Annotated in this window: 57 protein-coding genes and 1 pseudogene (1 of these 58 running past the window's edge); 40 read left to right on the plus strand and 18 right to left on the minus strand. The window is 47.7% G+C overall.

Annotated features, from left to right (window positions below):
- Positions 1-175: 175 nt before the first annotated feature.
- The 5 genes from MKZ04_RS21425 (at position 176) to MKZ04_RS21445 (ending at position 5114) form a co-directional block, all read left to right on the plus strand.
- A complete protein-coding gene (locus MKZ04_RS21425; protein WP_341047253.1) occupies positions 176-496 on the plus strand; it encodes a YckD family protein in 321 nt (106 codons plus the stop codon).
- A 103-nt stretch (positions 497-599) separates the two neighbouring features.
- On the plus strand, positions 600-1805 hold the full coding sequence (locus MKZ04_RS21430; RefSeq protein ID WP_023855884.1) for an MFS transporter: 1206 nt from the start codon (positions 600-602) through the stop codon (positions 1803-1805).
- The gene (locus MKZ04_RS21435; protein WP_031304968.1) at positions 1798-2538 is read left to right on the plus strand and encodes a YfjL-like protein; all 741 of its coding nucleotides are present in this window, start codon (positions 1798-1800) and stop codon (positions 2536-2538) included. Before MKZ04_RS21430 ends, MKZ04_RS21435 begins: the two co-directional genes overlap by 8 nt.
- Positions 2539-2852: 314 nt before the next feature.
- Positions 2853-4229: a sucrose-specific PTS transporter subunit IIBC gene (locus tag MKZ04_RS21440; RefSeq protein WP_023855886.1), complete on the plus strand. Its 1377-nt coding sequence runs from the start codon at positions 2853-2855 to the stop codon at positions 4227-4229.
- Between the two features lie 42 nt (positions 4230-4271).
- Positions 4272-5114 (plus strand): PRD domain-containing protein, encoded by an 843-nt coding sequence (locus MKZ04_RS21445; protein ID WP_020450591.1) that lies wholly within the window; start codon positions 4272-4274, stop codon positions 5112-5114.
- Between the two features lie 34 nt (positions 5115-5148).
- On the opposite strand, the gene MKZ04_RS21450 is transcribed toward MKZ04_RS21445, so the two are convergent.
- From MKZ04_RS21450 to MKZ04_RS21470, 5 genes are all read right to left on the minus strand, one after another.
- The gene (locus MKZ04_RS21450; protein WP_035339184.1) at positions 5149-5655 is read right to left on the minus strand and encodes a carbonic anhydrase; all 507 of its coding nucleotides are present in this window, start codon (positions 5653-5655) and stop codon (positions 5149-5151) included.
- Between the two features lie 11 nt (positions 5656-5666).
- On the minus strand, positions 5667-8288 hold the full coding sequence (locus MKZ04_RS21455; RefSeq protein ID WP_341047259.1) for a DUF2309 domain-containing protein: 2622 nt from the start codon (positions 8286-8288) through the stop codon (positions 5667-5669).
- Positions 8285-9817 (minus strand): NADH dehydrogenase subunit 5, encoded by a 1533-nt coding sequence (locus MKZ04_RS21460; protein ID WP_059231982.1) that lies wholly within the window; start codon positions 9815-9817, stop codon positions 8285-8287. The genes MKZ04_RS21455 and MKZ04_RS21460 overlap by 4 nt, the downstream gene beginning before the upstream one ends.
- Positions 9818-9992: 175 nt before the next feature.
- Entirely contained in the window at positions 9993-10367 is a 375-nt protein-coding gene (locus tag MKZ04_RS21465) for a DUF2294 domain-containing protein (protein ID WP_016886253.1), read from the minus strand.
- Positions 10368-10634: 267 nt separating this feature from the next.
- The gene (locus tag MKZ04_RS21470; protein ID WP_043054186.1) at positions 10635-11186 is read right to left on the minus strand and encodes a DJ-1 family glyoxalase III; all 552 of its coding nucleotides are present in this window, start codon (positions 11184-11186) and stop codon (positions 10635-10637) included.
- Positions 11187-11397: 211 nt separating this feature from the next.
- On the opposite strand from MKZ04_RS21470, the gene MKZ04_RS21475 reads away from it, so the two are divergent.
- The 5 genes from MKZ04_RS21475 to MKZ04_RS21495 all read left to right on the plus strand — a co-directional run bounded on the left by MKZ04_RS21475 (position 11398) and on the right by MKZ04_RS21495 (position 17911).
- Positions 11398-12372 (plus strand): thiamine pyrophosphate-dependent dehydrogenase E1 component subunit alpha, encoded by a 975-nt coding sequence (locus MKZ04_RS21475; protein ID WP_016886251.1) that lies wholly within the window; start codon positions 11398-11400, stop codon positions 12370-12372.
- 21 nt (positions 12373-12393) lie between these two features.
- Complete coding sequence (locus tag MKZ04_RS21480) at positions 12394-13428, plus strand: alpha-ketoacid dehydrogenase subunit beta (RefSeq protein WP_035339180.1); 1035 nt, start codon at positions 12394-12396, stop codon at positions 13426-13428.
- A gap of 22 nt (positions 13429-13450) precedes the next feature.
- Entirely contained in the window at positions 13451-14578 is a 1128-nt protein-coding gene (locus tag MKZ04_RS21485) for a dihydrolipoamide acetyltransferase family protein (RefSeq protein ID WP_020450596.1), read from the plus strand.
- 18 nt (positions 14579-14596) lie between these two features.
- A complete protein-coding gene (lpdA, locus tag MKZ04_RS21490; protein WP_026580636.1) occupies positions 14597-15973 on the plus strand; it encodes a dihydrolipoyl dehydrogenase in 1377 nt (458 codons plus the stop codon).
- Positions 15974-16075: 102 nt separating this feature from the next.
- Positions 16076-17911 carry a sigma-54-dependent Fis family transcriptional regulator gene (locus tag MKZ04_RS21495; protein ID WP_341047263.1) on the plus strand — a complete coding sequence of 612 codons (1836 nt, stop codon included), beginning with the start codon at positions 16076-16078 and terminating at the stop codon, positions 17909-17911.
- Here MKZ04_RS21495 and MKZ04_RS21500 read toward each other — a convergent pair.
- Positions 17908-18237, minus strand: a complete 330-nt coding sequence (locus MKZ04_RS21500) for a YnfA family protein (RefSeq protein WP_161513128.1) — start codon at positions 18235-18237, stop codon at positions 17908-17910. The two genes, MKZ04_RS21495 and MKZ04_RS21500, sit on opposite strands and share 4 nt — an antisense overlap.
- 182 nt (positions 18238-18419) lie before the next feature.
- On the opposite strand from MKZ04_RS21500, the gene glvA reads away from it, so the two are divergent.
- The 3 genes from glvA (at position 18420) to MKZ04_RS21515 (ending at position 22255) form a co-directional block, all read left to right on the plus strand.
- The gene (gene glvA, locus MKZ04_RS21505) at positions 18420-19769 is read left to right on the plus strand and encodes a maltose-6'-phosphate glucosidase (protein WP_341047265.1); all 1350 of its coding nucleotides are present in this window, start codon (positions 18420-18422) and stop codon (positions 19767-19769) included.
- Between the two features lie 107 nt (positions 19770-19876).
- Positions 19877-20647: a MurR/RpiR family transcriptional regulator gene (locus tag MKZ04_RS21510; RefSeq protein WP_020450601.1), complete on the plus strand. Its 771-nt coding sequence runs from the start codon at positions 19877-19879 to the stop codon at positions 20645-20647.
- A 15-nt stretch (positions 20648-20662) separates the two neighbouring features.
- Entirely contained in the window at positions 20663-22255 is a 1593-nt protein-coding gene (locus tag MKZ04_RS21515; protein ID WP_026580632.1) for an alpha-glucoside-specific PTS transporter subunit IIBC, read from the plus strand.
- A 149-nt stretch (positions 22256-22404) separates the two neighbouring features.
- Here the strand turns inward: MKZ04_RS21515 and MKZ04_RS21520 are convergent, their stop codons facing one another.
- The 3 genes from MKZ04_RS21520 to MKZ04_RS21530 all read right to left on the minus strand — a co-directional run bounded on the left by MKZ04_RS21520 (position 22405) and on the right by MKZ04_RS21530 (position 24559).
- On the minus strand, positions 22405-22983 hold the full coding sequence (locus tag MKZ04_RS21520; protein ID WP_020450603.1) for a class I SAM-dependent methyltransferase: 579 nt from the start codon (positions 22981-22983) through the stop codon (positions 22405-22407).
- Between the two features lie 106 nt (positions 22984-23089).
- A complete protein-coding gene (locus MKZ04_RS21525) occupies positions 23090-24067 on the minus strand; it encodes a glycosyltransferase family protein (RefSeq protein WP_341047269.1) in 978 nt (325 codons plus the stop codon).
- Positions 24068-24220: 153 nt separating this feature from the next.
- Entirely contained in the window at positions 24221-24559 is a 339-nt protein-coding gene (locus MKZ04_RS21530) for a winged helix-turn-helix transcriptional regulator (protein ID WP_020450605.1), read from the minus strand.
- A 230-nt stretch (positions 24560-24789) separates the two neighbouring features.
- Between MKZ04_RS21530 and MKZ04_RS21535 the strand changes: the two genes are divergently transcribed.
- The 4 genes from MKZ04_RS21535 (at position 24790) to MKZ04_RS21550 (ending at position 29376) form a co-directional block, all read left to right on the plus strand.
- Positions 24790-25248, plus strand: a complete 459-nt coding sequence (locus tag MKZ04_RS21535; protein WP_020450606.1) for a DoxX family protein — start codon at positions 24790-24792, stop codon at positions 25246-25248.
- Entirely contained in the window at positions 25220-26080 is an 861-nt protein-coding gene (locus MKZ04_RS21540; protein ID WP_020450607.1) for a VOC family protein, read from the plus strand. The genes MKZ04_RS21535 and MKZ04_RS21540 overlap by 29 nt, the downstream gene beginning before the upstream one ends.
- Before the next feature lie 160 nt (positions 26081-26240).
- On the plus strand, positions 26241-27839 hold the full coding sequence (locus MKZ04_RS21545) for a glycoside hydrolase family 43 protein (protein ID WP_020450608.1): 1599 nt from the start codon (positions 26241-26243) through the stop codon (positions 27837-27839).
- Positions 27829-29376, plus strand: a complete 1548-nt coding sequence (locus MKZ04_RS21550; RefSeq protein WP_020450609.1) for a glycoside hydrolase family 43 protein — start codon at positions 27829-27831, stop codon at positions 29374-29376. Before MKZ04_RS21545 ends, MKZ04_RS21550 begins: the two co-directional genes overlap by 11 nt.
- Here MKZ04_RS21550 and MKZ04_RS21555 read toward each other — a convergent pair.
- A complete protein-coding gene (locus MKZ04_RS21555) occupies positions 29373-30218 on the minus strand; it encodes a helix-turn-helix transcriptional regulator (protein WP_020450610.1) in 846 nt (281 codons plus the stop codon). The two genes, MKZ04_RS21550 and MKZ04_RS21555, sit on opposite strands and share 4 nt — an antisense overlap.
- Before the next feature lie 50 nt (positions 30219-30268).
- Between MKZ04_RS21555 and MKZ04_RS21560 the strand changes: the two genes are divergently transcribed.
- From MKZ04_RS21560 to MKZ04_RS21590, 7 genes are all read left to right on the plus strand, one after another.
- Entirely contained in the window at positions 30269-31741 is a 1473-nt protein-coding gene (locus tag MKZ04_RS21560) for an extracellular solute-binding protein (RefSeq protein ID WP_020450611.1), read from the plus strand.
- Positions 31742-31869: 128 nt separating this feature from the next.
- The gene (locus MKZ04_RS21565) at positions 31870-32463 is read left to right on the plus strand and encodes an NAD(P)H-dependent oxidoreductase (protein ID WP_020450612.1); all 594 of its coding nucleotides are present in this window, start codon (positions 31870-31872) and stop codon (positions 32461-32463) included.
- Positions 32460-33071, plus strand: a complete 612-nt coding sequence (locus MKZ04_RS21570; RefSeq protein WP_020450613.1) for an NUDIX hydrolase — start codon at positions 32460-32462, stop codon at positions 33069-33071. Before MKZ04_RS21565 ends, MKZ04_RS21570 begins: the two co-directional genes overlap by 4 nt.
- Positions 33072-33085: 14 nt before the next feature.
- On the plus strand, positions 33086-33616 hold the full coding sequence (locus tag MKZ04_RS21575) for a YfiT family bacillithiol transferase (protein ID WP_020450614.1): 531 nt from the start codon (positions 33086-33088) through the stop codon (positions 33614-33616).
- 180 nt (positions 33617-33796) lie between these two features.
- Positions 33797-36349 (plus strand): bifunctional lysylphosphatidylglycerol flippase/synthetase MprF, encoded by a 2553-nt coding sequence (gene mprF, locus MKZ04_RS21580; protein ID WP_023856445.1) that lies wholly within the window; start codon positions 33797-33799, stop codon positions 36347-36349.
- A 112-nt stretch (positions 36350-36461) separates the two neighbouring features.
- On the plus strand, positions 36462-37358 hold the full coding sequence (locus MKZ04_RS21585; RefSeq protein ID WP_035339170.1) for a PhzF family phenazine biosynthesis isomerase: 897 nt from the start codon (positions 36462-36464) through the stop codon (positions 37356-37358).
- Positions 37359-37460: 102 nt separating this feature from the next.
- Positions 37461-38039 carry a nitroreductase family protein gene (locus tag MKZ04_RS21590; RefSeq protein ID WP_096747967.1) on the plus strand — a complete coding sequence of 193 codons (579 nt, stop codon included), beginning with the start codon at positions 37461-37463 and terminating at the stop codon, positions 38037-38039.
- Between the two features lie 33 nt (positions 38040-38072).
- On the opposite strand, the gene MKZ04_RS21595 is transcribed toward MKZ04_RS21590, so the two are convergent.
- The 4 genes from MKZ04_RS21595 to MKZ04_RS21610 form a co-directional block, all read right to left on the minus strand.
- Positions 38073-38279: a YfhD family protein gene (locus MKZ04_RS21595; protein WP_341047277.1), complete on the minus strand. Its 207-nt coding sequence runs from the start codon at positions 38277-38279 to the stop codon at positions 38073-38075.
- A 68-nt stretch (positions 38280-38347) separates the two neighbouring features.
- The gene (locus MKZ04_RS21600; protein WP_023856002.1) at positions 38348-38461 is read right to left on the minus strand and encodes a YfhE family protein; all 114 of its coding nucleotides are present in this window, start codon (positions 38459-38461) and stop codon (positions 38348-38350) included.
- A 67-nt stretch (positions 38462-38528) separates the two neighbouring features.
- A complete protein-coding gene (locus MKZ04_RS21605) occupies positions 38529-39059 on the minus strand; it encodes a GNAT family N-acetyltransferase (RefSeq protein ID WP_043054191.1) in 531 nt (176 codons plus the stop codon).
- A gap of 266 nt (positions 39060-39325) precedes the next feature.
- The gene (locus MKZ04_RS21610) at positions 39326-40225 is read right to left on the minus strand and encodes a TIGR01777 family oxidoreductase (RefSeq protein WP_341047280.1); all 900 of its coding nucleotides are present in this window, start codon (positions 40223-40225) and stop codon (positions 39326-39328) included.
- 68 nt (positions 40226-40293) lie between these two features.
- Between MKZ04_RS21610 and recX the strand changes: the two genes are divergently transcribed.
- A complete protein-coding gene (gene recX / locus MKZ04_RS21615) occupies positions 40294-41085 on the plus strand; it encodes a recombination regulator RecX (RefSeq protein WP_020450621.1) in 792 nt (263 codons plus the stop codon).
- Positions 41086-41089: 4 nt separating this feature from the next.
- On the plus strand, positions 41090-41404 hold the full coding sequence (locus tag MKZ04_RS21620; RefSeq protein ID WP_025810180.1) for a YfhH family protein: 315 nt from the start codon (positions 41090-41092) through the stop codon (positions 41402-41404).
- Positions 41405-41433: 29 nt separating this feature from the next.
- Here MKZ04_RS21620 and MKZ04_RS21625 read toward each other — a convergent pair whose 3' ends face one another.
- Both MKZ04_RS21625 and MKZ04_RS21630 read right to left on the minus strand, forming a co-directional pair.
- On the minus strand, positions 41434-41604 hold the full coding sequence (locus tag MKZ04_RS21625; RefSeq protein WP_003179922.1) for a YpzG family protein: 171 nt from the start codon (positions 41602-41604) through the stop codon (positions 41434-41436).
- A 26-nt stretch (positions 41605-41630) separates the two neighbouring features.
- Complete coding sequence (locus tag MKZ04_RS21630) at positions 41631-41780, minus strand: small, acid-soluble spore protein K (RefSeq protein ID WP_003179924.1); 150 nt, start codon at positions 41778-41780, stop codon at positions 41631-41633.
- A 130-nt stretch (positions 41781-41910) separates the two neighbouring features.
- Between MKZ04_RS21630 and MKZ04_RS21635 the strand changes: the two genes are divergently transcribed.
- From MKZ04_RS21635 to MKZ04_RS21650, 4 genes are all read left to right on the plus strand, one after another.
- Positions 41911-42180 (plus strand): YfhJ family protein, encoded by a 270-nt coding sequence (locus MKZ04_RS21635; RefSeq protein ID WP_020450622.1) that lies wholly within the window; start codon positions 41911-41913, stop codon positions 42178-42180.
- Between the two features lie 742 nt (positions 42181-42922).
- Complete coding sequence (locus MKZ04_RS21640; protein ID WP_020450623.1) at positions 42923-43882, plus strand: glycosyltransferase family 2 protein; 960 nt, start codon at positions 42923-42925, stop codon at positions 43880-43882.
- Entirely contained in the window at positions 43851-44252 is a 402-nt protein-coding gene (locus MKZ04_RS21645; RefSeq protein WP_020450624.1) for a GtrA family protein, read from the plus strand. Before MKZ04_RS21640 ends, MKZ04_RS21645 begins: the two co-directional genes overlap by 32 nt.
- Positions 44249-46834, plus strand: coding sequence for a YfhO family protein (locus tag MKZ04_RS21650; RefSeq protein WP_341047285.1), 2586 nt, complete (start codon positions 44249-44251; stop codon positions 46832-46834). Before MKZ04_RS21645 ends, MKZ04_RS21650 begins: the two co-directional genes overlap by 4 nt.
- Here MKZ04_RS21650 and MKZ04_RS21655 read toward each other — a convergent pair.
- Entirely contained in the window at positions 46831-47814 is a 984-nt protein-coding gene (locus MKZ04_RS21655; RefSeq protein ID WP_023855996.1) for a metal-dependent hydrolase, read from the minus strand. The two genes, MKZ04_RS21650 and MKZ04_RS21655, sit on opposite strands and share 4 nt — an antisense overlap.
- A 206-nt stretch (positions 47815-48020) precedes the next feature.
- Here MKZ04_RS21655 and mutY point away from each other — a divergent pair, with 206 nt between their 5' ends.
- Positions 48021-49106, plus strand: a complete 1086-nt coding sequence (gene mutY / locus MKZ04_RS21660; protein WP_020450627.1) for an A/G-specific adenine glycosylase — start codon at positions 48021-48023, stop codon at positions 49104-49106.
- A 25-nt stretch (positions 49107-49131) separates the two neighbouring features.
- Here the strand turns inward: mutY and MKZ04_RS21665 are convergent, their stop codons facing one another.
- Positions 49132-49356: a hypothetical protein gene (locus MKZ04_RS21665; RefSeq protein ID WP_020450628.1), complete on the minus strand. Its 225-nt coding sequence runs from the start codon at positions 49354-49356 to the stop codon at positions 49132-49134.
- An 82-nt stretch (positions 49357-49438) separates the two neighbouring features.
- On the opposite strand from MKZ04_RS21665, the gene fabL reads away from it, so the two are divergent.
- The 9 genes and pseudogenes from fabL to MKZ04_RS21710 all read left to right on the plus strand — a co-directional run.
- On the plus strand, positions 49439-50191 hold the full coding sequence (gene fabL, locus MKZ04_RS21670) for an enoyl-[acyl-carrier-protein] reductase FabL (protein WP_023855994.1): 753 nt from the start codon (positions 49439-49441) through the stop codon (positions 50189-50191).
- Positions 50192-50274: 83 nt separating this feature from the next.
- A pseudogene (locus MKZ04_RS21675) lies at positions 50275-50424 on the plus strand (gamma-type small acid-soluble spore protein); the annotation flags it as partial.
- Between the two features lie 175 nt (positions 50425-50599).
- On the plus strand, positions 50600-50845 hold the full coding sequence (locus MKZ04_RS21680; protein ID WP_003179940.1) for a YgaB family protein: 246 nt from the start codon (positions 50600-50602) through the stop codon (positions 50843-50845).
- A 163-nt stretch (positions 50846-51008) separates the two neighbouring features.
- Positions 51009-51539: a nucleoside tri-diphosphate phosphatase gene (ntdP, locus tag MKZ04_RS21685; RefSeq protein ID WP_003179942.1), complete on the plus strand. Its 531-nt coding sequence runs from the start codon at positions 51009-51011 to the stop codon at positions 51537-51539.
- A 75-nt stretch (positions 51540-51614) separates the two neighbouring features.
- The gene (locus MKZ04_RS21690) at positions 51615-53357 is read left to right on the plus strand and encodes an ABC transporter ATP-binding protein (RefSeq protein ID WP_020450630.1); all 1743 of its coding nucleotides are present in this window, start codon (positions 51615-51617) and stop codon (positions 53355-53357) included.
- 130 nt (positions 53358-53487) lie between these two features.
- Positions 53488-54468, plus strand: a complete 981-nt coding sequence (locus tag MKZ04_RS21695; protein ID WP_020450631.1) for an ABC transporter ATP-binding protein — start codon at positions 53488-53490, stop codon at positions 54466-54468.
- Positions 54465-55421, plus strand: a complete 957-nt coding sequence (locus tag MKZ04_RS21700) for an ABC transporter ATP-binding protein (RefSeq protein ID WP_268489602.1) — start codon at positions 54465-54467, stop codon at positions 55419-55421. The genes MKZ04_RS21695 and MKZ04_RS21700 overlap by 4 nt, the downstream gene beginning before the upstream one ends.
- On the plus strand, positions 55418-57016 hold the full coding sequence (locus MKZ04_RS21705; protein WP_020450633.1) for an ABC transporter substrate-binding protein: 1599 nt from the start codon (positions 55418-55420) through the stop codon (positions 57014-57016). Before MKZ04_RS21700 ends, MKZ04_RS21705 begins: the two co-directional genes overlap by 4 nt.
- Before the next feature lie 13 nt (positions 57017-57029).
- Positions 57030-57671: the 5' portion of an ABC transporter permease gene (locus tag MKZ04_RS21710; RefSeq protein ID WP_020450634.1), read on the plus strand. The gene runs 360 nt beyond the window's last position; 642 of the gene's 1002 nt are visible here — the first part of the coding sequence; it begins with the start codon at positions 57030-57032; its stop codon lies off the right edge, out of view.

Here is a 57671-nt window from a genome sequence, read left to right on the forward strand (position 1 = left end):
AGACTGCAAGGGTTTTCAATCACGCTGAAAGGATGACAAAATCCCAAAACTAAAAGTCGTTTTGGGATTTTGTCAACAATCTGAAGCCGCTTTACCAAGCGGCTTTTTTTTATGCATAAACTCCGCAAAACAGATAAAAATAGAATGAATCATAGATCAGAAAGGATGTTGCATGATGCGCAAACTGTGCGTTTGCCTGCTTCTCTTCATTCCGCTGTCATGTACGGCTGTCATGTCTTCTGCCTACGGGGAAACACGCGTTTATCAAGAGTTGACCGACAAGCAAAAAAATGAACTGGCTTCTTTGCAAAAGGACATTGTGGAAAAGAAAAAACAGCTGATCAATAAGTATGTGGAGTACGGAATCCTTGATCAGGAGAGGGGTAAAGAAATCAAATCTCATATTGAGAAGCGCTATGAAAAAGAGCGGGAAAACGGGTTTCTGCCAAAGTTGAGGCACCAAGAAGAAAAGTTACACAAGCATCATATTCATTAAACTGAAATAGACGGCGCCTCATTTTCTTCGTGACAAAAGTGTAAAGACAGGTGTAAACTAATACTCATGTAAACTGCTAAGAGAGTAAAGAGGTGTAGTGAGTATGAAGAAGAACCGTCCTGTTTCAGAGCGCAGACTGCTTGGCATCGCCGGTCTCGGCTGGCTTTTTGATGCTATGGACGTTGGCATATTATCGTTTATTATCGCCGCTTTGCACGTGGAATGGAAGTTGACGCCGCAGGAGATGAGCTGGATCGGCAGCGTCAACTCAATCGGCATGGCAGTCGGGGCGTTTGTCTTTGGCCTTTTGGCTGACCGTGTCGGAAGAAAATACGTTTTTATGATTACGCTGCTGTTTTTCTCGATCGGCAGCGGGTTATCCGCTTTGACGACGACATTGTGGGCATTTTTAGTCCTGCGCTTTTTCGTCGGTATGGGGCTTGGGGGAGAGCTTCCAGTCGCATCTACGCTCGTATCCGAAACGGTTGCGCCGGAGCGGAGGGGAAGAGTCGTCGTCCTGCTCGAAAGTTTCTGGGCATTCGGCTGGCTGGCCGCAGCGCTCATTTCGTATTTTATTATTCCGGCCTACGGCTGGCAGATTGCTTTATTAATAACCGCGATACCGGCTATTTACGCCTTATATTTGCGGATCGCCCTGCCGGATTCTCCGAAATATGAGAAGCTTGCGCAGGAAAGGAAGCCGACCGTCGTGGAAAATGTGAAAAACGTCTGGTCCCGCAAATATGCCCGGCCTACGGCCATGCTGTGGATTGTCTGGTTTTGCGTTGTCTTTTCCTACTACGGCATGTTTCTTTGGCTGCCGAGCGTCATGGTGATGAAAGGATTCAGCATGATCCAGAGCTTTGAGTACGTCTTGATCATGACGCTGGCTCAACTGCCCGGCTATTTCTCCGCGGCATGGCTGATTGAAAAAGCCGGCCGGAAAATGGTGCTTACCGTCTACTTGTTAGGGACGGCTGTCAGCGCCTACTTCTTCGGATCGGCTGAATCGCTGGCGCTTCTGCTTGCGTCAGGTATGTTTTTATCGTTTTTCAACCTTGGTGCCTGGGGCGCGCTTTATGCTTATACGCCTGAACAATACCCGACATCAATCAGGGGGACCGGCGCAGGAATGGCAGCCGGCTTTGGCCGAATCGGCGGCATCCTGGGCCCGCTTCTTGTCGGCTATCTCGTCGCCCGGGGAACAGAGATTTCAATGATCTTTTTGATCTTCTGCGTCGCCGTTATTGCGGCTGTCGCGGCGATCTTCTTTTTGGGGACGGAGACGAAGCAGAAAGAGCTTGCCTAATGTCCGAATTCTCCTTCATAATGGACGGGACGCGAGAATTTGGAAAGAGTTGATTGAATTGAAAAAGAAAGCCATCATTACTGGTCTCTCGTTGTTGATTCTTGTGACAGGCTGTTATGTGTATAACGCCTTTTACGGAAATCCGTTCAGCCGCGCGCTGGCTGAACAAAAGCTATCGGCATACTTGCAGGAAGCACACGCCGGTGAAACCTTAAATATGAAAGGGAGCTCCTATAATTTCAAGTTTGCTGAATACCTATTTCGTGTGTCAGATGAGCGGAATGATGAGTACATTTTCAGCGTGAAAGGCGGATTGCACCCGGCTGTCACAAACGATGGCATCAAAGAAGCCAGACAGGAAAAGACGAGAGCCAGAATAAGCAAAGAAGCCTCAAATGAGATCAAGGCAGAGCTTGAAAAAAAGCTGAAAAACGTAATTGACGTCCAAGTTTCTCTATCAGGAAGCTATGATGTCAATACAAATTGGAAAAAACTGAAGCAAACAGAACCGATTGCTGTTACAGTTACCTTGAATTCAGGCCGGGACGGCCGGAGGCAGGTCTATGACCAGGCAAAAGTGGTGAAAAAGTTATTGAGCGGCTACCATTATGAAAACATTGAGATTGACAGTATGGGCTTAGACGGGGAAGACCGGCCAGGCTATGTGAAGTACAGTGTGCATGTTTTAAAGGACCGTGCGATAGCCATTGAAGATGTAGAGAAGGCGCTTTAACGCCTTCTCTTTTTTTATACGGGGGATATATAGGCGGTTTGCACTATTGATGTCCAAGGCCGAAGCGAATAGAATCATATTAAGAACAAATATTGACGGGATTGTTACTGGTAAGGCAGGCAAGACCTAAAATGTGCTAAAGGAACTACAGACCTTAGTGTGCTTTTTTTGCGCCTATCGGCTGATGCTTTCGCATGTTTTAGGTCTTTTTTTATTCCTTTCGCCGGGGGTCTTTGGATGTGATGGCACATTTTTCATTTTGATCGTCTTCTGTTGATTTGATAGGATAGAAAAATTGGAGGAGGTAGATCCGGGTGCTGCATAAAGAGATTGCAAGAGTTCTCTTGCCCCTCATTGGAGGCGCGGAGAATATCATCAGCATCAGCCATTGTACGACAAGGCTGCGCTTCAATGTCAGAGATGAAGAAAAAATCGATATAGCTGCTATTGAAAAGATGGAGTCTGTGCAGGGGACTTTTTTCAGATACGGTTTGTTTCAGATCATTTTCGGTACAGGTGTAGTCAATAAGATTTATAAGGAAATGATTCAATACAGCGATCCGGCTCCTCTTGAAGAAGCCCGGCGGGAGGCGCCGCCAAACATGAACGTATTGACGCGATTTGCCAAAACGCTGTCAGACATCTTTGTGCCGATCATTCCGGCAATCGTTGCGAGCGGATTGCTCATGGGTCTCATCAGTGTGCTTAAAGAATTCAGCCTCGGCGCTTATGGCGGCCCGCTGATGAAAATGCTCGATATTTTTTCAAGCTCAGCGTTTGTCATTTTGCCTGTGCTGATCGGGTTCAGTGCGGCTAAACAGTTTGGAGCGAATCCGTTTTTAGGCGCTGTCATCGGCGGAATTCTGACCCATCCCGATTTACTCGATCCTTCATTGCTCGGCAGCCAAAAGCCGGAATCCGTCGAAGTATTCGGCCTTGAAGTCCCTTTGATCGGATACCAGGGGACGGTCATACCGATTCTCTTATCCGTCTACATAATGAGCAAAATCGAAAAATTCTTAAAAAGAATCGTCCCCTGTTCTTTAGATTTGCTTGTCGCACCGTTTATTACAGTTATGGCTTCCGGATTTGCCGCGCTGTTTATCATGGGGCCGCTCTCACTGATCATCGCTCATTTCGTAAGCGACTGTCTCGGGTTTGTTTATCATTTTGGGGGGGCTTGCGCCGGATTTTTATTTGGCGGGCTTTACTCCTTACTCGTTTTGAGCGGCCTGCACCATAGTTTTTATGTGATTGAAGCGTCGCTGCTTGCAGATCCCGAATATGGGGTCAATTTTCTGCTTCCAATATGGTCGATGGCCAATGTCGCGCAGGGAGGAGCGGGGCTCGCCGTATTTTTGAAAACAAAGAATGCCGCTATCAGAAAGATTGCGATTCCGGCTTCTCTCACCGCTTTTTTGGGAATCGTCGAACCTGTCATGTTTGGCGTCAATCTGAAGCTCGCGAGACCGTTTATCGGCGCATCGATCGGAGGCGCCATCGGAGGGGCATACGCCGTCTTCACACACGTTGCGGCAAACTCTTACGGATTGTCCGGCATCCCGATGATTTCAATCATTCTCCCTCTTGGCACCGCCAATCTCATTCATTATTTAATCGCTTTTGCGATTGCGGTGATTTCAGCATTCATTGCGACTTTGTGTCTTGGCTTTAAAGATGAAAAAGAATAATTCCGTTTTCATTCATTAAAACAGGATGAAAGGAAGGCAGCTATGAAAGTAAAAAAAATCTTAAATAACAATGCGCTCGTCGTCAAGGATGGCGGCGAGGAAAAGATCGTATTAGGTTCCGGAATCGCATTTCAAAAAAAGAAGAATGATATTGTCGATAGATCTAAAATTGAAAAAATATTTGTGATGAAAGATTCAACAGAATACCGCCAATTCGAGGAGATCTTAAAAACGTTGCCGGAAGATCATATTCAGGTGGCGGAGGACATTATTTCTCATGCGGAAAAAGAGCTCGGGATCAAAATCAATGAGCGAATCCATGTCGCTTTTTCAGATCATTTATCATTCGCGATAGAACGGTTAAGCAAGGGAATGGTCATTAAAAATCCGCTGCTTCAGGAAGTTAAAGTCCTCTATACGAAAGAATTTCAAATCGGCCGCTGGGCAAAGGCCCTCATTAAAGATAAGCTGAAGATCGATATTCCGGAGGATGAAGTCGCCAATATTGCGCTTCATATTCATACAGCGAAAACAAACGCGGGAGATATGACAAAAACGCTCGATCTCACAACGATGATCAAGGATATTATCGAGATTATCGAAGATAAACTCAACATTAAAATAAAGGATGAGACGATTTCGTATGAGCGGCTTGTCAACCATCTCCGTTTCGCCATTCAGCATATTGAATCGGGAGAGACATTTTACGAAATGGATGGTGAAATGATCAGCCTCATTAAAAAGAAGTTTGGACAAGCGTTTATGTGCGCAGAAGAAATCGGGGCATTTGTGAAGCGGGAGTATGGCTTTGAATTTCCGGAAAAAGAGCTGTGCTATATTACCATGCATATTCAGAGATTTTATCAGCGGTCTGCTGTTGTGTAAAGAATGCCTGTGTTTAAGACAAAACGGAGCCCTGTTATCGGGCTCCGTTTTTGTTTAAGGTTTCAATTTCCGTTAAAACCGAATTTTCGATTAGAAATCCTTTTACATTGACGTGCGAAGGGATTAACGGGTGCTGTCGGATGGCGGCGACGCTTTTTTGGACGCCTTCGGCCGCATTTTCGCTCGGTGACAGCCATTCATCGATGCTGCCGTACGGAAATTCCGGACTGCAGTTTTGGAAAAGGTACTCTAAAGTTTGCATTCTATCGCTTAAATCTTTGTTTCTATTTAAAAGGTCAGAAATATCTTTATCTGCCGTTTGCTCGTATTTATCGCGGACAATCCAAATTTCTTCCGCTTTGTTCCGGTGGACAAGGGTAATGATATCCCTCATCATATCACCGTAGGGCTGTGAAATATCAGGGAAGACGCTTTTTAAAACAAGGGCGTTCTCAGGCTGAATATTCCCTGCCCGGCAGATGGTCTGTTCAAGCTGTTTCTCCATTCCGATAATCATCAGTATTTTTTTGTTTTCTTCCATGACATTTCACCTCATTCATTTATCGTGTTTGTCCAGTTCTTCCATTTTCCCTCCGGGTTAATAGATGCCAGGTGGATCCATCCGTTCTCCGCCTTTTGCCGGAAGCTGTGATCGCGGTCAAGGAGACGTTCGATAGCATCATCCGGTGCTTCGATCACGATCAGGAGTCTGAGAGGCGCATGATATATTTCGTCATCCGACCGCATGACGGACTGCCACGGGAGACCGGCCAAAAGATCGCTTGCATTTCCTTGCATGACGCCGAGGCCTGAAGTGACGGTTTGAGTTGCCTTATTTCCGCTTCCATAATAATGCGGTGCGACGGTTGACGCGTAATATTGCAGATTGATCCATTGGGCTACTGTTCCAGGCCCTGAAATGATGCCGCTGAGGATGGAGCCGTCCTCGTCATTCCGCCAGTCATAGCTGTGCAGAAAAGCTCTTCCTTCAAGATCAGCTTCGCGTGTAAGCCGGCGTGTGCCGATGATGAATGAAGCATTTCGGGCCAGCCCCCATTCTGGACGGATTTCGCTCCAATCTTCGGCGAAGCGCTCAACTTCATTCCGCGGATTTTGGTAGCCGAGCTGCGGCAGCTCTTCTAAGCGTTCGGCTCCGACAGTACGGCTCACATCAGGAAGCACCGAGTTGATGCGGTCGAACGCTTGTTGAGCTTTAGCCGGAAGCTCAGGTACATAGAGCCACTGCAGTTCATCCAATGTTGTAATGTGCTCTGCGGCGGCGAATACTGTATCATCCGGAATAAAAATGCCGTCGGAGCGGAGCCTCTGTCTGACGCTCGGAAGGTTGCATAAAGCGGCTAGGACGCGTGCGTTAAAAGCGCCTGATGCGCCTCCGCAGGCGCCGCAGTCCAATGCCGATGCATAAGGGTTATTCGTGCTTCTGCTGGCGTGCCCGCAAATGACAACCAGCGGAGCGAACCGGTCGGTGATCCCCATCATCTTTAATGCCTGTCTGGCATAGGCGGCTTTTTCTTCATCCGTAAATCCGACCGGAATACCGGCATCAGATGTTTCCATACGATCAAGCGAGAGCTTTGCCTGAGGCTTTTTCAGCCATGTTTTCCGCGCATTCCGGAAAGTTTGCCCGGCTGTGCGGGGGACCAGGCTGCGCGCGGCCATTTGCAGGCTCAGCCATGGCCCGCTCACTTCGGGAAGGAGCATACCCGCCAATAGATTCTGTTTCATCTTTTTAAAGGCGGAGCTCAGCGAAGCTGCTGCTTTTTTATGTTCTTGATACGATATAAAGCTTGATTCATCGGCCGTTTCATTTACTCGATGCTGAGGTTTAAGGATGACCGGCAGAGAGCTGTGAGTGTGCTTAGTGCCAAGTTCGCACGTTTCGATTGCCAGATTGAAAAAGCCCGCTGTTCCATACGTTTCAAAAGGGCCTGACTTTTCCAATGCCCGTCGGAACGGCTCTGAACGGACATCAATACAAAATGCAAGCTGGGCCAGCGCCGCTTCACTTTTGGCGGCAGCGGCAGGTTTGTTTGCCGTGATGAGGTTCCTTACCTCAGCAGCGTATGATTGTTCCCATGCTTCCAGCCAGATGCGCCTGCGCGTTAGATCATCAAAGCGGCGGGCGAGTGTTAATCTCGCTTTTTGCTCTGCTGCTGAAAGTTTGAGCCATTCGTCAGGCGTCAGGCCGCCCCAATGCAGCCAGGCCGCAATCAAAGGAACGACCTGCATCTCTTTTTCAGGTTTTGGCTTAGACAGCGGCACATAAGGTTCAATAAGCATCCATTCCATTGAAAGCCGGATGGCCAAATACTCGAGAAGCAGCCCTTGTTCGTCCTGCGATTGCTGGGAACGCCAAAGCATCATCCCGGCCCATCCCGGAAGAGAGAGCAAATGAGCTTCAAGGTATGCCTGAACGTCTCCATCAGAAATTTCAAGCGCTCGGAGTGCTCTTTTCATCGCGTCCCGAGGCTCCTCCGGCCACCCTTTCAGTCGTTGGCGTTCCGCTCGCGCCAGGGCGGGATCATGTTCAACAAGCTGCCGCCAAGCGCTGTAAAACCCTTTCTCACGATGTGGAAGCCGCCATGCCGATTGTGATTCATCGAGAAACAGCTTGCACCATTTAATCACATGATGATCAAGAAGGTGAGCGGTTTTTTGTCCGGCAAAAACGCTGAGCGGTTTGATCAAGCGTGTTTTTTGATCATCGATTGTCCCGCGCGCCGCTTGTTTGGCAAGCTTTTCGACTTGCGGGGATCTCAAGAGCTGTTCAGGGATTTCATCCAGCTTGAGCGCGGCTTTGCAAAACGCTTCCGCTGTTTCCCTCTGCATGCCGGGCTGATGTGAATCGAGCCAATGCGTCAGCTTTTTTTCAAGAATGGCCTCATCGATTTCTCCCCTTTGTTTTGCGGAGCGGAAAATGGAGGACTTTGGGTATATATCAACCTGAAGCTGCTGTTTAAGCTGCCGGGCCGTCTGTTCAAATGTCTGTTCTTCAAGACCCATCCACGGATGGCGCGCGGCAAAGGTTTCAATCGGCCAAAGCGGCGCAATGACTCGTGCTGCTGATTGAACCGATTCATCAATATTAAAGTCCGCTGTCTGATGTTCATATTTGAAGATCAATTGTTTAGACAATGTGGGTGCTGCTTTCATGATTGACGACCTCCTTGAGTAAGATATTGGTCAAGATAATTCGGCCGTTCTTCGACCGATTCAAAATGAGGCTCACCCGTTTTTACAAGACGCAGATAAAGTGCGCCGGACCATGCAAACCGCTGCCGAACGATCAAGGCGCCGGCCGCAGTGCCAGCTAACAAAACGACTACCGTTAAAACGGCCGCCATGACGGGCGGTTGCGCCCCCTGTACAACAGCTTCCTTCAGGAGCCCGTGTAAACCGGAATGAATGATGGCAAACGCGAGTGAAGCCCCCGTTAAAATGAAAAGCCCGGCCATTCGTGTGACGCGACCGTCATTGGCTGTGACAAGCTGTCTCCAAGCAATGAACAATGCCCAGCCTAAAACAAGGGCGCTGATCAATTGATAGCCATCGTCCGCAGCTGAGACCCAGATTCCGATGACGACAGTAAGAGCAAAGGCGCCGCCTATCATGTCCCAGAAAAGAGCCGGTCTGCCCCGTTTAGAGGCGAACGATTCATAACGGCGCACCGCTGATCCGGCTTGCAGGAAAAGGGCGGCTTTGAACAGGCCGTGCAAAATGAGGTGAATAACAGCCGCAATATAGGCTCCTAATGCGCATTGGACGAGCATAAAACCCATCTGCGCGACCGTTGAAGCTGCGAGCTGCCGCTTGTAGTCCGTCTGGACGATCATCATGCCCGTTCCGAGCAAGACGGAAAAGACGGCGGGAACAAGCAGAATAAGCTGCAGCCCATCACCGCTGAACATCGGTGCGAAACGGGTCAGCATGACGCCGCCTACATTTACGAGTCCGGCGTGCATGACCGCGGAAACGGGAGTCGGCGCGATTGCCGAATCGAGCAGCCAGCGATGAAACGGCCACTGTGCCGCAGGAATCATCACCGTTAAAATGATAAGGAGGCCAATCCCGGTTTTCTCCCATGAGCTGAGCTGTACAAGGCTTTCCTCCGCTATGGCGGATGATAGCTGCCAGTGTCCTGTCGCGAGAGACAGCCAAAGAGCGGCTGCTGCTATCGCCAGCCAGCTGAGCGCAAAGATCCGGCCCGCATACAAAGCGGCATTTTTGGCCGCTTGCCACGCGCCGTTTAAGCCGATTAGCGCGGTCAAGCCGAAAAGCGTGATACCCCAGCATAAGAGGAGCCAGCGAAGATCATCGTTCAGCCAGGCGCATGAAGCGCCTCCTGTTGTAAGCGTCAGCAGCACAAAAAATTTACGGTAGGAGCGGTCGCCGAACAAATACCGGACAGAGTAGCGCTGGACGATGAAGCCGATTGTCAAGACAAACAAGGCGATCAGCCAAGCCAGCGAATCCAAGCGCCAAGGAGCTCCAGCTTGCCCGGGATTTGCCGTTATCAATGCTGCCAGCGCGGCAAGCGGCGGCAGGGCGATGATCTTGGCGTGAATCCGTACATATGCCAATGGAACCTTTCGATTCAGGACGAGCAGTGCGCTTAACAAACAAAGCGCAAGCGACGCGAAAAATATTTTCAGCCAAAATAAAGAATCTAGCAGATCAAACATCCGGCATCCCTCCGTCGGGATGATGGAAAAGAACATACTGTTTCATGTCTTGCCTTCCTTTCTGAAAACGTAAAAAAAGCCGGTATATTCAGGATCGGCCCATTTCAGCCAATCTTTCTGAATAATACCGGCTTATCTTTAACTCATGTTCATGCTTTAAAGATCTTCCGTTTTTCTATGCCAATTTTTTTTGCAGGTCGTTTGCCAATTTAAATACCATGATCCGCTCGCCAGTGCGGGTGCTGATATCCGTGTGAAAGCTGATCGTCTCTTCACCGGTCAGCTCCTTCATTATGCGGCTCAGTTGTTCTATACCCGATTCCACCAAACCGGAGCGGGTTCTTTTAATTGACAGCAGGCCTTCTTTTGTACTGCAAAGTTCGTATTCGGCGGGTGTCAAAATACCGTTCAGGGAAATGATGACCATATTTCTGAGAATGTCTGTTTTAACAGACACGGAGCCGCGGCCCAAATAGTCTTTTTCCCATTGGGTTAAGGTTTTGCTGATCTCCGCCTCCAGAGACCCCTTTGTCACTTTCTGTTTTTTCAATGTTATATCCTCCTGAAAAACGGTATATTTCTTTTCCTTATACATGAGTATAGGGAAAATGAAATATACCGTCCTATCAAAATGTTAATGTCATACATGGTAAAGGGTGCTTTTTCACGCGACCATAGGGATTATAGCCGAATGCTAAAGCTCTTTTGCATGAGATTACAATTATTGATTTTACGGAATTACTTTTTAAATATCATATCTTTTAAGATTTATGATGTCAATACCGTTCTTTTATGGATAAAAAAGAGGAATGCCGTCTTAGCAGACGAGCATTCCCTTGGCAACTGCATCGGCTTTTTCTTTGCCGTTCAGCAATTCGGCAAGCTTGAGGGCAAATGGAATCGTGGTCGCCGGGCCTCTGGAAGTAATGATGTTTCCATCTACGACAACTTTTTCATTTGCAGTGACATCCGCTCCTGTTAAATGTTCTTCAACCCCGGGATAGCAGGTCGCTTTTTTTCCGCTGACAAGCCCCGTTTTTCCGAGCGTCATCGTTGCGGCGCAGATAGCGGCGACATATTTTCCTGCATCCGCCGCTTCTGTCAGCGTCTTGTGCAAAGCTTGGTGTTCCAGCATTTTTTTGCTGCCTACATTTCCGCCCGGAAGAATCAGCATATCCGCTTTTTGAAAATCAGCATCCTCAAACATGACGTCTGCCTCGACGACAATGTCATGCCCGCCTTTCACGCTGCGCGATGGATCAAGCGAGACGGTGACGGTCTCGACTTCAGCCCTCCGTAAAATATCAATCGTTGCTATCGCTTCGATTTCTTCAAATCCGCCGATTAAAAAAACATACGCTTTCTTCATGAAAAAAACCTCCTTCGTCTCTACCGTTCATTCTAACTGCGGCAAAGACATTTCCGCAACTGATGAAGTAGACAAATTGAGACACCCGTCTCGTTTTGTCTCTTGTTTTGGAAGGATGTCCGCCTGAAAAGAGCTTCATGTTCGCGTCGGAGAGCTGGCACGATTTTTGCATCATAACGTGTGAGTAAAAAAAGACAGGAGGTTTTTTCATATGGAAGAGGCACTGACAAAGGAAAAGGCGGTATGGATGTATCAAAAAATGCTGGAAATCCGCTATTTCGAAGATCGGGTTCATCAGCTGTTTGCTAAAGGGATACTGCCGGGTTTTGTCCATCTTTACGCCGGGGAAGAAGCGGTCGCTGCGGGCGTCTGCGCCCATCTGAATGATGAAGACACCATCACGAGCACACATCGCGGCCATGGGCACTGCATTGCAAAAGGGTGCGACTTGAAAGGGATGATGGCCGAGATATACGGGAAATCTGCAGGACTTTGCAAAGGAAAAGGCGGATCGATGCATATCGCAGACTTTGACAAAGGGATGCTAGGCGCAAACGGAATCGTCGGCGGGGGATTTCCCTTGGCCTGCGGAGCTGCCCTCACTGCAAAGTATAAAAAGACTAAAAATGTAAGCGTTTGCTTTTTTGGCGACGGCGCCAACAACCAGGGGACGTTTCACGAAGGGATCAACCTTGCCGCCATCTGGAAGCTCCCTGTCATATTTGTCGCCGAAAACAACGGGTATGGCGAAGCGACGCCGTTTTCCTATGCGTCAAGCTGCGAGTCGATCGCAGATCGTGCGGCCGCCTACGGGATTCCGGGCATTCGCGTGGATGGAAAAGATGCAGCCGCGGTTTTCCAGGCTGCGGGCCGGGCGATAGAGCGTGCCAAAAACGGTGAAGGACCGACGCTTATTGAGTGTATGACATACCGGAACTACGGCCATTTTGAAGGAGATGCCCAGCGCTACAAAACAAATGACGAAAAAGCGGTGCATCAGGAAGAAAAAGATGCCATTGCCGTGTTCAAAAGCGAATTGCTGGCAAAAGGGCTGATGAGTGAAGAAGAGCAGTCACGGATTGAAAAAGAAGTTGAAGAAGCGGTCGAGCAAGCGGTCGCATTCAGCGAAAAAAGCGCTTATCCGGAAGAAACCGAACTGCTGACAGATGTATATGTATCCTATTAATTCATGAAGGGGGAAGGAAACATGACGAGGGAAATCAGCATGTCAGCCGCATTGAATGAAGCGATCAAACTTGCGATGAGAAAGGACGATCACGTCATTTTAATGGGGGAAGATGTCGCAGGAGGAGCGAATGTCGATCATCTGCAGGATGATGAAGCATGGGGCGGTGTACTTGGCGTCACGAAAGGGATTGTTCAGGAATTTGGACGGGAGCGCGTCCTTGATACGCCGATCAGTGAAGCGGGGTACATCGGCGCAGCCATGGCGGCGGCTTCAACAGGTTTAAGGCCGATCGCGGAATTGATGTTTAACGATTTTATCGGCACGTGTCTGGACCAGGTACTGAACCAGGGAGCGAAGTTCCGCTACATGTTTGGCGGAAAAGCGGAAGTTCCGATTACGATCCGGACGACCCACGGAGCCGGCTTTAGGGCAGCCGCCCAGCATTCGCAAAGCTTGTATGCCCTATTTACAAGCATTCCCGGCTTGAAAGTGATTGTGCCGTCGACCCCGTACGATGCGAAAGGCTTATTGCTCGCTGCGATTGAGGATCAGGACCCGGTTATCTTTTTTGAAGACAAAACGCTGTACAACATGACAGGCTATGTGCCGGAAGAATATTACACGCTTCCGATCGGAAAAGCCGATATCAAGCGGGAAGGCGCTGATGTAACGATTGTCGCAGTCGGCAAACAGGTTCATACGGCGCTTCAAGCGGCGGAACAGCTCTCACTGCAGGGAATCGAAGCCGAAGTCCTTGATCCGAGGAGTCTTTCACCGCTTGATGAGGAGGCCGTCCTTGCATCTGTTGAAAAAACAAACAGACTTGTGATCGTCGATGAAGCCAATCCGAGATGCAGCATCGCCGCGGATATCGCATCTTTGGCGGCAGATAAAGGATTTGATTCGCTTGATGCACCGGTTAAAAAGGTAACGGCTCCACATACGCCGGTTCCATTTTCACCGCCTCTTGAAGACCTGTATTTGCCGACGCCGGAAAAAGTGGTGAACACCGTGCTGGAGATGCTCGGAGAAATCTCAACACATACGGTATAAAGATTGGAAAGGAGAGGAGAACATGGCTGTCGAGGTTGTCATGCCGAAATTGGGAATGGCGATGAAAGAAGGTACGGTTTCCGTCTGGAATAAAAAAGTCGGTGAAGCCGTTGAAAAAGGAGAAAGCATTGCCAGCATCAATTCCGAAAAAATCGAAATGGAAATCGAATCTCCGGCAAACGGAACCGTGTTGGACATCAAAGTGTCCGAAGGAGAGGGAGTGCCGCCGGGAACGGTCATCTGCCAGATCGGGAATGAAAACGAACAAACGCCGGAAAGTCAAACAAAACAGCCGGATTCCCCGAAAGAACGGATTAAAATTTCTCCGGCTGCACGCAAAATCGCGCAAAGCGCAAATATAGACATCAAAACGCTGAAAGGCACGGGGCCCGGAGGGAGAATTACGAAAGCGGATGTGCTGCAGGCGCTTCCCGACAGGCCGAACAAGCAGGCGGATAAGGCTGAAGATCGTCCGCCGGCAAGCCCGATGAGGAAAACGATTGCCGCAAGAATGACGGAAAGCCTGCAAAACAGCGCCCAGCTGACGATTACGATGAAGGCGGACATCACGAAATTAACAGCCCTGCAAAAACAGCTTAATGAAACAGCTCAATCCAGGTATGATACAAAGCTGACGATCACTGATTTTGCCGCCAGGGCAGCTGTTTTTTCGCTTTTGGATCATCCGGCCATGAACAGCGTTTATCAAGACGGAAGGCTTGCGACCTTTGATCATGTTCATTTAGGAGTGGCGGCGGCTTTGGACGAAGGCCTGGCCGTTCCCGTCATCCGTCATGCCGAGCGGCTTCCGCTGATCGAACTGGCCAAGAAAATCAAATGGTACGCCAAAAAAGCGCGGGAAGGTAGGCTTCTGCACGACGAAATAGAAGGATCGACATTTACGATTACAAATCTCGGCGCATATGGTGTCGAGCACTTTACACCGATCTTAAATCCGCCAGAAACCGGGATACTTGGAATCGGCCAAATGTATTCGGCCCCCGTCTATCAAGACGGAGAACTGACAAAGGGCGCCATTCTGCCGCTCAGTCTGACTTTTGATCACCGCGCGCTTGATGGTGCGCCTGCTGCAGCATTCCTTTCAGATGTAAAAAAATATTTGGAAGATCCTGCATCGATTCTTTTATAGAGAGAAGGTGGATAGACTGTGACACTCGCGATTATAGGAGGGGGACCTGCGGGTTACGTAGCGGCAATAACAGCCGCCAAGAATAGCAGAGAAGTCATCCTGATTGAAGATGGCCCCCTCGGAGGGACGTGTTTAAATGAAGGGTGCATACCGACAAAAGCGCTTCTTGAGAGCGCCGATATGTTCGAGAAAGTAAAGTCCGCCGGTGCATTCGGCATCGGGCTGACAGGCGAAAGCCCGACGGTTCAGTGGGAGGCCGTCCAGAGCCGTAAGAGAGAGATTATTCAGCGGCTCGCCGGGGGTATTAAATATTTGATGAATAAAAACAAAATCAAGGTGCTGCAAGGAAAAGCATCGTTCTTGTCGGAACACGACATAATTGTTGAAAAGGACGGAAAACAGGAGGTCATCAATGCCGGGCATGTGATTATAGCGGCAGGAGCGGAACCTGCCGCACTGCCTTTTGCGTCTTTTGACGGGAGCTGGATCATCGACAGCGGAGATGCCATGTCATTGCCGTCCATTCCTGAAACAATTTTTATTATCGGCGGAGGAATCATCGGTTGTGAATTTGCCAGTATATACAGCAGGTTGGGAGCGAACGTAGTGATAGCCGAGCAAGCGGAACAGATTTTGCCTGAGGAAGATCCAGATATTGCCGCCTTTCTGCACACAAGTCTCGAAGAGTCCGGCGTCCGTGTTTTCACATCTGTACAAGTGGAGCGTCTTGATCCTGCCCGGCAGCGCGTCTTTCTGAAAAATGGCGATGACAGCTTTAATATTCAAGCGGATCGATGTCTGGTCGCCGTCGGCCGAAAACCGAGAACTGCTGATTTGAAGCTTGAGCATATCGGAGTCCGATATGACAGGAAAGGGATTCAAGTCAACCAGCATATGCAGACAAACATTCCGCATATTTATGCGTGCGGGGATATCACAGGCGGAGTTCAGCTAGCGCATGCCGCCTTTCACGAAGGAATCGTCGCCGCATCCCATGCCTCGGGCAAAGACATGAAGGTCAACAGTGAAATCATTCCGCGCTGCATCTATACCTCGCCTGAGATCGCAAGCGTCGGCTTAAATGAAAAAAAGGCGAGGGAGCGCTACGGGGATGTTCGTATCGGTGAGTTTCCGTTTTCTTCAAACGGAAAAGCACTTATTTTAAATGAGGCTGCCGGAAAGGTCAAAATCATCACAGAGCCGGAGTATCAGGAAATTGTCGGGGTTTCGATCGTGGGTCCGGGAGCAACCGAACTGATCGGCCAGGCAGCCGTGATGATGCACGCTGAGCTGACGGCAGACGCAATGGAGCACTTCATCGCGGCCCATCCGACTCTTTCGGAAACGATTCACGAAGCTTTGCTGCAAGTCGCAGGCCAGGCGGTTCATTGCTGAATAATGGAAAACTTCGCACAGCAGGTAAGTGCGGAGTTTTTTTTATCGATATTGAAAGCGCTTTTATAATATAATGAGGAAAAAGCATTAGGAGAGGATGGAATGAATCCGACGCCCTGCTATTTAAATACGTGGAAACGTTTTGTTCAGGAGGGGCTCCTTGACCAGGCCCGCTTGAACAAAAGAGTCATGGAATCATGGTACCGCTGCAAAAGCCGAAATGTAAATCCGTATTTAGATAAAGGACAGTCAATTTTAAAAAAGGATTTATTCAACGCTCAAAAAAAGAAACATTCGTTATTCCTCGATATCGCCCTGCCTTATTTACACAATATCAGCCGTGAATTAAAAGAGTCGGAAATGATGGCGCTCTTGATCGATGCCGACGGGTACGTATTGAGTTTGGCCGGATGCCTGAGGACGCTTGAAGAGGCGAAAAAAATCAATTTTGTTGAGGGTGTGCGCTGGACGGAAACAGAAGTCGGCACGAACGCCATCGGAACCGCACTTGAAATCGGCGAAGCTGTCACCATTCACGGGACCGAGCATTTTTCGGTGGCATCCCATCATTGGAGCTGTTCTGCTGCACCGATTCGCGATGAAGACGGCACCGTTATGGGTTTGATTGATATTTCCTGTCTCACGGATAGAAGGCATCCCTTTATGCTTGGGATGGCTGCTACTGCCGCACACGCCATCGAGCGCGAGGTCAGCGTACACACGAAAAAAAACGAAGCCGAGCTCATCAGCCATTGTCTTGAAAAAATCGATTCGGATCAGCCGTTTATCGTCTGCAATGAAAAAGACAAAATCGTAGCTGCGAGCAGATCGGTGCGGGAACGTTTTTCCGACTGGAGGAGAATGGATGTCAATGATCTGTATGAGCGCGGGTTTGCCGGCGTGCACAAGCAGACGATTTTCTCCGCAAAAGACGGGAGGCCCCTCGGAAAGTCGATGGCACTGGCTGAAGTCTCCCGCAAAAAAACAGCTCCATCACTCGCATCCGGTTTCATCTATCCAGGAGAAACCGGAACAAGCCGGGCGTTTCAGCAGGCGCTTAACGACATGAGGCTTGCGGCTCAGACGGATGCGAATGTATACATATGGGGGGAGACAGGCTCCGGAAAGGAACTTGCCGCAAGGGCCATTCATCAGGCAAGCGCTCGGAGAAACGGGCCTTTTATCGCCGTCAACTGCGGCGCCATTCCTGAAAGCCTGATGGAGAGCGAATTGTTCGGCTATGCCGAAGGTGCATTTACAGGAGCAAAGCGCCGCGGTTCAAAAGGGAAGTTTGAACAGGCTCACCGCGGTACGATTTTTCTCGATGAAATCGGTGAGATCCCTTATCAGATGCAAGTGGCGCTCTTAAGGATCATCGAAGAGCGGAAGGTCACCCCGATCGGCGGAATCCGTGAAGTTCCCCTCGACATCAGAATCATCACAGCAACACACCGTGATCTGAAAGATCTTCTCCAAAAAGGAAAGATACGTGAAGATCTGTATTACCGCCTTCATGTTTATCCGGTAAAAGTACCGCCGCTCAGAGAGCGCAAAGAGGACATACCTGATTTGTTCCGCCACTATCAGCAGCAACACGGGTGGAAGGCCGATTTTCCGCCGGTTTTTTTCAATCGGCTTCAAGAATATCACTGGCCGGGAAACGTCCGTGAGCTCTTTAATACGTTTGAAAGGCTCAGGGTTTTATTTCCGGACGGCGGGCTGATCGCCCCGTCCCAATACAGCGCGGTGCTGGACGGACTCCATTGGAAAAGCGGCGCGCCTTCTGAAGAAGACCGGCTCACATTCAGAGAACGTGTTCAAAAACAAACGATGATGGAAGCTTTGCAAAAAACGAAAGGAAATGTGTCCGAAGCGGCTAAGCAGGCCGGAATTCCAAGAAGCACATTTTACAAGCGGCTTCGAAAGTATAACCTTTAACCTCTCGGCGCCCAAAGCATGACGCTGACACCGGCTAAACAGATCACGGCCCCGGCCCAATCATAGAGGTCGGGGGTTTTTTTGTCCACCAGCCAACCCCAAAGCACAGCCAGAATAATAAATACGCCCCCGTACGCGGCATAGACGCGCCCGAACGATGGAAACGCCTGAAAAGCCGGGATTATGCCGTAAATGATTAAAGTCAGCCCTCCGGCTACCCCGTACCACAGCGGTTTGGCTTCCCTCAGCCACAGCCATACGAGATAGCCCCCGCCGATTTCAGCCAAGCCCGCCAGCAAAAATAAACCGATTGCGATCAGCATCAACAACACACTCCAATTCAGTGAATTGCCTTTATTCTACACGACATAAAACGGCCGGGAAAGTTCCCGTTTTTCGGGAAAATAAACAGAACGCGAGTATAGGAACTGTCTTTCCCGAACCTGTTGGAACGGCTCCTTCAGCATGATATAAGTAAATTGTAAACGCTTATAAGGGGGCTTTAAAAATGGATAAAACGTATTCGATTGTCATTGCAGGCGGAGGAAGCACATTTACCCCGGGGATTGTATTGATGCTCTTGGACAATTTGGATGATTTCCCGATCCGACAGCTGAAATTGTATGACAATGATGGGGAGCGGCAAGACAAGATAGCCGGCGCCTGTGAAGTGTTGGTTCGAGAAAGGGCTCCGCACATTCAATTTTTAGCGACAACCGATCCGGAAGAGGCGTTTTCCGATGTTGATTTTGTCATGGCTCATATCAGAGTGGGCAAATATGCGATGCGCGAGCTCGATGAAAAGATCCCTCTGAAATACGGAGTCGTCGGCCAGGAGACGTGCGGACCCGGAGGGATTGCGTACGGAATGAGGTCGATTGGCGGCGTCCTTGAGCTCATTGATTATATGGAAACTTATTCACCTGATGCGTGGATGCTGAACTATTCAAACCCGGCTGCAATCGTTGCCGAAGCGACGAGAAGGCTGCGGCCGACATCAAAAGTGCTGAACATTTGCGATATGCCGATCGGTATCGAAGACAGGATGGCTCAAATTCTCGGGCTGTCATCACGAAAAGAGATGGTCGTCCGTTATTACGGTCTTAATCATTTTGGCTGGTGGACGTCAATTTGTGATAAAAACGGCAATGATCTGATGCCGGCGATCAAGGAGCACGTCGGGAAGTTCGGCTATATTCCTGAACACGAACATGAAAAGGCTGAGGCCAGCTGGAACGACACGTTCAAAAAAGCGAGGGAAGTATATGAACTCGATCCTGAGACGCTTCCAAATACGTATTTGCAATATTATTTTTATCCCGATGACATGGTGAAAAAATCAAACCCTGAATTCACGCGGGCGAACGAAGTAATGGAAGGGCGGGAAAAATTCATTTTCGGCGAGTGTGAAAAAATCGCAAAAGCCCAATCCAGCGCCGGCAGCAAAATCAAAATTGATGATCATGCTTCATATATTGTCGACCTTGCGCGCGCCCTTGCTTTTAATACCGGTGAACGGATGCTGTTAATTGTTGAAAATAACGGAGCGATCCAAAACTTCGATTCATCGGCGATGGTTGAGGTGCCTTGCATTGTCGGCAAAAACGGTCCGGAGCCGATCACAATCGGCAAGATACCGCAGTTCCAAAAAGGGCTGATGGAACAGCAGGTGTCTGTTGAAAAGCTTGTCGTTGAAGCCTGGATTGAAAAATCGTATCAAAAGCTTTGGCAGGCTCTGATTTTGTCGCGCACCGTGCCGAATGCAAGAACAGCCAAACTGATTCTCGATGATCTGATTGAAGCGAACAAAGCATATTGGCCGGAGCTCTCCGGGGAACATCTTCAGCCGTCGCTTTAAGGATAAAAGCGCCTGGGCTCCTGAGCCATACCGGCCAGCCCAGGCATATCTCCCATTTATTCTCGTATTTTATATAATAGAGACAGAGAATAAATGGGGTGAAAATGATGCAGTTGGAAGAATTAATGAACAAGCATTATAAAAAATTGAACGAAAACGACTTTCATGTTTTGAAATATATTTTGAACCATCAAGACACTTGCTACAAGCTGGGCATCAACGAATTAGCAAAGAAATGCAACGTATCCCGCACATCGATTTTAAGGCTTTCTCAAAAATTGGATTTCAGCGGGTACAGCGAGTTCAGGGTGTTTCTGAAATGGGAGGCCGAGAAACGGGAAGAAGAGCGGGAAGATTGCCGTTCCTTTGAATGCCTCATGAGGGATATGGAAGCAAGCATGAAGTATTTGAAAAATACGGATTTGCGCAAGATGTGTCAGCTCATTGACGAAGCAGACCGCATTTTTGTCTATGGTTCAGGTACCGCTCAGACCACGTGCGCTTATGAGCTGCAGCGAATGTTTGTTTCTCAGCACCGTTATTTGACGGTGATCAAAGATCAAATCGATTTCGACCTCATGTTTCCTGATTTTAGCCCGGCCGATCTGATCATCATCATTTCGCTGTCAGGAGAAACCCCGTCGCTGATTCCGCAGGCACAGTCTCTGTCGGCAAAAGGCATTCCTTTTATCTCTTTGACTAATTTGAAAAATAATCTGCTCGCCCAGCTCACGCCTTACAATCTCTATGCGCCGAGCCAGACGGTGACGGTTTATCCAAAAACGGAGCTGACAGCTTTTGCGCCCTTTTTTCTCGTTGGGGAAGCGCTGTTTCGCAGCTATGTCGACTACGCTGAAGAAAAGAAAAATCAGGAATAACAGGGGGGATTCGCATTGATGCAAAAAGTACAGCGATTCGGAAGCGCCATGTTTGTGCCGGTTTTGCTATTTGCCTTTGCCGGGATCGTCGTGGGCCTCAGCACATTATTTAAAAATGAGCAGCTGATGGGAGCGCTTGCCCGTCAGGACACCTTTTGGTATCAATTCTGGTATATCCTTGAAGAAGGCGGCTGGACTGTCTTCAGGCAAATGCCGCTGCTGTTTGCGGTCGGAATTCCGATCGCACTGGCGAAAAAAGCGCAGGCGAGGGCATGTTTGGAAGCGCTTACTACCTATCTGACCTTCAATTATTTTGTCAGCGCCATTTTGACAGTATGGGGCGATTTTTTCGGTGTTGATATGACACAGGAAGCCGGAGGAACAAGCGGACTTGCGGAAATCGCCGGCATCAAAACCCTTGATACGAACATTATCGGGGCGATTCTGATTTCATCGATTGTCGTTTATATCCACAATCGCTACTTTGATAAGAAGCTGCCCGATTTTTTAGGAATATTTCAAGGCTCTTCATTTGTCGTTATCATTTCATTTGCGATCATGCTTCCGGTAGCGCTTGCGACCGCGTGGATTTGGCCGATGGTGCAGGGCGGCATTGCGTCGCTGCAAAGCTTCCTTGTCGCCTCAGGAGCATTCGGTGTATGGGTTTACACATTTTTGGAAAGAATTTTGATCCCTACAGGCCTGCATCACTTCATCTACACGCCATTTGTTTTCGGCCCGGCCGTAGTTGAAGGCGGAATTGTCACCTATTGGGCGCAGCATCTCAGCGAGTTCTCGGCAAGCTCTGAGCCGTTGAAAGAGCTCTTTCCTCAAGGCGGATTCGCGCTCCACGGAAACTCTAAAATCTTCGGAATTCTGGGGATCGCGCTCGCGATCTATGTAACAGCCAGAAAAGAAAAGAAGAAAATCGTTGCCGGTCTGCTGATTCCGATCACGCTGACAGCGGTGATTGCGGGGATCACGGAGCCGATCGAATTTACGTTTTTGTTCATTTCGCCGCTGCTGTTTTTCGTACACAGTCTCTTGGCCGCGACGATGGCAACCTTGATGTATGCTGCAGGGGTTGTCGGAAATATGGGCGGCGGTTTAATCGAGATTTTAACGCTCAACTGGATCCCTCTGTTTCATCAGCATGGCAGCACTTATATTTTTCAAATTTTGATCGGCTTGTCTTTCACCGCCATTTACTTCTTCGTATTCAGGTTCTTGATTGTAAAATTGGATATCGCCACACCGGGGCGTGAAAAAGACCAGCAGCAGGAGACCAAATTTTATTCGAAAAAAGAATACAAGGCGAAAAAAGAGTCCGAAAAAGAGGTTTCTGCTGCGCAGGAAATGGATGAAACCGATCAGGCGGTTCTTTGCATCAAAGCGCTCGGCGGAAAAGAAAACATAGCTGAAGTGACGAATTGTGCGACAAGACTGAGAGTCAGCGTGTATGATGAATCGAAAGTGGAGCCGGACAGTACGTTTAAGTCCTTTGGCGTTCACGGTGTCGTCAGAAACGGGAAAGCCTTGCAAATTATCATCGGTCTTTCGGTTCCGCAAGTCCGTGAAAGGGTTGAGAAGCTGCTGGATCAATCATAATTGTGCCGGGGAAAATAGCATCTCCTGAAACGACAAATGCAAGTTGCGGAGACTTGCATGTACGATTGGGGGATGCTCTTTTGATGCAGAGACAAGCTAACGCTTCACAGGTTATCCGCATTAGCTCGCTGCATGCCAATTCCCGTTTATTATCTTTTTTTGCAGTTCAGCACGTAAATTTCATTCTTCAGCTGTTCAGATGTTTTAATGACGACTTTTTCGCTGCCCTGAAAATCCAATATGCCGTCGTATCTTTCGATGACTTCGTCAATATGTTTGAAGTGGCGGACATGGGCGCGAGAATCATAGTTAGGCACAGAAATCACCATATCGCTCCCTTGAGGAAGACTTGATAAAAACGCCTTGTCTTTCTCGATATGCTCTAACACTTCCAGCAAAATAAAAACATTGTATTTTTGCAGCATCCGGACGATCGCCTCGTCATATACATTCCCTTCGATGAAAGTAAACGAGGGATTATACCTTTTGGCTTCTTCAAGCATTCCTTTGGAAAAATCGATGCCTAAATATTTTCTGTATCCTTTGTCATATAAAAGCTTTGCGAATCTCCCTGTGCCGCAGCCAATATCAACAATCGTTTCATCTTTGGACTCCGGCAATAGACGTGCAGCTTCTTCATACACCTTTTTCCAAGGACTTTTTTCAAGCGGAATCAGATGTCGGTCAATAAATTGATCATAAAACTCAGCGGGCATTTCCGTTCCCATGTTTTTCACCTCGAAATCTTTTAAATCATCAGTAATAGAAATATATGTCCGGAAAGAAAATGCGTGCGGGAACAATCCCGCCGGATAAGAAAAATGGATCCATTCATCACCGTTTCCGCTGCTCCAAAAAATCTATTATCGCGTCTGCTATTTCTTGTGCGCGCGCATGATAGGTATGCCGCGAATGAACGAGACGGTAGCCGTTGTCTGTGATACGCTGCCTTTCTTTTTCGTTTTGAAGATAGTATTTTGCTTTATCATAAAAGTCTTCAACTTCACAAGCAATGAAATGGGTGCCGTCTTTAAAACCAAGATCGTAAATATCTTGATTTGGTTCCGCCAGCAACAACGTTCTGCAGGCAGGAGCTTCAAAAAATTTCAACAACGGGTAGCGAAGGGTGCTTCCGCACGTGAAAAATATCTTGGCCCTGTTCAGTTCCTGGGCATACTTTTCATTCAAAAAAGCCTGCTTGATTTCTTCTTCATCAGTTATGACATTGCCGGGATGGGTGTGGTGAACAAACCCTTCTTCATGCTTCATGGTCTGCAGTACAGCTTCCCTAAAAAGGTATTTTCCTTTTGGGGGGTATCTTTTGTTTCCTTCATGCACGAGTCCCATGAGCAAATAGTCTATCGTTTTTTTCAACTTCCAGTCCTTGAATATTTCTGGATCAACTGCCCATGGAACCCATCTGAATTTTTCTTCATACTGGGGATATTCATTTAAAAAATGCTCTTTTGTCACTGAAAAAATTAAATCAATTTGGTTTTCTTCGAAATAGCTGCTTCTGATCTGTTGATTAAAATGAGAATCGATCACAAACGCGCCGGTGGGGATGTTTGTATCCTTGAGCCCCCTTATGTTTGGGGATAATGAGAAGCCGTAGGCAATGTCGTAGTGGAAAATGAAATCAGGGCGAAATTGGATTTTGTCCAAAATATCCGGAAGATAGCCGTCTGTATGCCAGTACATGACTTCGGCAAACTCCTCCAGAGATTTCATCATTTTATACTTTACTTCATGTTTGGGCATGGTCTTCCAAAACGTTTTAATCAGAACTAATATTTTCAAGCATCTCCGCATTTCTTTCTCCTCTCAGGAAGTAATCTTTCCCTATTTAATATATGAGGATTAAAAATTGATGTTCAGGCAAGCATGAAAAAGGCGGGGATCTGAAAAATATGCGGAATAAAACGGCAAAACAAAAAGGCGATGCACCTGAGATGCACGCCTTTTTTAATGATTTTCCCGTTCATTGGCGCCGTCCGGATCGATCCATTCCTGCGACCATTTTTCCATTCCTTTAAGGACCGATTCGAGCGCCTGTCCTTTTTCAGTCAGGGAGTATTCGATCCGCACCGGAGTTTCTGGATACACGTGCCGGTGGATGATGCCTTCGTGTTCGAGTTCTTTTAATCTTTCGGATAACAGCCTTCCGCTGATGGGAAGGGAAGATTCTATATGGCAAAACCGCTGCGGGCCGTTAAGAAGCTGGTGAATGATGAATCCATTCCAGCGCTGACTTATCATTTTCATTCCTTTTTCGAATTTCGGACATAAAGATGATAGGCTCATATTTCTCACCTCTCTAGGTCTATTATAACGGTATATCAATGAATGAGCAAAGCTCATAAAATGTCTTGACGTAAGTTTCTTATTTATATATACTAACTTACACAAAGTAAGTAACGAACGAAAAAAGGAGGACACTGCAGACTTCTTACGCGGATGATATGTTGATAGATGGATAAAGTTGGTGTACGTCATTGGTCTTTTAAATAAAAAATAAACTAGAGGAGAAAATAATGAACAACAAATACGAATTAGGTGCATTTATTTTACGTTTGGTTACCGGTCTTACATTTTTGCTTCACGGTCTTTCAAAATTTCAAGGCGGGATTGAAAATACTGTAGGATTTTTCAGCAGTGTCGGAATTCCGGGCTTTCTCGCCTATATCGTAGCGATTATCGAATTGGCCGGAGGGGCTTTAATGATTCTCGGGCTCGGTACGCGTGTGATTGGCCTTTTATTTGCGATTGTCATGCTGGGGGCCATTTTCACTGTTAAGCTATCCGCCGGATTCATGGGAACGGATGGAGGCGCAGGCTATGAATTTGATGTAGCGCTTCTTGCAATGTCTGTATACTTGGGCTTGAGCGGAAGCCGCATGCTGTCTCTTGATGGTTTATTCCGTTCCAAAGGGCAGGAGAAACCAAGGAAAGAAGGAAAAACAGATGACGCAGCAAATCCACCCGGGCACTGAGCTCGGATATGTGAAGCTGAAGGTGAGCCGTCTTGAAAGATCGGTTTCTTTTTACAGGGATGTGATCGGTTTTCAAGTATTAAAACGTGACGGAAAAACGGCGGAGTTCACAGTTGACGGGAAAAATCCGCTTCTGATTATTGAGGAAATTCCAAATGCTGTTGTGCTGCCTGAAAGATCGGCAGCAGGCCTTTATCATTTTGCCATTTTGCTTCCAAATCGCAAGCAGCTCGGCATGGCTGTGAAGCATTTGCTCCGCTCCGGCATTGAACTCGGCCAGGGAGATCACCTTGTCAGCGAGGCGCTTTACTTGTCAGATCCTGATCAAAACGGAATTGAAATCTACCGGGACCGCCCGTGCGAGGGCTGGAAGCGTGATGAACAGGGGAACTACGTGATGGGTACGGAGCCGGTTGATGTCCAAGGTCTTCTTGAAGAAGCCGATGGTCACGAATGGAAAGGTCTTCCCCCTGAAACAAAAATCGGACACGTCCATTTTCATGTCAAGGATTTAAAGCTGGCGAAAGAATTTTACCACTCTGTGCTGGGATTTGATATTACAGGAGATTATCAACACATGTCAGCGCTTTTCGTCTCTGCCGGAGGCTACCATCACCATATCGGCTTAAACATCTGGGCCGGACAACATGCGCCATTTGCTCCACTTAATGCGGCAGGCATGGCATATTACACGGTTCTTCTCCCGAGTCAGGCGGAATTGGACTGCATCGTGAAAAAACTGAAAAGCTCAGGTTATGCCGTTGAGCATCAAGAAAACGCATGGTTTGTTAAAGACCCGGCTTCAGGCATTGATATCAGGTTGACTGCTTGAAAAGGCGAAACTTTAGTTTCGCCTTTTTTTTATGCCATTCAATCAAAGGACAACAATAGCAAAGAATGAGAATAAACAGACATTAATAACAAAGATTCAGGGGCGGCAGCTGTGCTAACATGAATTTGAAAAATTGGAAATGAAACAGGGGTGAAGGTTGATGGCAAAAAGCCTGACTGGCAAGGCGAAACATCCGCCTGTCTGGAATCCGAATGTTGACGGCGGGCGGTTTTGCAATCCCGTTCTTTTCATGGACTACTCAGATCCCGATGTCGTTCGGAAAGGCAGCGACTTTTTTATGGCGGCCTCGAGTTTTTCCTGTTTTCCCGGAATTCCCGTTTTGCACTCGACAGATTTGGTGAATTGGTCTTTGATCAGCCATGTGTTTGACGAGCTCCCCTTCGGCGAATACGAGGCCCCTGCTCACGGCAAAGGAGCATGGGCGCCGAGCATTCGGTACCATAACGGGGAATTCCTGGTGTATTTCGCTACGCCTGATGAGGGAATCTTTATGAGCAAAACATCAGATCCGTTTAAAGGATGGGAGCCTCTCATACATGTCAAAAAGACAAAGGGCTGGATTGATCCTTGTCCATTTTGGGATGACGACGGAAATGCCTATTTGATCCACGCCTATGCCAACAGCAGAATCGGAATCAAGAGCAAGCTGAATCTCTGCCGAATGAAAAAAGACGGAACGGCATTGGAAGACGATGGCGAGATCGTCTTTGACGGTACGCTGAACCACCCTACCATTGAAGGGCCGAAACTGTATAAAAAAGACGGCTATTATTATATCTTTGCCCCGGCTGGAGGGGTGAAGACAGGCTGGCAGACGGTTTTGCGGAGCAAGCAGATTTACGGTCCCTATGAAGATAAGGTTGTCCTCCACCAAGGAAATACAGCGATTAACGGTCCGCACCAGGGAGGCTGGATTGAGCTTGATTCCGAAGAATCATGGTTTATCCACTTTCAAGATCGCGGAGCATTCGGCAGAGTAGTACACCTTCAACCTGTCCGCTGGATCGACGGCTGGCCGTTGATGGGCGAAGACATAGACGGCGACGGGATCGGCGAACCTGTTTTGCAATGGGAAAAGCCGAAGACAAACGCCAAAGAAGTGAAACAGCCCTTTGACCATGCCAATGATGATTTTTCTTCAGATCGCCTTGCGCTTCATTGGCAATGGGAAGCGAATCCGAAGCAAGACTGGTACTCTCTCAGCGCCACTCCCGGCCGGCTTCGCTTGTACAGCCGCGGCATCCCGCATCCGTTCAAACTGAGCCGTCTGCCGAACCTTCTGATGCAGAAATTTTCGGGCCCAAGCTTTACAGCAACAGTCAAATTGTCGCTAAACGCCTTCTCGGACACTATGCTGGCCGGCTTGGCTGTAATGGGAAGGGAATACGCCTATCTCGGCTTTTCGAAATCGGAAAACGGCTATCGGCTTTCTGTATACAAAGGCCGTATGGAAGGTGAGCAGGAAGATGTCAAAACAGAAGAGCACGGTGTACAGGCGGAAACGGTCTATTTGCGCGTGACTGTTGATGAACAGGCGGTGTGCCGTTTCAGCTACAGCATGGATCAGCGTCATTTCACACAGATTGGGGATTCGTTTCAGGCTGTTCCCGGGCGATGGACGGGTGCCAAGGCAGGTGTATATTGCACGGATACCGGAGGAGCAGACGGACAGGACGGCTGGTGCGATATCGATTGGTTCAGGGTCGAACCGGCAGGAGGGGAATGTCATGAATGGTGAACACACATATACGAACCCGGTGTTGACCGGTTTTCACCCAGATCCTTCAATTATCAGAGTCGGGGAAGATTTTTACATGGTGAACTCAACGTTTCAGTATTTCCCGGCAATCGTTATTTCCCACTCTAAAGATTTAGTCCATTGGAAGATCATCGGCCACGGAATTACGGAGAATGACGGATTGGATCTGTCTGATATCAATGATTCACACGGCATTTGGGCGCCCGATATCTCGTATCATGACGGAACCTTCTACATTTTCGCGACACACAGGCTGAACGGACCGACCGTCATCAATGGACGAGAGCTGATCCGCAGACAGATCATGATCAAGTCCAGCCGTCCTGAAGGCCCTTATTCAAAGCCCGTTTTCATTGATGAAGGAAGCGGCATCGATCCGTCTCACTTTGTTGATGACGACGGGAAACACTATATGCTGCTCAGTCCTGCTTGCACGCTCTTTCCTTTAAATGACGAGTGCACAGAAGTTTCCGGCGAGCCGGTTCAGATTTGGGAAGGGACCGGGAGAAGGGCGCCTGAAGGGCCGCATGTGCTGAAAAAAGACGGGTATTACTACGCGATATTGGCGGAAGGAGGCACCGGATATTCCCACTCGATCACGACAGCCCGCTCGACGCATTTGTACGGTCCTTATGAGCCCTGCCCGTATAACCCGATATTAACGCAGACAGACCCGGATGCTCCGATTCAAAGAGCGGGGCACGGCAAGCTCGTTGAAACCCAGAATGGAGAATGGTGGGCGGTGTATCTATGCGGGCGGCCCAATGAGGGAAACTATACAACGGTTGGCAGAGAGACCGCTTTGGATCCCGTCGAATGGAAGGATGACGGCTGGTTTGTCATCAACGGCTTGAACGGCCCGAGTCTGATCCAGCGCGCTCCCAACCTTCCTCCGGTCAAATGGGATGAAAAGACTTTCGACGATTTTGACGATGATACGCTCGGTCTTGACTGGCAGTTTGTCAGAAATCCCGACCATTCAGGCTGGTCTTTGACCGAAAGACCGGGATATCTCAGGCTATGGACAGGTGATTGGGATTTACACGACATCCGCGCAAAAAATACGGTCGTCAGAAGGGAAAAGCACCACCAATACAGCGCCGGCGTGAAACTCGACTTTTCACCTGCGGCGTCCGGCGAGCAAGCGGGGATCGTCTGCTACTACAGCACGCATAATTATTTGAAATGCTGTCTGACCTATGAAGAAGGATTAAAGATCAAGGTCATGGAAAATCGCTCCGGCTTCCAAAAAACGCTTGGGGAAAAACATGCCGAAGCCGGCCCGCTGTATTTAAAAGCCGTCATCAATAAGCAAAAGAGGGATTTTTACTACAGTTATGAAGGGAAGCATTGGCATCACGCAGGCGGTACTTATGATGCCCGTTTCTTAAGCGATGAGGGGTCGCGTGACGCAAAAGGACATACAGGAACGATGGTGGGGGTATTCGCCAATAATGGCGGAAGCGGCAGAAAGGCCGCCGCTGATTTTGACTGGTTCCGTTATACCGCATATTAAATGTCTCTGCTTTTTTTCCTGTATTGAAGCGGCGGGATGCCGACGATTTCTTTAAATACTTTATTAAAGTGGCTGATATGCTTAAAACCGGTATCCGCGGCGATGTCCAATATTTTCTCGTCTGTATCACGAAGCCGTTTTTTCGCTTCGCGGATTCTGATATGCCGGATATACTCCTGAAGATGAAAACCGGTCACTTTTTTAAACACTCTGCTTAAATATGATGGGCTGATATAAAATTGTCCGGCCAGCCCGTTTAATGTCATCGTTTCTTGAAAGCTGCCATTGATATATGAAGCGATTTCCGAGATTTTTTCATCCATCGGGTGAAGCGGCCGTGTTTGATTGCGTCCGCCGCCCGCAAGGCTCCGGTAAATGGTAAAAAGCAGCTGAAACAATAGCGCCCTCACGACATCTTCGTGTCCTTCTTTTTTCAGCTTGCACTCCTTCTTCATCTCCATCAGCAGGTGTTCGACTGCCGCCTGTTCACGGAGGGAAAATGCGATGAAATTTTGATGTTCCGGAAACGGAAGCAGCCGATAATGGCTGCACTCAAGCAATGGTTCAATGAAATTGTGCGAGAAATTAATCAGGATGCGTTCGAACTCTTGAACTTCCGTGCTTGACGTTCGGTGGAGGTCGTGGGGGTTGATGATGATCATCGAGCCTTTTTCCGCGGTATAGACGCTTTGGTTAATAAAATACGTGCGTTCTCCGCTGAGCAGATAATACAGTTCATAGCCTTCATGAACATGCGGCGCGTTCATCTCGGTAAATCCTTTTCTCTGCATATATTGAATCGAAAAAGAATGCTCGGCTATGAAATATTTAGGATGGAGCATGTCGGGCATTCCTCCTTGAAAACGTTTTCTTATCAAGCGGGAGGGATCATATGAAAAAGTTATGTTGCCTGATCTTGATCTTGGTTTTTTCAGCGGGCTGCACGCAGCAAAAGGCGTCAACAGAAGAGGGCGGGGCGCTTGAAATCGATTGGCTCGTACCGCTCCACACGCCGCAGCCTCCGAAGGAGAAGGCGCTTGATATCATTGAAGACAAAACGAATACAAAGCTGAAGCTCATTTGGGTTCCGGATTCAACAAAAGAAGAGCGGATCAATACAACGCTTGCTGGCGGAAGCATGCCTAAAGTGATGACATTGCCTGATCTTGAAGATTCAGCGGTTGTCAGCGCGCTGCGTTCGGGAATGTTCTGGGAAATCGGTCCGTATTTAAAAGACTATCCGAATTTAAGAACGCTTGATAAAACCATTTTAAAAAATATCTCGGTTGATGGCAAAGTTTACGGGATTTATAGAGAAAGGCCGATGGCCAGACAGGGAGTCGTGATTCGGAAAGATTGGCTCGACAATCTCGGCTTGGAAATGCCGGAAACCGTTGATGACCTTTATAAAATAGCAAAAGCGTTCACAGAACAGGACCCCGATCAAAACGGAAAAGACGATACGATCGGTCTTGCCGACCGCAATGATCTCACCTTCGGAGCGTTTAAAACCTTGGCTTCGTACTTTGGCGCACCGAATGAATGGGGGACCGACGAAGACGAAAATCTGTTTCCTTATTTTAAGCATGAGGCCTATAAAGACACAATGGCATATATGAAAAAGTTTTATGAAGAAGGCCTGATGAACCGGGACTTCGCGGTGACAAGCAAAACGCAGCAGCAGGATTTAGTGATTCAGGGAAAAGCGGGAATCTACATCGGCGCAATGAGCGATGCCATGAACTTGCGTGATCAGGGACTCGCTTTGAATCCCGAATTTCAGCTTGAGATCGCAAACCGGATCAAAGGCCCCGACGGCAAGGAGCGCACATGGGCGCTCGGCGGCCATGGCGGGATGTTCGCCATTTCGAAATCAAGCGTCAAGACTGAAGAAGAGGTCAAAAAAATTCTCGCATTTTTTGACAGAATCGCTGAAGAAGACCTCAACAATTTAATGCTGTATGGAATAGAAGGCGTACACTATGAAAAGAAAGGCGACAGCGGCTATTTTCGAAAACAGGAATACTACCATCTGTGGGAAGCGGAAATTCAGCCGTTAAACCAGCTGATCGGCATCAATAAACAAGCTTTAAAAAGCGCTGAAGATCCACTGCGCGCCAAAAATGAAAAGCTTGAGGAGGACAACCGGGCAATCGCAGTCCAGAATCCGGCCGAACCGCTGTATTCCGCCGCACAGATGGACAGGGGAACAGAATTGAAGAAAATCATCGATGACGCCACATTCAAATTTATTCTCGGGGAAATCAATGAAAAAAGCTTTGACAAGGCAGTCGTAAAATGGGAGAAGCATGGCGGCGGAACGATTATGAAAGAGCTGAATGAAGATCTGAAAAAGGCAAACTAAACAGAAAAACCCTTTCCGTTTTTTCAAAAGGAAAGGGTTTTTCATCATATTTGCTCCAAGTTCATTTTCTTTAAATTCTGCAAAATAAACAATATAATTCCATCAAAGGACGAAAAGGAGGAAGCGATATGCAGACTGCCGTTATATATGCACACCCAAATCCAAACAGTTTCAACGGAGCCATTTTAAATCAAGTCATAAAGGCGCTTGAGGACGGTAAGCATTCTTATGATGTCATCGATTTGTACAAAGACCGGTTTGATCCCGTTCTTTTATTTGATGAAAAGAAGAGGCGCTCTGATATGAAGCGCGACCCGGAAACCGCCGAATATCGAAGAATTGTCAAAAACGCCGACCATCTGATTTTCATTTATCCGCTTTGGTGGGGCGGGATGCCGGCGATCATGAAAGGATTTATTGACCGCGTTTTTGCAGCCGGAGAAGCTTATACATATCAAGGAAAGCTGCCAAAAGGCCTGCTGAAGGCGCCTACGGCTTCGGTTTACTACACGGCTGACGCCCCATCATGGTATTTGCGGTTTTGGCGGCGGGATGCCGACTGGGTGACGGTTAAAGATGTGATGTTGAAGTTTTGCGGCGTACGGCGGGTAAGGCGACTGCTGTTTGCCGGTGTGAAAGACAGCTCCGACGGAAAACGAACGCAATGGCTTGACCGTGTCTACCGGTCTATAGCTCCTGCAGATCGGGGGATCAGCGAATGAAAAAGGATCTGAAATGGCTGGATTGGGCGAAGGAAATTCAAGCCATCGCCCAGGCGGGGCTTGCCTATACAAAAGATGACTTTGATCGTGAACGTTTTGAGCGGCTTCGCGAGTTGAGCTGTGAAATTATCGCCGATTATGCGGAAACCGATTTCTCAAAAGTGAAAGAGCTTTTTGCCGGAGAATCGGGCTATCAAACACCTAAAGTCGATGTGAGAGCCGTGATTTTTAAAGATCATAAGCTCCTCCTTGTCCAGGAAAAAGCAGACGGTAAATGGGCGCTGCCAGGCGGATGGGCAGACATCGGCTTTACGCCGAAAGAAATTGCGGTTAAAGAAACGCTTGAAGAGACAGGTTTGAAAGTCAAGGCGCACAAACTTTTGGCGGTCATTGATAAAAAGCGCCATAACCACCCTCCTTCCGCCTTCCACATCTATAAGCTGTTTATTGCCTGTCAAATTGTCGGAGGCAAGGCGGAAGCGGGGATGGAAACGCAAAACCTTGGTTTTTTCCCATTGGAGAATCTGCCTGAATTATCTGAAGCAAGGAATACGTATGAACAGATCGAATACCTTTTTGGAAAGCATGATGCAGTGTATTGCGACTAGGGGAGGAACAGACAATGGATCAGTTGAAATATCCGATCGGCACTTTTTCAAAACCGCTTGAAGCGGAAGAAAGGGAACGGAAAAAATGGATCGGGGATCTGAAGCAAGCGCCGCATCTCCTGAGTAGCGCGGTGGCGGGACTAAATGAAGAACAGCTTGATACGCCGTACCGGACCGGAGGCTGGACTGTCCGGCAAGTCGTTCACCATCTTGCCGACAGCCATATGAACGGCTATATTCGAAGCAAATTGGCACTGACTGAGGAGGCGCCTTTGATCCGCACGTTTGACGAACAGAATTGGGCCGGACTTACCGATGCCAGAACGCTCGATCCGGCTTTGTCGCTGGCGCTTTTGAACACGCTGCATCTGCGCTGGACCGCTTTTTTTGAATCTTTAACAGAAGCGGATTTTGAAAAAGCGTACATTTATCCTGACACAGGAGAGGAAATGAAGCTGTATCAAGCGCTCGCTCTCTATGTGTGGCACTCACACCACCATATTGCCCATATTACAGAGCTTCGAAAAAGAATGGGTTGGAACTGAAAAAACGCGCCGCTGCGCGTTTTTTGTTTACCGTTTGTTTTCAGGGGGGATGGTTAACACTAACATAACAGCAGAATCGTTGGTTTTTGCTTTTTCTAGCCGGTAAATTAAGGTAAGATATATGAGTTATCACTCAAAACGTGATGGATTTATCCTGTGATTAGAGAGAAGTGGTTTTTCATGAAAAAAAATGCGCTGGCGATTTTAAGGATTGTAATTCCGGCGGCTGTTCTTTTGTTTGTCTTTTTTCAAGCGAAAAAAGAACTGGCCGGGCTGTCTTTTAAAGCAACATTTTTGATTATCGATCAAATTAATCGGGTTGACCTGTTTATCCTTGTTTTTCTCGGACTTGCCGCCATTTTGGCGATGACATTATACGATTTTGTTCTGGTTCGCTCCCTCGGAATGAAGGTTTCGAAATGGAAGACGATCAAGGTGTCCTGGATCGCTAACTCGCTTAACAATGTTCTCGGGTTCGGCGGATTGTCCGGTGCAGGATTGAGAACGATCCTTTACAAAGAGCATGTTGATGATGTGAAGAAGCTGATCAGGGGGATCGCATGGCTTGCGTCTTCCATTCTTCTCGGGCTGTCTGTCCTCTGCCTTCTCGTCCTTGCCGGGATTCTGCCTGCCGGAGATCTGTTTACAGAAAAAGCGTGGGTGCTGCTGGCTGTTACCGGTACGGCGATAATCGCTCCCGGTACGGCCATCATTTTAATGATCAAAAAGAGGAGAAGCGCAGGAGCCGAAAAAGGCATGCGGCTTTCGGTCTTCTTTTCGTATTTGGGTGCATCTGTGATCGAGTGGTTTGCCGCTGCAGCGGTTATGTATTATTCCCTTGTAACGATGGGGGTCGATTTAGATGCGAAAACCGTTCTCGGCGTTTTTACAATTGCATCTGTAGCCGGAATGATCAGTCTCGTTCCCGGCGGATTCGGTTCGTTCGACCTGCTTTTTTTGGTGGGGATGAGCAAGCTTGGGGTTGATCAGGAAATCACTCTGACGGCGATTGTGCTTTACAGGCTTGCCTATTCGTTTATCCCTTTTGTATTCGGCCTTATTTTTGCAGCAGCCGATTTGACTGGGAATACAATGAAGAAGCTCGAAGAAAAGCCGATTATTGCCCCGGCAATAGAAACGACCAATATTCTGTTGATTTTACACAGAGCGCTGTTATTCAGACTGCTGAACGGTTCGCTTTCAGTCATCGCGTTTTGCAGCGGAGCGATTGTGATCGCATCCGTGGCGCTGCCGATTGACAGGATTACATTGATACCGAATATTCCGAAGTACATGCTGGTGTTTTTTAACGGCTTGTCCCTCAGTTTCGGCTTGATTTTGCTGATCCTGCCGCTGGAGCTTTATCGGAGGACAAAGAGATCTTATTATATGACGCTGACCGCTTTGGTTCTTGCCTTTCTGTTCACGCTTTTTAAAGGTTTTAATATTAGCGCGGTCTTCATGATTCCTGTGGTATTTGTCCTGTTTGTCCTGCTGAGGGGGCAGTTTACAAGGGAGCGGGCTGTCTACACATTCGGGCAAATCGCATGGGGAGCTTTTATCTTTCTCTTTACTTTGCTGAATTACAATATTATCGCTTCAAACATTTGGGAGGCGCTCGGCCATATTCTCGTAAAAGATTATTTCATTCACAGTGAACGCCATGTCGACTTCGCGACGTTTTTTGCATTATTTTTCGTTCCGCTGTATTTCGTTGTTTTCATCTGGACGTTTAACAGGAAAACGAAAGAGGTCGGTGAAGCTCCTGATCCGGAGAAACTGGAGGCATTCTTAAAAGAAAAAGGCGGAAACGCTTTGAGTCATTTGGGCTTTTTAGGTGACAAGCGGTTTTTTTATTCAAGCGACGGGAATGCGCTGATTCAATTCGCCAAAGTCGGCCAGCGTCTCGTTGTGCTCGGCGACCCGTCCGGCCTGGAAGGCTCGTTTCCGCTCGTGATCAAAGAATTTCTTCATACGGCTGACCAAAAAGGGTATCTTGTCATTTTCTATCAGATCGAACGAGAAGACATGGGGCTCTATCATGATTTCGGATACCGTTTTTTCAAGCTTGGAGAAGAGGCGATTGTCGACCTTGACACCTTTACAATCACCGGAAAAAAGCGGGCCGGGTTAAGGGCGATTCACAACCGCTTTGAACGGGAAGGGTATACATTTCATGTCGAACAGCCGCCGTTTTCGGCAGAATTCCTCAACGAGTTGAGGCAGGTATCTGATGAATGGCTCGGCCGAAAAAAAGAAAAAGGCTTTTCGCTCGGGTTTTTTCATGAAGATTATTTGCAGAAAGCGCCGATTGCCGTTTTAAAAAGCGAAGAAGGTGAGATCGTCGCGTTTATGAATATCATGCCGATGTACCGCGAAGGGGAAATATCCATCGATCTGATGCGCTATTCGAAGAAAGCGCCGAAAGGAATCATGGATGCGCTGTTCATCTATTTATTTCAATGGGGAAAAGAACAGGGCTACACGGCCTTCAATATGGGAATGGCCCCTTTATCGAATGTAGGGACATCGTTTCAGTCATTCTGGACGGAGCGATTAGCCGCTGTGATTTTCAACAATGTCAGCTACATGTACAGTTTTAGCGGACTGCGGTCTTTTAAAGAAAAATATAAACCGGTTTGGCGGGGAAAATATTTAGCCTACCGGAAAAACCGATCTCTCCCGGTGACGATGATCCTTGTGACGAGGCTGATCGGAAGGAGAACGAAGTGAGGCCGTTTTTTAAAACGGTCTTTTTTAGATTGCCATTGTAAGAAGCAATGAAAGGCGGTATACTGCAAATGATTGGAAGGAAAGGATCGAACTCGACAAATGGGGGATCAAAATGAAGCAAATTGAAGTATTAAGATATGACGCATTTTCAAAGACGGCGGGTCTGGGAAACCCGGCGGGCATCGTGCTTGAAGCAGACGGATTGACCGATCGTGAAATGCAGAAGATCGCTGAACAGGCAGGTTATAACGAAACGTCTTTCCTGCTGCCGAGCGAGTCGGCCGACATAAGGATCCGCTACTTTACGCCGGGCCATGAAATGAATCTATGCGGACATGCGACTGTTGCTTCACTTTATGCGCTTCTGGAAAAAGGCGCGATCGAAGCCGGGGCGGAGTTGAAGGTCGAAACAAAAGCGGGTGTTCTTTCCGTGTATACCGCTTCTGACGGCAATCAGCGGTTTTTGGTGACGTTGGAGCAGGCGCCACCGAGTTTTCAGTCATTCACAGGAAGCAGAAGCCAACTGGCGGAAACGCTGGGAATCAGCGAAGCGGACTTTCATGAAGCATTGCCCGTTGTTTACGGCAGCACAGGGATATGGACATTGCTTGTGCCGGTGAGAGATTTGGCCGCAATCCGCAGGATGAAGCCCGTTCAAGCTGAATTCCCCAACATTTTAACCGAAATGCCGCGGGCATCAGTCCACCCGTTTTGCCTGGAGACGATTCATCGGGATTGCCAGCTTCACGGCAGGCATTTTTCATCGCCTTATTCCGGAACGAGTGAAGATCCTGTCACAGGAACAGCATCAGGAGTGATGGGCGCTTATATGAAAACGTACGGAAAGGAATTCTGTGAAGAGGGCCGGACTGATTTTCTAATCGAACAGGGCCAGGAAATGGGAAAAGACGGAAAAGTGAAAATCGAAGTTGCGGAACAAAACGGCATCATGAAAGTGCGGATGACAGGAACCGCTGTATTTGCTGAAAAGCAGAGCTTCGAGGTGTAAAACAGATACCGCCTTTTTTTAACGAGTGATGATCATTGCAAACGCCAGCGGTAAACATTATAATCAACAATGATAATCATTTTCATTTGAGGGGGCGGCCACATGAACGACACGCTGGAAATTCAAAGTATTCGCGATTGTGTCAGAAATAGAAGAACGATTCGAAAGTTTAAACAGGATCCGGTGCCGAAAGAAGTGGTGCTGGAACTCTTGGAAGATGCGGTTTATGCGCCGAACCACAAGCTGACAGAACCGTGGCGGTTCATTTATATCGGGACGGAAAGCGGGAAAAAGAAGCATGCCGACAATTTAAAAGCGGCGTTTAAAGAGCTCAAGCCGAATATGCAGGAAGAACAAATCAATAAGTTCAGAGAGCATATTCTCAGCGTTCCGGCTTTTCTCTTCGTTATTATGAAAGAAGACGAAAACGAACGGGTCAGAAGAGATGATTTTGCAGCCGTCAGCTGTTTGATCCAGAATCTTCAGCTTCTCGCTTGGGAAAAAGGCATCGGCATGGTATGGAAGAGCGGGGAAGTTCTTTCTCATGAAATATTGCACAGGTTAATGGGGCTGAAGCGCGATGAGCGGGTAGCAGCTCTCTTGCAGATCGGATATCCTGCGGAAATTCCTGAAGCGAAGCACAGGACCCCGGCAGCACAGCTACTGACCGAATTAACTTAAAGAATGAGGCCCGGGAATCCCGGGCCTCGATTATTATTTTGACTGCCGCTTTTCCGCGCGCTTTTCCGCGCGCTTATCAGCCGCCTGCATGCGGGCTTGTGCTTCGCGGTCATCCTGATCGGCGAGTTCAGCAGAATATTCCTCGTATACTCCGTCAGCTTCTCTCTTATACTGATCAGGAACTTGAGGGAGCTTTTGCTTGTTTTTGTCACGGTTTTTGTGGATTGCATTTCTGCCCATATGATCACTCCTCATCAATAATCGGCCGGTCAAGCTTTATTGTTCGCTGATCAGGCTCCCGCTATGCATTACGATTTTTCCCTTGCGGCACGCTCAGCCCTTTTAAATTCGCGCGAATATCTGACTTCCTGCGTCTTGTTCAGAGAGGATTTAAAATGCTCCCGTTTTTTCTTGTCAGCCATCTTTTCAAGCCTCCTCAAAACCTCAGTTATTCACAGGCTGTCCGTTTCAACGGCATTTATACAAGTTTTAAGCTTCTTTTAACCGGCGGTTTTCCTCTTCGAATGTTCTCATGCTGTACAGCGTGTACATATCTTTCGGAATTTCATACAGGTGAAATGTATCGCTGCCGGCCCAGTCAAGATCAGTCTTGACGGCATAGGGGAGCTTTTCCGCCGCTTTGAGGGAGCGCATATTTGTTTTTCTGATTTTCATAAAAACGGCTTCGATTTGCTTTTCATAAAAAAGCTCGCAAAAAAACGTGTCTTTCGCCCGTTGATTCAAGCCTTTTCCATGATAAGGTTTGCCGAGCCATGTGCCAAGGAAGCCTTTTTGATCTTCGATTTCATACAAGCTGATGCAGCCGACCGGGTTTTCCCATTCATCAAGTATCGTTCGCGATATCAGCTTTCCCTGTTCTTCTTCTTCGATCATGTTTTTGACATGAAACATATACTCTTCAATCGTCTCCGCTTTATTTCTGACAAAAGGGAAGACATCCGGATGAATCATCAGTTCAAAAAGTGCATAGCAGTCGGTCAGTTCCCGTTTCTTCAGCATGGCAGCCCCTCCTTAGTTTGAGGGCGGCTTTTACAGCAGAACGGGACGCATAAATCCACCCTCGGAATTTTTTAATTTGCGGAAACAGTTGTCCGCGTATCTTGCACATCCATTAAAAAATTCGGGGTGGGAATCGAACCCACTAAAACCAGAGACCTGGTGGCGCACCATTTGCCTTCCCTGTATTGTATGCTGCTAAAAAGATACTTACATTTTACGCAGCTGGGAAAGGAAAAGCTACAAGGCTTTTGTTGGGAAAACAGCTTTTATGTCAAAAGGTGTTGCAGGGCATCTTCCAGTTCGGGATATATGAAATGATAGCCGTTCTGAAGCGCTTTTTTCGGGAGGACGCGCTGCCCTTTCAGCACGAGCATGCTCATTTCTCCGAGGATGCCTTTTATTACAAATTCGGGAACCGGAAGCCAGTGGGGGCGCTTTTCTACTTTCGCGACGGTTTGTCCGAAGGTTTCCATCTGAACGGGATTCGGTGCCGTGACATTGACAGGGCCGGACAGCTGAGGCTGCTCAATCGCTGATAATATCATGCCGACGACGTCTTCGATATGAATCCACGGCACCCATTGCTGCCCTGAGCCGACGCGTCCGCCTGCAAACAATTGATAGGGGAACACCATTTTTGGGAGCGCCCCTCCGTCTTTTCCAAGCACCATGCCAAAACGCATCCAGACGGTGCGGATGCCAAGCGCTTCAATTGGTTCGGCTGCTTTTTCCCACGAAGCTGTCGTTCTGCTTAAAAAATCCTCAGCTGAGACGGGGGATTCCTCTGTGAATGTCTGTTCAAGACTCGTTCCGTAAATGCCGACTGCGCTCGCCTGAATGAAGGTGTTCGGCTTCTTCCGAAGACTTTGTATGATACGGGCCGACTCCTGCACGGAGCGGAGGCGGCTTGCAGCGATTTCCGCCTTCGTTTTTTCATTCCAACGGCCGAAAAGTGATTTTCCGGCTAAATTGATCCAAACATCGATATCGGTCAGCTCTGTTTCAGGGCGGGTGCAGTTTTTTTGCCAGAGAACGTAAGAAGTGTTTTTTTGTTCGGTTTCAGCCGGTTTTCTTGTTAAAATATAGACGTGATGTCCCCGGGCGGTTAAGGCGTTTGTCAAATGCCTGCCGATAAAACCCGTCCCGCCGGAAATCGCAATCTTCATCATGATTCCTCCCTTTCATGATCATTAACCTTATTCTAAAAGAAGAAAACAAAAGAAGGGAGTTATTTATGCCATATATTACAAAGATTTCTGCCCAGAAAAACAATGAAGAGCGGGTCAATATTTTTCTGGATGAAAAGTATGCGTTCAGCGTCGACCTGGACGTGCTCGTCAAGTTTGACCTGCGAAAAGGCAAAGAGCTTGATGAGCTTGATATCATTGAGATTCAGTACGGAGACGACGTAAAAAAAGGGTTCAAAAAAGCGCTCGATTATTTGTCATACCGGATGCGCTCGACAAAGGAAGTCAAAGACCATCTCAAGAAAAAAGACGTCGCAGACTCCGCGATCACAGAAATCCTGCATATGCTTAAAGGTTATAAATATTTGGACGACCGCGAATTTGCGGCTGCATATGTCAGCACCCACAGAAAAACGAGCGGCAAAGGCCCCGATGTCCTATTCAGAGAGCTTAAATTGAAAGGGATCGATGATGAACTGATTCAGGAAGCGCTCAGTTCGTTTTCGTTTTCCGATCAGGTCGAGGCCGCGGTCAAGCATGCGGAAAAAGTGCTGAAAAAAGAAAAAAAGCTGTCCTCCAAAGAGACGAAACAGGCCATCGAACAGCACCTTGTCAGAAAGGGGTTCTCCTTCGATGTCATCTCGGCCGCGCTTCAGGAAACGGATTACGAAAACGACGACAGCGCTGAAAGGGAAGCGCTTGAGAAGCAAGGGGAAAAAGCGATGAAGAGGTGCGGTTATGACGGATCATACGAAACGAAAATGAAGGTCAAACAGCATCTGTTCAGAAAAGGCTTTTCAATCGACATGATTGATCAATTTTTAGATGAAAAGGGATGAGAATATGGAGAAAAGATACAGTGAAATGACTGCACACGAACTGCACCAGGAAATTGCGGGTCTGACCGAAAAGGCAAGAAAAGCGGAACAAATGGGGATTGTGAATGAACTGGCCGTCCACGAACGAAAAATCGCGATGGCGAAAGCTTACCTTCTTGATCCGGCCGATTTTAAAGCCGGCAATGTATACGAAATCGAAGATGGGGGCGATGATTTCCATATCCGCTATATAAACGGCGTGTTCGCCTGGGGATACCGTCTTTCGTCACCTGATCATGAAGAGGCTCTGCCGATTTCTTTATTAAAGGAAAAGGGCTAAGCCAAAAGCTTAAACCCTTTTCGCAAATGTTATCTTGTCCGGATGCGCGTGTTGCGCTGGAGAATGATGAGGTCCTGGGTCTGCTGCGTTTCTCCGTTTACCTGCGCGCGCGCATGCTTTGTGTTTGCCCATGGCTGCGGATAGTTTTGCGTTTTCATCTGGTTAAAATCGTTTGTATACGGTTTGCGATTTGCACACAAAAGAAATCACTCCATCCCAGAAAAGTTTAGCGTTTGCCGGAAGCCCTCATTCTTTCTTGCGGATGAGTATTTGTGCTTCCGTCAGGGCGCTTTGAAGCAAAATCATCTTTGGCCCGGGGCTCGCCTTCAAATTTATTGTTGTTCATGTTCGGAAAGCCTCTTGATTTATTTCGCATCTCTTTTAGGCTCCTCCAATCAAGTCCATAATGTTTGCGTCTTCGGTTCGGAAGACGTAAGGTTAGTATATGAAAAGGACGACGTTTTCAAAAAGAAAGTTTTTTCCTTAGGGAAAGGGGGAAAAGCCAAGTGGAAGAGTACTTTGAAAAGCTGACAAATGCGCTTCTTGAAAAAAATCATATGCTGAGTTACGCACAAGCCAGAACATGGGTTGAACTGCTGTGGGGGGATTTCGAGGCGACATTTGCAAAGGCCGGCCACCCGTACAGAGGAAAAGAGCTGACAGAGCGTGTCGTCAAAGAGTGGATTGAGCACTATGGCAGCAAGTTGCATTTATTTCAAAATGATAAGCCTTCTTACAAGGATCTGTTCTCCGGAGGCCGCGGGCTGCTTCATTAAGCATTTCTTTCGAAAAGAATGATTGGCGTGAAAGCGATTGTCATTGGTTCCGGATTGCCGGTGCCAGCGCCGCATATCAAAAGGAGCCCGGATGGCGCATGAAGGGCGTGAAGGAAAGGCGAGGCCGGAGCGGGAGCCGTCTGTCCGTTGAAGCGAAGACTGGTGTAAGCTTGCCTGATCAATGACCATTACATTGTGTCATTCGCCGATTCCCGGGTTGTCGGGAGGAGCCGCAAGAGGAGCGGGGTCACGGTTTCGACTGCAGCATAACGGCGTGAAGTCATGAAAAAAGCTCTGTCTGCAGCGTTCGGTCTTCCATCATGGAACAGTCGGAGAAATCAAATCCGGTTTTCACCCGATGACAAAGGGCATATTAAGGGGAAGGATTTGATTGCGGCGGCGGGCTTTGACCTCCGGTTTGACAAGCGGTCCTTACGAGGTTTTCCCTGCGGCTTCTTTGGCTTTTGGTGAAGAGCAGGGGTTTAATTTGGAAAAATATGATTCAATGCGAAAAATGTCGTAAAATGGGAAAACCATTAGGCTATCGTGTTTGATTCTAAAGCAATATCATTTTTTTACCACTTGTTCATAGATGTCTGATATAATGACAAAATAATCTTGTAGAAAATAGTACAGCGTGCCCACAGTTTTCCTTTTGTTGTGTGGGAAGCGGCTAGATGCAAGTATCCTGCCAAACGGATGCCGGATGCAATTTTATTATGTCCAAAAGAGGTGCCTTTAAGTGAAGAGAGGATTCGTTTCAATCATTATTCCTTCATACAATGAAGCAAGCAATATTAAATTGATTTATGAATCGTTGAGGAACGAATTTCAATCCATTGATTATGATTATGAAATTTATTACATAAATGATGGAAGCACTGATCAAACATTGGAGGAAATTAAAAAGCTAGCCGAAAAAAGCGAGCGTGTGAAATATATTTCGTTTTCACGGAATTTCGGCAAGGAGGCAGCCATCCTTGCCGGTTTTCAGCATGCCCGCGGCGATGCCGTTGTGGTGATGGATGCGGATTTGCAGCACCCGACATACCTCCTGCACGATTTTATTAAAGGGTATGAGGAAGGCTATGATCAAGTGGTCGCCCAGCGCAACAGAAAGGGAGACAACCCTGTGCGCTCCTACTTGTCGTCCCTTTATTACCGCTTTATCAATAATGCCGTGGAAGTCGATTTAAGGGACGGCGTCGGCGATTTTCGTCTTTTAAGCAGAAAAGCCGTCAATGCGATGCTGAAGCTGAGCGAAGGCAACAGGTTCTCAAAAGGGCTGTTTTGCTGGATCGGTTTTGACCAAAAGATTGTTTATTACGAGAACGTCGAAAGGAAAAACGGAAAGTCCAAGTGGTCGTTCCGCCACTTGTTGAACTATGGAATCGACGGGGTTGTGTCGTTCAACAACAGACCGCTGAGAATTTGTTTTTACGCCGGTATTTTTATCCTTTTTCTATCGCTTATTTATATCGCTGCGACATTCATCAGAATCTTAAAATACGGTGTGATCGTTCCCGGCTATTTTACGATTATTTCCGCCGTCCTGTTTCTCGGCGGCATCCAGCTTCTCAGCCTCGGAATCATCGGCGAATACATCGGGCGCATTTATTATGAGACGAAAAAGCGGCCTCATTACTTAATACAGGAGGCCAACATCGCTCATGGAGAAACTCATGAAAATCGTGAATCCTGAATTTATTCGCTTCGCCGTCGTCGGTGCAGTGAATACTTTGAATTACTATGCGGTGTATTTGCTGCTGCATGTTTTGCTTCAGTTGAATTATATGGTTTCTCATATTGCCGCTTTTTTCGTCAGTCTTGTGATTTCTTTTTTCTTGAACTGCTATTTTACATTTAAAATCAAGCCGACGCTGGCAAAGTTTTTGCAATTTCCGCTGACACAGCTGTTTAATTTGACGGTATCTTCTTTGTTCGTCTACACGTTTGTGAATTTTTTCAAGATGAACAGTGAGGCAGCTCCGCTTGCCTCCATGTTTTTAACCGTTCCTCTGACATTTTTAGTGACAGGGAAGATTTTGAAAAAAGACAGGGGAAGAGTATGAAGAAAACAGTTTTTTTATTTGTGATCGCAAGCGTTGCAGTTTCCTTGGCCGCCCATTCCTTTTTTCTGTATGAATGGGCGCATGACCGCTACATGACTGGGAACGGCGACGGACTTGCACAAATGATTATTTTTAAGTCGTTTCTTTTTGAACAATACAAACAAGGGAACTTCTTTTATTCGTATTCTTTCGGTCTCGGAGGCGGGATCTACAGCCAGCTTGGCTATTATTTCACGACGTCTTTTGTCTTCATCGCTTCATCCGCAGCCATTTTTCTGATGCAGCTTTTGCATTTGGCCGGGGATGCGGACCCTTTGTTCTGGGCGCAGGCCTCTGTATTCATCAGTGTCATCAAGCTCAGCCTGATCATTTTAGCGTCAGCGTATGCGTTAAACGGCATGGTGAAAAACAAGCTTGCCGCCTTTACAGGTGCGGTCTTGTACGGTACGTCGGTCATCTATTTCAGGCACACGGTGTTCTGGGAATTTTTCAGTGACGCCATGCTGTGGCTGCCGCTGCTTGTCGCCGGAGCCGAGAAAGTTATCAGGGAAAAGCGGACAGGACTGTTTATTACGGCTTGTTCTTTAACGCTGATCAATAACTTTTATTTTGCCTATATCAACTTGATTTTCATTGCGATCTATATCATCTTCCGCTGGCTGATCCGGCTAGACCCGGAAAAGGAAGCGCCGAGGTGGAAGCAATTCGGGATGTTCGCCGCTTCATGCCTGATTTCTTTCGGAATCAGCGCGGTTTCCTTTGTGCCTGCAGTTTACGGATTTTTAAACAATTTACGGCCGCCGTATGAACAGGCTGTCGCTGTATACGATCTGACGGACAACATTCTGTTTTCCAGCCGCATTGTCTTGCTGCCGGCTGTCTTTATGCTGTTCTTGTTCGCGTTTTCGTTCTATAAAAATAAAACGTTCAGGCTGTTTGCCTCAATCAGTGTGCTGCTTGTGCTTTTGCACTACAGCCCGCTTGCGGCAAGCGCGTTCAACGGCTTCTCCGCTCCGCAGAACCGCTTTGAATACCTGCTCGCTTTTACGATCGGGGGAGCGGCGGCCGCAGGAATGACCGAACTGAAAAACATCAGGCGGAAAGAGATGATATGGTCCATCCTGCTCGCCCTTCTGGTTTATATCGCGGTCATTTGGCGAAAAGACGTGGATTTATCACTGATGCAAAATTGGAGCATGCTTGTGCTTCTGTTCCTGACAATCGCCATCTTTACGGCGGCGGGGTTTCAATATAAGAAATCGCAGCTTTTTTTGCAAGCCTGCATTTTATTATCGTCCGTTCTCGTGGCGAACACGTATCAGAAATATGTTCTGTCTGAGTCAAGCGGCATTAAAGACGTCACAAAAAGCTATTTGACCAGCAATGAGTACAATGGCGAAGAACAGCGCCGCCTCTTAAACAACATTCGAAAAGACGATGACGGTGACCCGTATACAAGAATCGACTGGATGAACGGCGTGCGCAACAATACTCCGCTGATGCAGGATTTTAACGGCTTCAGCGCCTACTCAAGCATTCTCAATCGCGATCTTCTCCTGTTATATTGGGAAGACCTGCAAATCGATATGGGAAGGGAAAGCGTCAGCCGCTACGCATCGATGGGCGACCGGGCCAACTTGTACAGTTTGCTGTACGGCAAGTATTACATGACGGAAAAAGAGAATGCCGCCAATGTTCCGTACGGGTTTATCAAAACGGATGAATCAGAGCACTACGCGGTCTATAAAAACAAATACACCATGCCGTTTATCCGGACCGCGCGGACAGTATTTACGGAAAAAGATTTAGCGGATGCGCCTGTTTTAGCGCGGGAGCATGCGATGCTTGAAGGAATCGTGCTTGAGAATGGCGATGATGGAAAAGTGCAGCCGCCGGACGTTCCTGATTTGATGAAGCAGACGAAGCTGAAAACCGAAGGGGCGAGCTATCATAACGGCGTCCTCGACGTCACCGCCGAAAATGGCGGCATCGATCTAATTCCCGAAGGCGGGCTCCCGAAAGAAGGCGACTATTATGTCGGATTTTATTTAAAAAGCCTTGCAAAAGACCAATTCTTTAACTTGCGGGTCAATGATTATGTAACATCAAGAAAATCGAACGAGTCGATTTACAAAACAGGTGTTTACGATTTAACGATCAGGGTCCCGAAAACAGATAAAATTTCAATCAGGCTGCCAAAAGGGAAATATCAATTGGACCATTTGAGCCTGCACCAGGAAGACTATCAATTGCTGAAAAAAGCGGCCGCCCAAAAAGCGCCGGCCGCCGACTTGGACTGGCGGAACAATCAAGTGTCCATCAGCTTTGACAATCAAAATGGAGACCGCTACATGGTCCTGCCGGTTCCGTACGAAAAAGGCTGGGAAGTCACTGTAAACGGAAAACCGCAAACCGTCCATAAGGCAAATTACGCGTTTATCGGATTTTCAATAGAAAAAGGGAAAAACGACATCCGGCTCGTTTATTACCCGCCGTACTTCAAAGCTGCCTTGGCCGTGACAGTCATCAGCCTCATCATCGGAATCTGGTACGGCAGAAGGAGAAAAAAGCTTGGCTCCTAAACAGAGCCAAGCTTTAATTTTTTCTGAAGTTTTTCCTCGCTGAAAATCCATCCCGTATAGGAGGTGATTAATTCGAGCGTGTCTCTGTCGATGTGCGCGATCGCCACGAAAGGGTAGTGTCCTTTGCTGCGGTATCGCAGGTCGATAAAGCGGACTTCGTAGTGATCTTTATACGTATCGATCTCCCATTTGTAAACCGGTGAGAATGAAAGAAACGCCGAAATGTTCTTATCTTGTTTCGCCGCTTTCATCACGTTCGTATCCGGCACAGGCACCCTGTTGAAGGTGTCGACGATGACGACGTTTCCGTCCATGCTTCGTCCGACGTAAAAAGCCGATTTTGCTTTGACGGCAATTCGCCACTGCCTGAATTTCATCGTAGGCGAAATAATGATTTCTTCAATATCTTCGATTTTTTCACGGAGCTCATGCTTGATGTTCCTCTGCATGAAATACCTCACCAGATAATAACCGGCCAAGACGATGTAAAGAGCCAAAAATGTATAGCCCTGATGAGCGCCTGCCAGCCAAAAGGCGATGGCTATGAGATGGCTGACGAAAATAAACGGATCAAATGTATTAATCAAGCCGAGCGCTACCCATTTCCTTGAAAAAGGTCTGATCGCCTGTGTTCCGTATGCATTAAAAATATCCACGAACACATGAAGCGCGACCGCGGCAAAGGTCCAAAGCCACAGGTGAAGCAGATTGGCTTCGGGATAAAAGAGCATGAGAATGCCCGGAATCATCAGCGACCAGGCGAGAACAGCGGGGATGGAATGGGTGAATCCCCTGTGGTGCCTAATATAAACAGCGTTGTTTTTCAATTTCAAAACGGTATCGATATCCGGAGCCTGAGATCCGGCGATTGTCGCAATCATCACGGCTTGAGCCATTGATGGGTCCATTCCGACAACTGGATCAAGCGTCGCAATGCCTCCGAGTGCAACGCCCATGACAACATGTGTGCCAGTATCCATTGGTGACCTCCCCTAATGGTGCTAGAAAATCATTTTATTTTCCAAAAACAGAACGAACGACGGACCTTGCCTGAAATATTTAACGCTTTTGCTTTCTTCACTTTTAATGTAACATGTTATCGTATATGCATATAGTTTACAACAAAAAGCCGAAGTAACAAAAGATCGGTATGCAAATGTGACGTGCACAGGCAAGGAGAAGTTTCATGATGGATCTGCAAAAGAAATTAGAGCAAAAAAACATCAAACAATTTCAAGAAGATTTAATTTCTTGGTATGAGCAAGAAAAACGGGATCTGCCATGGCGCTCAGACAGCGACCCTTATAAGGTATGGGTGTCAGAAGTGATGCTTCAGCAGACGAGAGTGGACACGGTGATTCCTTACTTCAACAACTTTATCGAAAAATTCCCGACCGTTGAAGCGCTCGCTGAAGCCGACGAAGAAAAAGTGCTTAAAGCCTGGGAAGGACTGGGATACTATTCAAGAGTTCGGAACTTGCAGAGCGCTGTCAGGGAAGTCCACGAACGATACGGAGGAGTGGTTCCTCCTTCAAAAGAGGAATTCGGCAGCTTAAAAGGTGTCGGCCCTTATACAAGAGGCGCGGTGCTAAGCATCGCCTACAATCAGCCGGTACCCGCGGTGGACGGAAATGTCATGCGGGTCATGTCACGGATTCTTTCCGTATGGGATGATATCGCAAAGCCTAAAACCAAAACCCTGTTTGAAAAAATTGTCGAAGCGTTTATTTCTGAAGAAAAACCGTCCGAATTTAACCAGGGGCTGATGGAGCTTGGCGCTGTCATCTGTACGCCGAAATCGCCATCCTGCCTTCTCTGTCCCGTCCGAGAACACTGTTCCGCTTTTGCAGAAGGCTGTGAAAAAGAGCTTCCGGTTAAAAGCAAAAAGAAAAAACCCTCGGTAAAAACTCTTGCAGCCGTTGTCCTGACTGATGAAGAAGGATACATCTATATCCATAAAAGACCGGCATCAGGCCTTTTGGCAAACCTTTGGGAATTCCCGAACACAGAAACGCAGAAAGGGCTGAAGCACGAGCGCGAGCAGCTTGCTGCTTTTTTGAAAGAAGCAGCCGGAATAGAGGCCGAAATCGGTCCGCTTGAAGGAATCGTAGAACACGTGTTTACACACCTTGTCTGGAACATTTCTGTCTTTTTCGGGAAAACGCTCGATCAACCGGATGATTCATACTTTAAAAAGGTCACGAAAGAAGAGCTCGCTGAATATGCCTTCCCGGTTTCGCATCAGAAAATATGGAATATGTATATGAAATAGGCAGCTTGACTGTGCATGCTGCCCGTTAGTCGTACTGGATGGTGGTGCCGTGCGTATAATCGGCTTCCTGGCGGCGCAGTCCGCCTCTTGCTTGAATTTCTTTCACAACCTCCAGGTATTCGGCATGCCCTTCTTCATTAAGGAATGGCATGATTTGCTGGAAGGCGCGGTGAAAATAGAGAAGCTCCGCATCTTTCCACTCGTTTTTCGGCGTGTGGTCGAGCTCGCTCATATCGCGTCCTACGTACATAAGGCGAATGCCTCCTTTTTGATCGTGTTATGAGCTATTTTTTATCAGATTTTTAATCACTATACTAGGAGATGAATGACAAATGGAACAAAGAAAATGTGCCCTTATTACAGGAAGCAGCCGCGGCGTCGGCAAAGCAGCCGCCCTGAGGCTTGCCGAAAACGGCTACAATATCGTCATCAACTATGCAAGAAGCAAAAAAGCGGCCCTTGAGACGGCTGAAGAAATCGAAAAGCTCGGTGTCAAAGCATTGGTCGTCAAGGCGAATGTCGGGCAGCCGGCGAAAATAAAAGATATGTTTCAGCAAATCGAGGAAACCTTCGGCAGACTGGACGTGTTCGTCAACAATGCTGCATCCGGCGTATTACGCCCCGTCATGGAGCTTGAGGAAAGCCATTGGGACTGGACGATGAACATCAATGCGAAAGCTCTGCTATTCTGCGCGCAGGAAGCGGCAAAGCTGATGGAGAAAACGGGAGGCGGCCACATTGTGAGCATCAGTTCGCTCGGTTCGATCCGTTATTTGGAAAACTATACGACAGTCGGCGTTTCAAAAGCTGCGCTTGAATCATTGACAAGATATCTCGCTGTTGAGCTTGCGGCGAAAAACATCATCGTCAATGCGGTTTCCGGAGGCGCGATCGATACAGACGCCCTGAAGCACTTCCCGAACCGCGAAGAACTTTTGGAAGATGCCCGGCAAAATACGCCTGCCGGCCGCATGGTTGAGATTAGCGACATGGTCGATGCGGTGGAATTTTTAACGTCAGGGAAAGCGGATATGATCCGCGGACAGACGATCATTATTGACGGCGGCCGTTCACTGCTCGTGTAAATTTTTCGCGTTCAATGAATAGGATATCATCCTCCTGCACAATCTAATGGTCGTGGAGGTGATATACAATGGCTAACCAACAATCCAAAACAAACGCACAAAAAGTAAGACAACAAAACCAAGCTTCTGCACAAGGTGGTCAGTTCGGCACTGAATTTGCCAGCGAAACTGACGCGCAGCAAGTAAGACAAAATAACCAACAAGCTGAGCAAAAAAAACAGCAAAACAGCTAATCACTGAAACAGGAAAAAGCACTTCACCATCGGATGAGGTGCTTTTTTCTTTTCGTTTTTTTGATCCGACAAAACATCCGAATCTTAGCCACAATCAGTCAAAGGACATCCGGCATGTATAGAGAAATGTTAGTTAGGCAATAAATGGAGTAGAGCATAGAATGGAGGATCCCGAATGCCGGAATTTGAAAACTTGGTTCAGGGGCAGATGGAGATTATGGATAAGCTGCTGTATCTGCAAGCGGAGATTGAAAGATGCCAGAAAATTGAAAAAGAATTGGCTGCCCTTGAAAAGAAAGCCCAGCTTTTATCGATCCGGGAAGATATATCCCAGAAGCGGAAAGATCTTGCTCAAATTCAGGATTTATTCCAAAAGCAGACGGAGCAGGTGATTCAGGCTTATCAAAGAATCGAAGCATGAGCCTCTCTTTATCGTTTTTAGAAAAGAGCCATTCCTGTTCGGGAGTGGCTGTTTTATTTTCATTTTTTATTTTCAAACGTTATAATAAATAAAAGAACTGTCGGACAGGCGATGTGACACACTGACTTGTAAGGCTTTTGCAAAGAAAGTAGGGGAGAAAAACATGGGCTTTCCCAAGGAAGGAGAAACCATTCAAATTCATAGCTATAAGCACAATGGACAGATTCATCGGATTTGGAATGAAACAACGATTTTAAAAGCAACGGAATTGTGCATCATCGGCGCCAATGACCGGACAATGGTCACAGAATCTGACGGCCGGACATGGGTGACGCGAGAGCCCGCAATTTGTTATTTCCATGCAAAGCAGTGGTTTAACGTCATCGGCATGCTTCGCGAAGACGGGATTTATTACTATTGCAACATCAGCTCGCCGTTTGCTTTGGACGATGAAGCCATCAAATACATCGACTATGATTTAGACGTGAAAGTCTTTCCGGATATGACGTATCATATTCTTGATGAAGATGAGTACGCGGATCATAAAAAGGCGATGAATTATCCGAAGGAAATCGACGGCATTTTAAGGTACCACTTAAATACGTTGCTGCATTGGATACACCAAAGAAAAGGCCCGTTTGCATCTGAATTTATTGATATTTGGTATGAACGGTATTTGCATTATACAAAATAAACCTGAAAAACCTGTTGAGACCAACAGGTTTTTTGCGGTGTACTCACACATCAAGATATAGAGGGGGGAAGACGTGTGGGGGTAATCAGAAGGTACATGGAATTTGTGAAGCCGTATAAATGGAAAATCGTTTTGACGGTTTTAATCGGTATTATTAAATTTTCTATTCCGCTGGTCATCCCGCTTCTGCTGAAATACGTCGTTGACGACATCATCCAGGGGAGCGGAACCACTGAAGAAAAAACATCCACATTATTCATGGTAATGGCGGTTATGTTCGCCATTTTTTTGGTGCTTCGGCCGCCTGTCGAATACTATCGGCAATATTTCGCACAGTGGACGGCAAGCAAGGTGCTTTATGATATCAGGGACAAGCTGTTTGCACACATTCAAAAGCTGAGCCTCAGGTATTATGCAAACACCCGCGCAGGAGAAATCATTTCAAGGGTCATCAACGATGTCGAGCAGACAAAGGAATTTGTCATCATCGGGTTGATGAACGTATGGCTTGACGTGATGACGATTTTTATCGCCATCGCCATCATGCTGACGATGGATGTGAAGCTGACGCTTATTTCGATCGTGCTGTTTCCGCTTTACGGACTGTCTGTTAAATTCTTCTACGGCAGGCTCAGAAAGCTGACGAGAGAACGTTCCCAGGCGCTGGCCGAGGTGCAGGGCCACCTTCATGAAAGGGTTCAGGGGATGCCTGTCATCAGGAGTTTTGCGATCGAGGATTATGAACAGAAGCAATTTGATCACGAGAACGCGAATTTTCTCGGCAAAGCAATCCGCCATACGGCCTGGAATGCCAAAACGTTTGCCGTCGTCAATACGGTTACAGACCTCGCTCCGCTGATCATCATTACGGTTGCGGGTTACCATGTGATTCACGGGTCCCTTACTGTAGGAACGATGGTGGCGTTTTTCGGATATATTGAACGCCTCTACAACCCGCTGCGCCGCCTGATCAATTCATCGACAACATTGACGCAGTCGATCGCATCGATGGACAGGCTGTTTGAATTTATTGATGAACCGTATGAATTAAAAGATAAACCCAATGCTGTAAAAGCAGAGCGGTTAAAAGGAATTGTTGAATTCAAAAATGTTTCCTTCCAATACGAAAAGTCGGAAGAAATGATTCTGCAGAATCTTTCTTTGAAAGCGGAACGGGGCGAAACGGTCGCACTCGTCGGGATGAGCGGAGGCGGAAAATCAACGCTCGTCAGCCTCATTCCGAGATTCTACGATGTCTCAGCCGGAAGCCTGGAGATCGACGGCATCGATGTGCGCGATTACCAGGCGCAGAGCCTTAGAAACCAAATCGGCATGGTGCTTCAGGATACATTTTTATTCAGCGAATCGGTACGTGAAAACATATCGATCGGAAATCCCGAAGCTTCGATGGAAGACATCATTGAAGCGGCAAAAGCCGCGAATGCCCATGATTTTATTATGGAACTGCCGCAAGGCTATGATACAAAGGTCGGAGAAAGGGGCGTCAAGCTGTCCGGAGGCCAAAAACAGCGGATATCAATCGCCAGGGTGTTCCTGAAGAATCCGCCTCTCTTAATTTTGGATGAAGCGACATCAGCGCTTGACCTTGAAAGCGAGCACTATATTCAGGAAGCGATGGAAAAGCTCGCGAAAGACCGGACGACCTTTATCGTTGCCCACAGATTGTCGACGATTACCCACGCTGACAAAATCGTCGTCATCGAAAACGGACGTGTCGCGGAAGTCGGCACACATGACGAATTAATGAGCCGCGACGGCCACTATAAGCATTTATTTACCATTCAAAAATTAAACTAAAACCGCCAAAAGCCTGACTTTCGTTTGAAGCCGAACGATTGTCAGGCTTTTTCTTTCCATGCAAATTTCGTACATATTTCCTATCCCGTCTAAATACAATTTAAAAAATACAAGCTCCGGAGGTGTATAAGTGACAAAAGAAAAATTGCTTGAAGTATCGGATTTGTCGATTTCGTTTCACCAGAAAAAGTCTGAAACCCCGATTGTGCAAGGCATTTCTTTCGATCTCCATCCCGGAGAAATCATGGGAGTCGTCGGAGAGTCCGGCTGCGGCAAGAGCGTCACCTCTTTGGCTTTAATGGGGCTGAACGCAAACACCCGGACGACGGGCCGGATCAAGTTTCAAAACAAAGATCTTCTCATGCAGTCTGAAAAAGAATGGAGACAGATGCGCGGCAATGACATCGCAATGGTTTTTCAAGAGCCGATGACCTCCCTCAACCCCCTTTTCACAATTGGCGATCAATTAACAGAAGCACTCTCCAGCCATACCAATATTCATAAAAAAGAAGCAAGAAGAAAAGCCGTTCAAATGCTGGAAACCGTCGGCCTGCCGAGGGCGGACCAGCTGATGAAGCAGTATCCCCACGAACTGTCGGGAGGCATGAGGCAGCGGGTCATGATCGCAATGGCATTAATTTGCGAACCGAAGCTGCTGATCGCCGATGAACCGACAACAGCTCTCGACGTCACCATCCAGGCCCAGATTCTGTCCCTGCTGAAAAAGCTCAATGCCGAATTTAACACAGCCATTCTCCTCATTACCCACGACCTTGGCGTCGTTCACAATACATGTGAACGCGTGATGATTATGTATGCCGGCCGGATCGTTGAAGAGGGCGGTGTCACCGCTGTTTTTGACAGTCCGAAACACCCTTATACAAAAGGCTTGTTCGCCTCTATTCCGGCATTCACAGACAAATCCGAGCGGCTGTTTTCGATTGAGGGGCAGGTGCCGAAGCCGGGATCGATTAAAAAAGGCTGTATGTTTGCGCCGCGATGCCCCCATAAACATGAACGCTGCATTGAAGAAGCGCCCGGATTGAACAAGCTGAAGGATGATCATGCTGTAAGCTGCTTTCTCTATGAAGAGGAAGGTGTTTTCAAATGAATCGCGAACTGCTGAGCGTTCAAGAGCTGAAAACGTATTACCGCGTGTCCCGTAAGAAAATCGTGAAAGCGGTCGATGATGTTACACTGTCAGTTAAAAAAGGCGAAATCTTAGGGGTTGTCGGGGAATCCGGCTGCGGAAAATCGACCTTGGGAAAATCGATATTGCGGCTGACCGAACCGACTTCGGGAAAGGTGACTTTTCTCGGGCAGGAGATGACAGACCTTAATGCAAAAGATCTTCGCAACATGAGAAGGCATATACAAATGATTTTTCAAGACCCGTACGCTTCGTTAAATCCACGCATGAAAATAAAGGATATTTTGGAAGAACCGCTGATCGTTCATCAACTCGGAAAGAAGGCTGAAAGGAGAGAGGTCGTGCGCTCGATGCTTGAAATTGTCGGCCTTGATGCTTCATACGGCGACCGGTACGCACACCAATTCAGCGGCGGTCAGAGGCAAAGGATCGGCATTGCAAAAGCGCTGATCACTAAGCCAAAACTAATCATTGCCGATGAACCTGTCTCCGCGCTTGATGTATCCGTTCAGGCGCAGATCTTAAATCTGCTGAATGATTTGCAGGAGGCATTCGATTTAACGTTTCTGTTTATTTCTCATGATCTCGCAGTCGTTCGCTATATCAGCGACAGGGTGGCCGTGATGTATTTCGGAAAGATCGTCGAGATGGCGGACGCCGAATCGTTATTTAGAGAGCCGAAACACCCGTATACAGAAACGCTGTTAGCGGCAGTACCGGTCATCGGCAAAGGCGAAGCGGTTCATACGGCACCGGATATTGCCGCGCCCCGCATGAGTGAAAAGGGCTGTCCTTTTTACAGCAGATGCATGAAGCGGGCAGCGGTTTGTCTGGAAGCGGAGCCGCCTCTTGAAGAGACTGCGGACGGGCATTATGCCGCATGCCATTTTACCAATAAGGAGGCAGTACGATGAAAAAGAAAAGCTGGCTGATCTGTTTGGGAATGATTCTGTCTGTTTCCGCTTTTTTAATGGGATGCTCCGGTAACGAAAGCGGAAAAAACGACGGAGGGACGAACGGGGGAAAAGATACGCTGATCATCGGCAGAGGCGGTGATTCAACATCGCTTGATCCGATCACAACGACAGAAGGCGAAGCGTTTAAAGTGACGATCAATATGTTTGAGACCTTGCTGAATTACGGAGAACAAGACACTACGCTGAAGGAAGGCCTCGCGGTCAAATGGGACGCTTCAGATGACGGTTTGACCTACACACTGGAGCTGAGGCAAGGCGTGAAATTCCATGACGGAACGGATTTTAATGCAGAAGCCGTCAAATACAATTTTGAGCGGTGGATGAACGGGGATGAAGAAAAATTTCCTTACTACGGCATGTTCGGAGGCTATAAGAAAGATGAGGGGCATGTCATCAAAGATATAAAAGTGCTCGACGACCATAAGATTCAGTTCATTTTAAAACGCCCGCAAGCGCCGTTTTTAAAGAACCTTGCCATGACTTCATTCGGGATTGCGAGTCCTGCCGCCATCGAAAAATACGGCGAAAAATTCAGGGAGCACCCCGTCGGCACGGGCCCTTACAAATTTGTCGAATGGAAGCCGAACGACCGGATCGTTCTTGAAAAAAATGAAGACTATTGGGATCAAGGCAAACCGAAATTGCAGAAGATCATTTTCAGAGCCATTCCTGAAAACTCAGCCCGCTTAAATGCGTTGAAGACGGGCGAAATCGACCTAATGGACGGCGTCAATCCGTCTGATATCGAAAGCATCAAAGCAGACGCCAATCTGAAAACATTTGAAAGGCCTTCAATGAACGTCGGGTATCTCGGAATGACGACGACAAGAAAACCATTTGACAATAAGCTGGTCCGCCAGGCGCTGAATCATGCTGTTGATAAACAGGCGATTATCGATTCCTTCTACGGAGGCCTCGCCGAATCTGCCAAAAACCCGCTCCCTCCTTCACTTGAAGGATACAACGATCAGATAAAGGAATATCCGTATGATTTAAAAAAGGCAAAAGAACTCTTAAAAGAAGCCGGATTCCCGGACGGGTTTAAAATGAAGCTTTGGGCAATGCCTGTCCCGCGGCCATATATGCCGGACGGTATGAAAATAGCCGAAGTGATTCAATCAAGCTTCGAAAAAATCGGCGTCAAAGCGGAAATCGTCACTTACGACTGGGCGACGTATTTGGATAAGGTGAGCAAAGGGGAAGCTGACGCGTTTTTGATGGGCTGGACCGGAGACAATGGAGATCCGGACAACTTCATTTATACCCTGCTTGATAAAGATAATATCGGCGGTAACAACTATACGTACTTCAGCAATGACGAGCTTCATGACATCTTAATCGAAGCGCAGTCAGACCCTGACCAAAAGAAGAGAAATAAACTGTATCAAGATGCGCAGGAGCTCCTCCATGAAGAATCGCCTTGGATTCCGCTTGTCCATTCCACGCCGATTTTGGCCGGTTCAAAAGATATCGAAGGATATGCTCCGCATCCGACAGGGAGTGAAGTATTGTCCGGCGTAGAGTTTAAATAGGTGGTGACAGCCATTGCTTGCGTACTGTTTAAAACGGACGGGGATGCTGATCCCCGTTCTCATTGGCATGACACTGGTCGTTTTTTCGATCATCCGCTTTATTCCCGGCAACCCCGCCCAGGTTATTCTCGGTCAGAGGGCGACAAAGGAAGCGGTGCAGCAGCTAACCATCCAGCTCGGCCTTGATCAGCCGTGGTATGTGCAATACGCCAGATATATCGGGGATTTGCTGAAAGGGGATCTCGGGACATCAATCCGCACGGGAGCGGCGATTACGCAAGAAATAAAGCCGTATTTGTTCGCCACTCTCGAGCTTGCTTTTTTCGCGATGCTGATCGCAGTGTTTGTCGGCGTGAATGCCGGAATCATCAGCGCGTGGTTTAAGAATTCGGTATTCGACTATATCGCGATGCTGGTTGCTTTAATTGGCGTGTCGATGCCGATTTTTTGGCTTGGTCTGATGGGCCAGTGGTTCTTTTCGATCGAGCTCGGCTGGCTGCCGACAACGGGAAGGGAGAATGTCAGAAATCCGGTCGAAGCCTTTACTTACATTCATACACTGGACACCCTTTTACACGGAAGATTTGATCAGTTTGCAGAAACCATCCGCCATTTAATTCTGCCGGGAACTGCTCTTGCCACCATTCCCGCTGCG

Source organism: Bacillus sp. FSL W7-1354 (genome assembly GCF_038002405.1).
Classification (GTDB): domain Bacteria; phylum Bacillota; class Bacilli; order Bacillales; family Bacillaceae; genus Bacillus; species Bacillus paralicheniformis.

Coding starts and splice junctions, on each gene's coding strand:
- MKZ04_RS21425 (WP_341047253.1), top strand. CDS start 176: ATGCGCAAACTGTGCGTTTGCCTGCTTCTCTTCATTCCGCTGTCATGT.
- MKZ04_RS21430 (WP_023855884.1), top strand. CDS start 600: ATGAAGAAGAACCGTCCTGTTTCAGAGCGCAGACTGCTTGGCATCGCC.
- MKZ04_RS21445 (WP_020450591.1), top strand. CDS start 4,272: ATGAAAGTAAAAAAAATCTTAAATAACAATGCGCTCGTCGTCAAGGAT.
- MKZ04_RS21450 (WP_035339184.1), bottom strand. CDS start 5,655: ATGGAAGAAAACAAAAAAATACTGATGATTATCGGAATGGAGAAACAG.
- MKZ04_RS21455 (WP_341047259.1), bottom strand. CDS start 8,288: ATGAAAGCAGCACCCACATTGTCTAAACAATTGATCTTCAAATATGAA.
- MKZ04_RS21460 (WP_059231982.1), bottom strand. CDS start 9,817: ATGTTTGATCTGCTAGATTCTTTATTTTGGCTGAAAATATTTTTCGCG.
- MKZ04_RS21470 (WP_043054186.1), bottom strand. CDS start 11,186: ATGAAGAAAGCGTATGTTTTTTTAATCGGCGGATTTGAAGAAATCGAA.
- MKZ04_RS21475 (WP_016886251.1), top strand. CDS start 11,398: ATGGAAGAGGCACTGACAAAGGAAAAGGCGGTATGGATGTATCAAAAA.
- MKZ04_RS21480 (WP_035339180.1), top strand. CDS start 12,394: ATGACGAGGGAAATCAGCATGTCAGCCGCATTGAATGAAGCGATCAAA.
- MKZ04_RS21485 (WP_020450596.1), top strand. CDS start 13,451: ATGGCTGTCGAGGTTGTCATGCCGAAATTGGGAATGGCGATGAAAGAA.
- MKZ04_RS21495 (WP_341047263.1), top strand. CDS start 16,076: ATGAATCCGACGCCCTGCTATTTAAATACGTGGAAACGTTTTGTTCAG.
- glvA (WP_341047265.1), top strand. CDS start 18,420: ATGGATAAAACGTATTCGATTGTCATTGCAGGCGGAGGAAGCACATTT.
- MKZ04_RS21510 (WP_020450601.1), top strand. CDS start 19,877: ATGCAGTTGGAAGAATTAATGAACAAGCATTATAAAAAATTGAACGAA.
- MKZ04_RS21520 (WP_020450603.1), bottom strand. CDS start 22,983: ATGGGAACGGAAATGCCCGCTGAGTTTTATGATCAATTTATTGACCGA.
- MKZ04_RS21525 (WP_341047269.1), bottom strand. CDS start 24,067: ATGCGGAGATGCTTGAAAATATTAGTTCTGATTAAAACGTTTTGGAAG.
- MKZ04_RS21530 (WP_020450605.1), bottom strand. CDS start 24,559: ATGAGCCTATCATCTTTATGTCCGAAATTCGAAAAAGGAATGAAAATG.
- MKZ04_RS21535 (WP_020450606.1), top strand. CDS start 24,790: ATGAACAACAAATACGAATTAGGTGCATTTATTTTACGTTTGGTTACC.
- MKZ04_RS21540 (WP_020450607.1), top strand. CDS start 25,220: ATGACGCAGCAAATCCACCCGGGCACTGAGCTCGGATATGTGAAGCTG.
- MKZ04_RS21545 (WP_020450608.1), top strand. CDS start 26,241: ATGGCAAAAAGCCTGACTGGCAAGGCGAAACATCCGCCTGTCTGGAAT.
- MKZ04_RS21550 (WP_020450609.1), top strand. CDS start 27,829: ATGAATGGTGAACACACATATACGAACCCGGTGTTGACCGGTTTTCAC.
- MKZ04_RS21555 (WP_020450610.1), bottom strand. CDS start 30,218: ATGCTCCATCCTAAATATTTCATAGCCGAGCATTCTTTTTCGATTCAA.
- MKZ04_RS21560 (WP_020450611.1), top strand. CDS start 30,269: ATGAAAAAGTTATGTTGCCTGATCTTGATCTTGGTTTTTTCAGCGGGC.
- MKZ04_RS21565 (WP_020450612.1), top strand. CDS start 31,870: ATGCAGACTGCCGTTATATATGCACACCCAAATCCAAACAGTTTCAAC.
- MKZ04_RS21570 (WP_020450613.1), top strand. CDS start 32,460: ATGAAAAAGGATCTGAAATGGCTGGATTGGGCGAAGGAAATTCAAGCC.
- MKZ04_RS21575 (WP_020450614.1), top strand. CDS start 33,086: ATGGATCAGTTGAAATATCCGATCGGCACTTTTTCAAAACCGCTTGAA.
- mprF (WP_023856445.1), top strand. CDS start 33,797: ATGAAAAAAAATGCGCTGGCGATTTTAAGGATTGTAATTCCGGCGGCT.
- MKZ04_RS21585 (WP_035339170.1), top strand. CDS start 36,462: ATGAAGCAAATTGAAGTATTAAGATATGACGCATTTTCAAAGACGGCG.
- MKZ04_RS21590 (WP_096747967.1), top strand. CDS start 37,461: ATGAACGACACGCTGGAAATTCAAAGTATTCGCGATTGTGTCAGAAAT.
- MKZ04_RS21595 (WP_341047277.1), bottom strand. CDS start 38,279: ATGGGCAGAAATGCAATCCACAAAAACCGTGACAAAAACAAGCAAAAG.
- MKZ04_RS21600 (WP_023856002.1), bottom strand. CDS start 38,461: ATGGCTGACAAGAAAAAACGGGAGCATTTTAAATCCTCTCTGAACAAG.
- MKZ04_RS21605 (WP_043054191.1), bottom strand. CDS start 39,059: ATGCTGAAGAAACGGGAACTGACCGACTGCTATGCACTTTTTGAACTG.
- MKZ04_RS21610 (WP_341047280.1), bottom strand. CDS start 40,225: ATGAAGATTGCGATTTCCGGCGGGACGGGTTTTATCGGCAGGCATTTG.
- recX (WP_020450621.1), top strand. CDS start 40,294: ATGCCATATATTACAAAGATTTCTGCCCAGAAAAACAATGAAGAGCGG.
- MKZ04_RS21620 (WP_025810180.1), top strand. CDS start 41,090: ATGGAGAAAAGATACAGTGAAATGACTGCACACGAACTGCACCAGGAA.
- MKZ04_RS21630 (WP_003179924.1), bottom strand. CDS start 41,780: ATGCGAAATAAATCAAGAGGCTTTCCGAACATGAACAACAATAAATTT.
- MKZ04_RS21645 (WP_020450624.1), top strand. CDS start 43,851: ATGGAGAAACTCATGAAAATCGTGAATCCTGAATTTATTCGCTTCGCC.
- MKZ04_RS21650 (WP_341047285.1), top strand. CDS start 44,249: ATGAAGAAAACAGTTTTTTTATTTGTGATCGCAAGCGTTGCAGTTTCC.
- MKZ04_RS21655 (WP_023855996.1), bottom strand. CDS start 47,814: ATGGATACTGGCACACATGTTGTCATGGGCGTTGCACTCGGAGGCATT.
- mutY (WP_020450627.1), top strand. CDS start 48,021: ATGATGGATCTGCAAAAGAAATTAGAGCAAAAAAACATCAAACAATTT.
- MKZ04_RS21665 (WP_020450628.1), bottom strand. CDS start 49,356: ATGTACGTAGGACGCGATATGAGCGAGCTCGACCACACGCCGAAAAAC.
- fabL (WP_023855994.1), top strand. CDS start 49,439: ATGGAACAAAGAAAATGTGCCCTTATTACAGGAAGCAGCCGCGGCGTC.
- MKZ04_RS21680 (WP_003179940.1), top strand. CDS start 50,600: ATGCCGGAATTTGAAAACTTGGTTCAGGGGCAGATGGAGATTATGGAT.
- ntdP (WP_003179942.1), top strand. CDS start 51,009: ATGGGCTTTCCCAAGGAAGGAGAAACCATTCAAATTCATAGCTATAAG.
- MKZ04_RS21700 (WP_268489602.1), top strand. CDS start 54,465: ATGAATCGCGAACTGCTGAGCGTTCAAGAGCTGAAAACGTATTACCGC.
- MKZ04_RS21705 (WP_020450633.1), top strand. CDS start 55,418: ATGAAAAAGAAAAGCTGGCTGATCTGTTTGGGAATGATTCTGTCTGTT.